Below are 56,949 nucleotides of genomic sequence, written 5' to 3'. Positions count from 1 at the left end.
CTCAGGTAAGCGACCAGATCCTCGAGCCCCGGATTGTGACCGACGACCATCACCCGTCGTGCGCTCTTCGGACAGTCGGCAAGCGCCGCCAGCAGGTCCTCGACCGGCGCGGCATAGAGCCGCTCGTCCCAGCGGACGGTCTTCAGGGGCAAACCCATCGCCTTGCAGGCGGCCACCGTCGTCGCGCGGGCGCGCTCCGCCATCGAGCTGACGACGAGATCCGGAACCAGCTTGTGATGCTTGAGCCAAGCACCCATCTTCTGGCTGCCCAATCGGCCGCGATCGACCAGCGGCCGGTGAAAGTCCTCGTGGCCGGTACTCCAGTCGGACTTTCCGTGCCGCAGTACCAGCAGTGTCTTCTCGGTCATGACGCAAATACCCTCCCCGAAAATGGTTTGACAGAAGCGACGGCACGCGGCAGCAACCGTCCGCCAGCGCGACCCGTCACAAGCCACATGATACCGGAAGCCCGTTCGCCAGCGGCAGCCCGGCGGCCGGCCGCGCGCCGCACACGGCAGCTAGCTGCTGCCGGCGCGCAGCGCATCGAGCGGAGCACTCTGCAGCAGGCGGGCGGCAGCGAACCAGCCGACAGCAGTCACCAGCAGGGCACCACAACCGATCGCCAGCGGCAGCAGCCAAAGGTCGACCGCCACCTCGAAACGGAACACCTGCTGCGCCAGGAACTGGCCGACGGCGATCGCTGCGAGGGCGGCGATCAACCCGGCAAAGGCGCCGATGGCGGCGAACTCGGCCAGCAGCGCGCGCCGCAACTGTTCGCGCCGGGCACCCAGCGCGCGCATGACCGCCAGCTCGTAGCGCCGCTCCTCGGTTGCTGAAGCGAGCGCGGCATAGAGGACGATGCCGCCTGCCGCGAGCGTGAACAGGAAGACGAACTGCACCGCCTTCGCCACCTGTTCCATGATCGACTGCAGTTGGCGCAGGATCGCGGCGACATCGATGACGGTCAGGTTCGGGAAATCTCGTACCAGCCGATTGACCACGTCCGCTCTCTCCGCTGGCAGGTGAAAACTCGTGATCCAGCTTGCCGGATGGCCTTCGAGAACCACTGGCGGCGTCAGGACGAAGAAGTTGACGCGCATGGTGTCCCAGTTGACCTTGCGCAAACCAACGATCTTCAGGCCGATCATCTCCCCGGCGACGCCGAAGTCGATGCGATCGCCGACGACCAACCCGAGGGTCCGCGCCAACCCCTCCTCGACCGATGCCGGCGCCTCCTGCGCCCGACCGGCGAGTTCTCCCGGCAGGAACCAGCGACCGCCGGCGAGGCTGTTGCCGGCGGGCAGGTCCGGCCGCATCGACAGGTTGAATTCACGCTCGACCAGTCGCTGCGCGCGATCGTCCGTGTAGTTGGCAGCACGGACCTCGGCGCCGTTGATGCGCAGCAGCCGGCCGCGCACCATCGGCGCCAGCTCGGCCGACACCCCTTGCGCCAAGAGCGCCGAGCGCACCGCCTCGACCTGTTCGGGCTGGATGTTGACGACGAAGCGGTTGGGCGCATCCGCCGGCACCGCCTGCCGCCAGGCATCGAGCAGGTCACCACGCACCGCCGTCAGCAAGAGCAAGGCCATGAAGCCGAGCGCCAGGGCGACGATCTGCACGACGCTGGCGTGCGCCCGTCGCTCGAGGCTCGCCAGCCCGTAACGCCAGCCGATCCCTGCCCCGCCGAACGCACGGCCACCGCCGCGCAGCGCTGCTGCCAGCCGGATGGCAATGCGTGCCGCGATGGCAAACAGCAGCATCGCCATGCTGAAGCCGGCGAGCACCCAGGCACCCAGTTCGACCTCGCCGGCAACCCAGAACATCAGTCCGGCCAGAGCCAGGAAACCCAGCAGGTAGCCGACGACGGTACCGCCCTGCGGACTGCCGAGTTCACGGCGCAGGACGCGCAAGGTCGGCACCCGGTTGAGCTGCAGCAAGGGCGGTACGGCGAAGCCGAAGAGCAGCAGCAGACCGACGGCGATACCCTGCAGCGCCGGCATTGGCCCCGGCGACGGCAGCGGTGTCGCCAGCAGTTGTGCCAGCCACGCATGCAGGGCGAAATGCGCGACGTAGCCGAGGACACATCCGCCGAGGGCAGCGAGCAGGCCAAGGACGGCGAACTGGCCGAGATGCAGGCGCAACAACAGCGCCTGCGTCGCGCCGAGGCAGCGCATCACGGCGCAGGGATCGAGGTGGCGCTGCACGTAACGGCGAGCGGCCAGCGCCACCGCCACCGCCGCCAATACCACGGTCAGCAGTGCCGCCAGGCCAAGGAACTTTTGCGCCCGATCGAGCGCGCTGCGAATTTCGGGACGCCCGTTCTGCGGATCCTCGACCCGCTGCCCGCGTGCCAGCTGTCCTTCGATCTCGCGCTGGAAGCGCTTGACCAGCGGCAGATCACCAGCCAGCAGCAGGCGGTACGCCACCCGACTGCCGACCTGCAGCAGCGCCGTCGCCGGCAGATCGTCGAGATTCATCAGCAGGCGTGGTGCGACGCTGAAGAAGTTGATGCCGCGGTCGGGCTCGAGCGTCAGCACTGCGCCCACCCGCAGCGTCGTCTGTCCGACAGCGATCCGGTCACCGACCTCGGCGCCGAGCGCCGACGCCAGCCGTTCGTCGATCCAGGTCGTGCCGGGCGGCGGGATTCCCACTGCCGGCGCATCGACTGCATTCAGCGCCGGCGCGACGCGCAGCGAACCGCGCAGTGGATAGCCGGCAGCGACGGCCTTGATCTCGCTGAGTTGCGCGCGCAGGGCGTCGCCCTCGCCATGCGTCACCATGCTCGGGAAGGTCACGGTCGCAACCTCCTGCAGGCCGAGCGCGCGGGCGCGCGCGACGATGTTCGCCGGCCACGGCTGATCGGCAGTCAACAGGAGATCGGCTCCGAGCAGCTGATGCGACTCGCGATCGAGCGCCTGTCGGACCCGGTCGGCGAAGAAGCCGACCGCGGTCAGCGCGGCGACGGCTACCGCCAGCGCCGTTGCCAACAGACGCAACTCACCACCGCGCGCGTCGCGGCGCAGCATGCGCCAGGAAAAGGAGATCACTTGCATGACACGATTCGTTTCGGGCAACCCTGAGGCTGCGGCGAGCGGCTGGCGAGTGGGCGACGGGTTCCTTGCGCACGCGCCGCTCTCCGCCTGCTCCCGGCAACAGCGACGGCCTTGGCAAGGCCGGGCCTCCGGGCCACCGCGCCAAACGGAAGAACCCGCTCAGACCGTTCGAGGATACTCGAGTTCAGTCGCGCGATTGCGTCACGGGCGACCCTTCTGCCTGCTACAATGATTCCGGGATTCTGGCAAATGGGGTCGCGCAGGAGGGGGTTCCTGCCGCGGGCTCCGGAGCCGGGCGGGAGTGGACGAAACGTCGCCGAGATCGCTGCCGGCAGTGCGCCGGTCGGGACAAGCGACACGGACCGTCCGCGGGATGCGTTGGTCTGGCGGACATGGGCGGGAGGATGGGTCATGGTCAGCAAGTGGTGGCACAGCACATGCAGCATATCGCTTCTCGCTTCCGCCCTGTTGTCGGCGGCGCCGGCATCGGCGGGGCTGAGCTACAGCGGGTTGTTCACGGCGCCGGGCTCGGGCGGCGACAATGGCAGTTATTACCTGGTCGGCCAGGCTGCCAGCCAGTCCTTCTCGGTTCCGTGGCTGACGGAGGTCAGTTCGCTGCAGCTCACGCTCAACCTGATGCCCCCCTCCCCCTGGTTCTCGAACAACCTCAACGAGCCGCTCGAGTTCAGCTTCGAGCTCAACGGAACGACCGTCGGCAGTACCCGCTATCTTGCCAAGAACATGCCAGGGCAGTGGCAAGCGCGCGACCTCGACTTCGACTTCGCGCCGCTGTTCGACGCTGGCGGTGACTGGACGCTGCGCATGGTCGTGAGCCAGGCGGGCAATCCCTGCTGTGCCCCCGGCAACATCATGCTGTCTGCGAACAATCCGTTCGCGATCTCGATTCCGGAACCGAACGGGCTCGCGCTGGTCGCGCTCGGCCTCGTCGGCGCCGGCCTGTTCTACCGCCGCCGCTGATCCTGCGGCAAACGCGCGTTGGCCGCAGCGGACGGCGGCACTCGTCTCCGGCGACGACTCAATCGAGTTCACGCAGTCGCCGCGCCGCTTCCTCGACCCGCCGCACGGGCATCACCTCGAGGCCGGCGATTGCCTGGCGTGGCCGGTTCGCCTCGGGGACCAGGGCACGCGTGAAGCCGAGTTTCGCCGCCTCACGCAGCCGTTCCTGACCGCGCGGCGCCGGCCGGATCTCGCCCGCCAGGCCCACCTCGCCGAAGACCACGAGTTTCTCCGGCAACGCCCTGTTCTTCAATGAGGAAATGATTGCCAGAAGAACGGCGAGATCGGCCGCCGGTTCGCTGATGCGGACGCCGCCGACGGCGTTGACGAAAACGTCCTGATCAAAGCAGACGATGCCGGCATGGCGATGGAGAACGGCCAGCAGCATCGACAGCCGCTGCGCATCGAGTCCGACCGTCAGCCGCCGCGGGTTGCCGTGCGCCTGGTCGACCAGCGCCTGCACCTCGACCAGAAGCGGCCGCGTGCCTTCCTGGGTGACCAGCACGCAGGATCCGGCGACCTCGGATCCGTGCTGCGAGAGAAAGATCGCCGACGGGTTGCTCACCGCCTTCAGGCCGCGATCGGTCATCGCGAAGACACCGATCTCGTTGACCGCGCCGTAGCGATTCTTGACCGCACGGATCAGGCGGAAGCTCGAATGGGTGTCGCCCTCGAAGTAGAGCACGCTGTCGACGATGTGCTCGAGCACGCGTGGCCCGGCAATGGCGCCTTCCTTGGTCACATGCCCGACGAGGATCACCGTGATCCCGGTCTGTTTGGCCAGCCGGGTCAGTTGCGCGGCGCATTCGCGTACCTGTGCAACCGAACCCGGTGCGGAAGTCAGCTGCTCCGACCAAAGCGTCTGGATCGAGTCGATCACCGCCACGCGCGGCGGCGCCGACTGCAGGGTCGCCAGGATCCGTTCGAGGTTGATCTCGGCCAGCAGCCGCAGCGTGCCGGTAGCCAGTGACAGCCGCCGCGCGCGCAGGGCGATCTGCTGTCCCGACTCCTCGCCACTGACGTAGAGAACGTCCTCCGTCGCCGCCAGACCGGCGAGTGCCTGCAGCAGCAGGGTGCTCTTGCCGATTCCCGGATCGCCACCGATCAGGATGACCCCACCGCGGACCAGCCCGCCACCGAGGACGCGGTCGAACTCACCGATGCCGGTGGGCAGCCGTTCCTCTTCGTGTGCCTCGATGTCGGCCAGCGTCTGCACCTCGCCGCGGCCCGCCAGCCCGACGAATCGCCGCTGTCCGGCAAGCGGGGCAGCGCTGGCGATGGTCTCGACGAGCGTGTTCCACCGCCCGCAACCCGGGCACTGGCCCTGCCACTTGGCAACGCTGCTGCCGCACTCGTTGCAGCAAAACTGGCTCTTCTGCTGCGTGCCGCCGGCGCGTGTCATGGACGGAGATCGCGCCCCGGTCCACTGCGTGACCGGTCTGCCGCCTTGCCCAGGCGCTGACTTCTCGGCCATCGATGCGACAGGTTTCGTCGTTCGCTCACTCGCGCCCTTCCGCTCGGCCCGCTCGCGATGACTCCTGCGCCACCTCACCAACGCTGCGCACCGGCACACGCCGGGCCAGTGCGCAGAACAGCTCGTAACTGATCGTGCCGGCTGCCGTCGCGACCTCGTCGGCCGGCATGCCCTCACCCCACAGCACCACCGGGCTGCCGACCCCGGCAGCCGGCAGATCGGTCAAATCGCAGGCCAGCATGTCCATCGACACCCGCCCAAGCGTCTGCGTCCGCTGTCCGCCGACGACGATCGGCGTCCCCCCCGGCGCATGCCGCGGATAACCGTCGGCATAACCGCAGGCAACGATGCCGACGCGGGTCGGTCGCGTGGCGACAAAGGTGCCGCCATAGCCGACGCGCTCGCCGGCAGCGATCTCCTGCAGCGCCAGAATCGTGCTGCGCAGCGTCATCACCGGCCGCAGACCGAGGCTTGCCGCATCCTCGGTAGCGAAGGGGCTGCCGCCATAGAGCATGATTCCGGGGCGGACCCAGTCGCGAGCGGTGGCCGGGTAGCGCAGGATGGCTGCCGAGTTGGCGAGCGAGACCGGCAAGGCGGCGGCCTGCGGCCAGTCGTCGAGCATGCGGGCAAAACGCTCGAGCTGCCAGCGGATGCACGCCTCCCCGCCGTCGGCGTCGGCCTCGGCGAAATGCGTCATCAGGGTCAGCTCACCGGCGCCGCCAGCGCACGCCAACGCGGCCAGGTGCTCCCGCGCCGCCGGCAGCTGGCGCGCCACCAGCCCGAGCCGGTTCATGCCGCTGTTCAGCTTGAGATGGATCGGCGGGCAGCGCGGCAATCGTGCCTGCCGCAGCATCTGCAACTGGTCGAGGCAGTGAATGACGACGCTCAACCCGTGCTCGCTGCAGACCGCCAGGTCGGCGGCAGTGAAGAAGCCTTCGAGCAGGAGGATCGGCTGGCGAATCCCCACCTGACGCAGGCGCACCGCCTCGTCGATGTCGAGCAGGGCAAAGCCGTCCGCAACATCGCCGAGCGCCGTCGCGGCACGCAGCAACCCATGGCCGTAGGCGTTCGCCTTGACCACCGCCCAGGCCCGCGCAGCGGTGCCACCCCGGGCAGCGCGGCGGCGGGCGAGCAGATAGTTGTGCCGCAGCGCCGCCAGATCGACGTCGGCCTGGATCGGGCGCGGCATCAGGCCGTCAGCTCGTGCAGCTTCGCCTTGGCAAAGTCGACGAAGGTCAGCACGACCCGGGAACGGAAGCGCTCTTTCGGGTAGACCAGCGACAGGGTCCGCCGTAACGGCGGCCGCAACGGTATGGCGACGAGACTGCCGAGTTGCCGTTCCTTTTCGAAGCTGGCGCGCGAGAGGATCGAGCAACCGAGGCCGGTGGCGACGACACCTTTGAGTGCTTCCGGGCTGGTCAGCTCCATCAGCGTCTTCAGCTTGCCGGGGTCGATGCCGCAGGCGCGCAGGTAGTCGTCGGTGACCTCGCGCGTTCCCGAACCCGGTTCGCGGGCGATGAAGTCATGCGCCAGCAGAGTGCGCGCATCGACCTCGGTTCGACTGGCCAGTGGGTGCGCCGGTGTGCAGACCACCTGCAGTTCATCGTCGCCACAGACCTCGCATTGCAGGGCGGGATGCGAGGTCTTCGACTCGATCAGCCCGATGTCGAGTGTATGCGCGGCCACCGCATTGTTGATCGCGTCCGAGTTGGCCACCGTCAGGCGCGCGCGGACCTGCGGATAGCGGACGTTGAACTCGCCGAGGATTGGCGGCAGCATGAACTCGGCGATCGTCGTGCTCGCACCGACCAACAGGCTGCCGCTCATCTGCCCGGTCATTTCGGCGATGCGGATGTCGAGCTCGTTCGACAGGCCGAGAATCCGTTCGGCGTAATCGAGGACGACCTCACCTGCCGCTGTCAGCGAGACGCGGGCTCCGCCCCGTTCGAAGAGGCGGGTATTGAAGCGTTCTTCCAGTTGCTTGATCTGGAAGGTGACGGCCGGCTGCGTCATGTGCAAGGCCTCGCCCGCCTTGGTAAAGGAAAGATGCTTCGCCACCGCGTGGAACACCTGCAATCGACGATCAGCCACCCTTATCCCCCTTTCTGCTGCAGCCCGAATTCAACCACAAAACCGCCCTGCCAGCCAGCGCGCAGGCCGTCCGTCCGGCAAGCGACGCCGCAAGTTGCAGCGTCGCCGCGCACAAAACGACAAAATGCCGCCGTTCGTGGTATAAGGCCCCCACACGCGGAACAGCTGCATTAATAATATCTGATGCCTCTCGGTTTTTACATCATCATGGCAGCGCAGTTCTTCTCGGCTCTCGCCGACAACGCGCTGCTGATCGTTGCCATTGCCGCGCTGCGCGAGATGCACGCGCCGGCTGCCTACGAACCCCTGCTGAAAACCTTCTTCACCGTTTCCTACGTCGCCCTGGCCGCGTTCGTCGGCGCATTTGCCGACTCGATGGCCAAATGGCGCGTGATGTTCATCAGCAACGGCATCAAGATCCTGGGCTGCGCGATGATGTACTGGGACGTGCATCCCCTCGTCGCCTACGCGGTCGTCGGCCTTGGCGCCGCCGCCTACTCGCCCGCCAAGTACGGTATCCTCACCGAGTACCTGCCGCACCGCCTGCTGGTGGTTGCCAACGGTTGGATCGAGGGGCTGACGGTCGGGGCGATCATTCTCGGTGTCGTCGTCGGCGGCATGCTGATCCAGCCCGACGTCGCGCACCGCTTGCTCGGCTGGGAACTGCCGTTGATCGATACCGGCGTCGATACCGTCAGCGAGATGGCGCTCTGCTTCGTCGCCGGCTTCTACCTGCTCGCCGCCCTGTTCAATCTGCGTGTCCCCGATACCGGTGTCGACCACCGGACACTGCACAAGAACCCATGGTACCTGCTGCGCGAGTTCAACCACTGCCTGATCCTTCTCTGGCGCGACCGCCTGGGACAGGTTTCACTGGCCGTGACGACCCTGTTCTGGGGTGCCGGCGCCACGCTCCAGTTCATCGTCATCAGCTGGGCCGAGACGGCGCTGCAACTCGACCTGTCGAAATCCAGCATGCTGCAGGGCGTCGTCGCCATCGGCGTGGCGCTCGGCGCAATCGGTGCGGCGCGGATGATCACGCTGCGCAAATCGGTGCGCGTCATCCCGCTCGGCATCGCCATGGGCGGCATCGTCCTGATCATGAACTTCGTCCAGCATACCTGGCTGGCCGTTCCCCTCCTGGTCCTGATCGGTGCGCTCTCCGGCTTTTTCGTCGTGCCGATGAATGCACTGCTGCAGCACCGCGGCCACATCCTGATGGGTGCGGGACACTCGATCGCCGTGCAGAATTTCAACGAAAACCTGTCGATCCTGGCAATGACCGGCCTCTACTTCCTGATGATCCGCGCGCAGTGGTCGATCTATCTCGTGATCACGCTTTTCGGCCTCTTCGTCAGCGCTGCGATGTGGCTCGTCAAGCGGCGGCATGAGGCGAACCAGCGCCTGCGCGACGACGTCATCCATCTCGACGACGGCAAGCACTGAGAGGTTGTGAAGAAATCGTCGCGAGCAGGCCGAGATGCCAGGCGCGAGCGAGCGAACGACGAGACATATCAGATGGATAGGCGAGGAGTGAGCGAGTGAGCAACGCCGCAGATCGGTCGCGCAGTAGATTTATTCACAACCTCTGAGCGGACGTTCCGCGAGGGACCGGCTGCCGCTGCGCAACGTTCGAGGAAGGCATCGGCAGGCGGACCCGGTGCTTGCAGTAAAGCATGTTTGCCCTATACTGCGCATGTTTCGTGCACACAAGGCCGATTTCATGTCAAAAATCACCATAGATCGTTACGACCTCGCACTGCTTGATGCATTGCAGCGAAAAGGGAACGCCACCAACGCGACCCTCGGCGAACAGATCAAGCTCTCGCCCTCGCAGATCAGCCGCCGCATCCAGCGCCTCGAGGAGGACGGGGTCATTGCCGGTTACGTCGCCCTCCTGGCCCCTGGCGCGCTCGGCCTGTCGATCACGGCCTTCGCGCAGGTGATGCTCGAGCCGACTGGCGAATCGGCCTGCGAAGCCTTTGAGGATGCGGTTGCAGCGATTCCCGAAGTGCTCGAATGCCATTCCGTCAGCGGTGACGCCGACTACATGCTGCGCATCGTCGTTCCCGATCTGGCCGCCTTCGCCGAACTGACGATGAAACGCCTGCTGGGCCTGCCGGGAGTCGGTCGCCTGCGGACGAGCATCGCGCTGCAGACCGTCAAGCAGACGCACGCCTTGCCGCTCGACCACCTGACGCACCCGAGCAAGCCGCGGCAGCGGGTGCGCTACGCCGAAGGCTAGCAGCCTGTTGGAAGCCGACTTGGTCGAGTCCGACAGGCCGCTAGGGCGTCGGCGCGGCATCCGGACCCGCTGCGCGATCGAGCCCGGCAGCCGTCCCCTTGGCGGCCCGCATCAGCGCGCGGGCGCGGCACAGATCCTCCCAGGCGCGCGCCTTGTCGTGCAGCGTTCGCAACAGATAGGCCGGATGATAGCTGACGACCACCGGAATGTTCTCACCGCCGGTCGGCGAACTGTAAGCGAATGATCGTCCGCGCATGTTGGCCAGCGAGCCAACCTCACCGAGCACGGCGTGCGCCGCCGCGCGGCCCAGCAGCACGATCAGGCGCGGCTGCAGGAGGACGATCTGTCGTCTCAGGTAGGGTGCGCAGGCGGCGATCTCCGAGGGCTCGGGCGTGCGGTTGCCGGGCGGTCGGCATTTGACCGCATTGGCGATGTACACGTCCCGGCCGCGCTGCAGGTCGATCGCTGCCAGCATCGCATCGAGCAGCTTGCCAGCCGGTCCGACGAAGGGCTCACCGCGCGCATCTTCCTCCGCCCCCGGGCCTTCGCCGATGAACAGCCAGTCGGCCTCGAGGTCACCGACACCCAGCACGGCCTGCCGGCGCCCCTGGCAGAGATTGCAGGCGCGACAGGCGGCAGCGCTCTGCCGCAACTCCTCCCACCCCATGCTGGCGATCTCCGCGCTCCGCTCGCCCGCTGCTGCCGGCACGGCCACTGGTGCCGCTGCCACAGCGGCCTCACCGGACGACCGGGGTTCCGCCTCCGACCCCGCCGCCGTACCGCCCACCCGCGGCTGCGCCACGTCCGCATTCGGCGATCGCAGTCGCCAGAGCGGCGACAGCCCCATCTCACGCAGCAGTTGCAGGCGCGTCAGGAATGGGCGGCGCGGATCGCCACCCATCACGCGCGAATCCGGTCCAGCCCGCACCGCAACACCAACGCATCCTCGCGTCCATCGGCCAGCGGGTAGTAGTCGCGTCGCAAGCCGATCTGCCGAAAGCCGAACTGCCGGTACAGCGCCAGCGCACTTTCATTCGACGGCCGCACCTCGAGCAGCAGGCCGCTCGCGCCGGCCTGCCGCGCGGCACTCATCGCGCACTGCAGCAGCCGCGTGCCAAAACCCATCCGCTGTCGCTTCGCGAGCACGCCGATGTTGAGCAGGTGCGCCTCGTCCACGGCGATCATCAACACGAAGTAGCCGACCAGCTCGCCAGCTACACGGCAGCCCCAGGCGCTGTAGCCACTGTCGATCGAATCGACGAAGTTGCCACGCGTCCAAGGATAGGGAAAGACGCCCTCCTCGATCGCGAGCATCTCGTCGACATCGTGATGACCGAGAGGGAACATCTCGACGCGCGGCACGAGCACGGCGCTCAAGCCCTGCCCCCGCTTGCCAGACGTTCAGCGACCGTCAGCGCGACCTTGTTGCGCACATAGCGAGGCGCGACCGCTGCCGCATCCACCCCCTCGCCCCGCGCCAGTCGCGGCGCCGCCAGGCGGGCGACCGCTCCGGCATCCGGAAGCAGTTCGGGCAACCAGTCGCACACGCGCGCCGACAGCCGCTGTCGCAACACCGGATGGGCGACGAGGCCGTTGCCGCAGGCGAGCCAGCCACCCGTATCGGGAAGCGGCAACTCGCCGGGGTGGCAGACAGCGGTCGTCAGGGTTTCGTCGCCGGCGACGAAACGGCCATGGTATACCTCGCCCATGCGCGCGTCGAGGAGAACGATCACGCGCTCGCCACCGCTCGCCAATGCCATCGCCTCGAGCGTTCCGACGGCAATCACCGGCAGGGCGTGCGCCACAGCCAGTCCCTGCGCGACACCACAGGCGACGCGCAGGCCAGTGAACGAACCCGGACCCGCGGCGAAGGCGATCCCGTGCAGGTCGCTGCAAGCGAGCCCGGCTTCCTGCAAGGCGCTGCCGAGCAATGGCAGCAGAGTCTGCGAATGCGCCGGACCAGCCGGGCAACTGCGTCGCAGCAGAGTGCCGTTGGACCAGAGGGCGACGGAGCCCGACTCGGTGGACGTCTCGATGGCCAGCAGATTCATCGCACGTATTCTACCCGTCCTCGCTGCCGACGTCGCCTGCGGCGGATGGATGTTCCATTCGCGCGGCCGATCCGGCGCGGCGACCGCTGTTGCGTCGCAACAGAAAGCGCGCCGATTCTGGCCGGCAGCGGGCTTTCCCGATACAATGTCAGGGCCTTCCAACGACGCGCCGGCGGCGCGCCAGACCCCCAAATCCATCATGGAAAGTACCGCGATGAAAGTACTGCTATTGACGCGAGAGTACCCTCCGTACGTTTACGGCGGAGCCGGTGTTCACGTCGAGTATCTGTCTGGCGAACTGGCCAGACTGATGCATGTCGAAGTCCGCTCCTTTGGCGACCAGGACACTGTGGTCGACGGCGTGCGCGTCAAGGGCTTTCCTTTCGGCAAGGGCAGCTTTGCCCACGTCGACAAGAAGCTCAGCGGTGCGCTCGACACTTTCGAGGCGAATCTCGAGACCCTCAGCGAGCAGGTCGATGCCGACATTGTGCACGTGCACACGTGGTACGCACACCTCGGCGGAATTCTCGCCAAGACCCTCTATGGCATCCCGCTGGTGCACACGGTGCATTCGCTTGAGCCGCTGCGGCCGTGGAAACGGGAACAGCTCGGCTGCGGTTACGACATGTCGTCATGGATCGAGAAGACCTCCCTCGAGATGGCGGACGCCGTGATCGCCGTCTCCGAGGGAACGAGGCAGGACATCCTCGAGCATTTCGACATCGATCCGGCAAAGATCTCGGTAATCTACAACGGCATCAACGTCGACCAGTACCACCCGACCGACGAGACGACGGCGCTCGAGAAGTATGGTGTCGACCCCGGCAAGCCGATCGTCCTCTTCGTCGGCCGCATCACCCGCCAGAAGGGGATCGTCCATCTGGTCAATGCGATCCACCACATCAACCGCGATGCGCAGATCGTCCTCTGTGCCGGTGCCGCCGACACCAAGGAGGTGCTGCACGAGATGGAGATGGCGATCAAGCGTGTTCGCCAGGAGGGTTTCACCAACGTCGTCTGGATTCAGGAAATGGTCAGCAAGGAAGAGGCGATCCAGCTTTACTCGCACGCCACCGTCTTCTGCTGCCCGTCGATCTACGAGCCGTTCGGGATCATCAACCTCGAGGCGATGGCCTGCCGCACGGCGGTTGTCGCAAGCGCCGTCGGCGGCATCAAGGAAGTCGTCATCGACGGGGTCACCGGTTTCCTCGTGCCACTCGAGCAGCTGCACGTGGCACCGTTCGAGCCGGTCAATCCGGACCTCTTTTCCCGCGACCTCGCGGCCGCGATCAACAAGGTCCTCGACGACCCGGAACTCGCCGAGTCGATGGCTGCGGCGGGCCAGAGGCGCGCGCGTGAGGTCTTCAGCTGGACGAGCATCGCGCAGCAGACGAAGCGGCTCTACGATTCGCTGCTGAAATGATTTTCGCTGCGGGCGGCCGCATCGCCGGGACGGACCGTGATCCGCTCGTCCGGTTGCGCCGCTCCGCATCCGGCGCCCGGTACGCCCGCGCGCCGGCATGGATGGACGAGCCTGCAGAGCCCGTCCTGTTTTGAGTCTTTTCCTGCCGGCAAGAACGGTACAGGATTCAGGAGCAGCATGATGGTTCCCGAGAACTACCCCCGCGTGATCATCGAGGCGGTCGAGCCGCAAGTCCAGGGCGGCCGCTTCCCCATCAAGCGCGTCATCGGCGAGAAGGTCGCCGTCAGCGCGGACATCTACAAGGAGGGCCACGACAAGCTGGCGGCGATGCTCAAGGTACGCCGGGTCGGTGAGAAGCGCTGGCATGAGAGCCCGATGGCCCAGGGCGACAACGACCGCTGGTATGGCGATTTCACCGTCGGCGCGATCGGCTGTTGGGAGTACACCATCGAGGCCTACGCCGAGCGCTACCTGTCCTGGGTCGACGAGATCGGCAAGAAGAACGTCCCTGGCGCCAACCTGAACAGCGAGCTCCTCGAAGGACTGCAGATCATCAGAACCTCAGCCACGCTTGCGCCGGCCGCCACACGGACCCGCATCAATGGCCTGCTGACGGCGATGGAGAGTGCGCTCGCCGTCGGCGAGCAGCAGGGCGCGATCGACCTCGGCATCGGTGCCGTCATGCGCAGCCTGATGGCGAGCTGCCCCGACCGCAGCGAGGGCTACGAGCTCGATCCGCCGCTGAAGATCATGGTCAATCGCCCGGTTACCCGCTTCGCCGCCTGGTACGAGTTCTTCCCCCGCTCGCAGGGCAGCATGCCCTACCGTCATGGCACGCTGCAGGACAGCATTCGTCGCCTGCGCGAGATCAAGGCGATGGGCTTCGATGTCGTCTATCTGCCACCGATCCACCCGATCGGACACAGCTTCCGCAAGGGCAAGAACAACAGCCTGGTCGCGGTTCCGGGAGACGTCGGCAGCCCGTGGGCGATCGGCAACGAAAACGGCGGCCACATGGCGCTCGAGCCGCAGCTCGGTACCTGGGCTGATTGGGACCAGTTCGTCGCCACCTGCCGCGAACTCGGAATCGAGATCGCCCTCGACTACGTCATGAACTGCTCACCCGACCATCCGTACGTCGCCGAGCACCCGGATTGGTTTTTCCATCGGCCCGACGGCTCGATCAAGTATGCCGAGAACCCGCCGAAGAAGTACCAGGACGTCTACCCGCTCAACTTCAGCACCACGGACCGTGCCGGACTGTGGCAGGAAATGCTGAAGATCTTCCTCTTCTGGGTCGACAAGGGCGTCACCACATTCCGCGTCGACAACCCGCACACCAAGCCCGTGCCGTTCTGGGAGTGGGTGATCGCCGAGGTGCACCGCAAACATCCGGAGGTCATCTTCCTCGCTGAAGCCTTCACCAAGCCGAAGATGATGCGCCTGCTGGCGAAAGTGGGTTTCGCCCAGTCCTACACCTACTTCACCTGGCGCAACCACAAGCATGACCTGACCGAGTACGTCAGCGAGCTGACCTGCGGTGAGATGAAGGAGTACTTCACCGGCAACTTCTTCGCCAACACGCCGGACATCCTGCCGCCGATCCTGCAATTCGGCGGTCGCCCGGCGTTCATCATGCGCGTCGTGCTGGCAGCAACGCTGTCGAGCGTCTATGGCATCTACAGCGGCTACGAGCTGTGCGAGAACGAAGCCATTCCGGGCAAGGAGGAGTACCTCGACTCGGAGAAATACGAGATCCGCGTGCGTGACTGGAAGGCGCCGGGCAACATCATCGACATCATCACGCGCCTCAACCGGATCCGCCGCGACTCACCGGCGCTGCAGAGCTACAACAACGTTCTCTTCCTGGGTGCCGACAACCCGCAGATCCTCGCTTACGCCAAGATGACCGACGATCGCTCGGACATCATCATCTGCGTCGTCAACCTCGACCCCTTCCACAAGCACGGCTCGGTGCTGCACATTCCGCTCGCCACATTCGGCATCGAGGCCGGCGAGCAGTACCAGGCGCATGACCTGCTGTCCGACGAGCGTTATCGGTGGAGCGGCCCGACCGCCTATGTCGAGCTGGCGCCGGATACCAAGATGGCGCACGTGATCAAGATCCGCCGCTGGTAGACCGGCCGCTGCCGGCAGCCATCCGGCTGCCGGCAGCCTGGTGCTGTCGTACGGTGGGCAGCAGGCGGTCGGTTGCCGCTCGCCGCGCCCGCTCGCACCGGATCGGCGTCAGTCGGCCTGTGCGATCGCGCGCCTGAACACGAGGTCCTCCCCGGTCAGATCGCGCAGTTCGATGCGTACCGGCTGCACCTTCCAGATCTGCTCGCAGTACTCCTGGATCGCGCGATCGGAGGAGAAGAAACCCGATCGGGCAACGTTGAGGATCGACATCCGCGTCCATCGCTCGGAGTCGAGGTAGCTCGCCGACACCCGCTCCTGACAGTCGATGTACGACTGGAAATCGGCCAGCAGCATGTACTCGTCGTGGTTCAGCAGGTTTTCGACCAGCGGCCTGAAGATGTCGCGGTCGCCACGCGTGAAGAAGCCTCCGGCAATCAGGTCGATCACTTCCCGCAGATGCGGATTCGCCTCATACCAAGCGCGCGGCCGATAGCCGGTCCGGCGCAGTTCCTTGACCTGGGGAACATCCATGCCGAAGAGGAAGAAGTTCTCCTCGCCGACCTGTTCCCGGATCTCGACGTTGGCTCCGTCGAGTGTGCCGATGGTCAGCGCGCCGTTCATCTGGAACTTCATGTTGCCGGTGCCGGAAGCCTCCTTGCCGGCGAGCGAGATCTGTTCCGACAGGTCGGTAGCGGGAAAGATCGCATGCGCGTTCTTGACGTTGTAGTTGGGGTAGAAGACGACCTGCAGCTTGCCGCGCATCGCCGGATCGCGCCCGATCAGATCGGCGACCGCGGTGATCAACCGGATCATCAGCTTGGCCATGGCATAACCAGGCGCCGCCTTGCCGCCGAAAATGACGGTTCGCGGCGCCACCGCGAGGTTCGGATCGTCCTTCAGCCGCTTGTACAGCGAGACGACGTGCAGCAGGTTGAGATGTTGCCGCTTGTACTCGTGGATTCGCTTCACCTGCACGTCGAACATCGTCTCGGGATCGATGTCGGCGACCGTGCTGCGCCCGATCTCGCGCATCAGACGCAGCTTGTTCGACGCCTTGATGCGCCGCCACTCGGCGCGGAACGCGGCGTCCCCGGCGTGCCGCTCCAGCTCGCGCAGGCGCGTCATGTCGGTCACCCAGCCCTTGCCGATCGCCTCGTCGATCAACCCGGACATCGCCGGATTGGCGAGCACGACAAAGCGGCGCGGTGTGACGCCGTTGGTCTTGTTGCTGAACTTCTCGGGCCACATCTCGTGGAAATCGCGCAGCACGTCGGACTTGAGCAACTCCGAATGCAGAGCGGCGACGCCATTCACGGCGAAGCTGCCGACCACCGCCAGGTGCGCCATGCGCACGTAGCGTGCACCGTCCTCGTCGATCAGCGACATCCGGCGCAGGCGGTCGTGGTCGAACGGGAAATGGATGCGCACCTCGTCGAGGAAACGCTCGTTGATCTCGCAGATGATCTCGTAGTGTCGCGGCAGAACGCGCCTGAAGAGATCGAGCCGCCACTTCTCGAGCGCCTCGGGCAACAGCGTGTGATTGGTGTAGGCAAAGGTCCGGCGGGTGATCGACCACGCCTGGTCCCACTCCATGCCGTACTCGTCCACCAGCAGCCGCATCAGTTCGGCAACGGCGATCGACGGGTGGGTATCGTTCAACTGGACGACGAACTTCTCGTCGAAGTGGTCGAGGTTCTGTTCCCGCTGCAGTTGCAGGCGGATCATGTCCTGCAGCGAACACGAGACGAAGAAGTATTGCTGCTCGAGGCGGAGTTGCTGACCGGCCTCGGTCTCGTCATTCGGATAGAGCACCTTGGTGATCGTCTCCGAGCAGATCTGTGCGTCGACCGCCTGAAAGTAGTTGCCGGCATTGAAGGCGGCGAAATCGAAGGATTCCGGCGCCTCGGCGCTCCACAGCCGGAGACGGTTGGGCGTATTCACCCCGTAGCCGAGAACCGGCATGTCCCAGGCCGTGCCGCGGACGAGCTTTCCGGGCACCCACTGCACCCGCAGGCGACGATTGCCGATCGCCTCGTACTGGTGCTCGGTGTGCCCACCGAGCTTGATCTCGAACGCGATGTTCGGGCGGTGGATCAGCCACGGGCTGCCCGCACGCAGCCACTTGTCGGTCAGCTCGACCTGCCAGCCATCGCGGATCGCCTGCGTGAAGATGCCGAACTCGTAACGGATGCCATAGCCGATTGCCGGGATCTCGAGCGTCGCCAGCGAATCGAGGTAGCACGCCGCCAGGCGTCCGAGGCCGCCATTGCCCAGACCTGGTTCCTGCTCCTGATCCAGGAGGAGTTCCAAGTCGAGCCCGAGTTCCTTCATCGCCTGCCGTGCGGTGTCGTAGATTCCCAGATTGATCAGGTTGTTGCCGAGTTGCGGGCCGATCAGGAACTCGGCGGACATGTAGCAGACGGTACGACTGCCACGATCGCGATAGGTACGCGCCGTCTGCACCCAGCGTTGCAGCAGGCGGTCGCGCACCGCCTGGGCCAGCGCGACGAAACAGTCGTGGCGCGTCGCGACCTGTGGAAAGCGCGCCTGTACGTACACCAGCTTGTCCAGCAGCGCGCGCTTCAGCGCGTCGACGCCGAGCCCGGTACGCCGGTCCTCGCGTCCTGTCAGAAACCCGGGATTCAGCTCGTCAGAACACCCGCCTCCGGCCTTGGTCTTGTCGTTCATGTGAAAACCCCCGCAACACTGTTCTTCAGCCATGTGAGAGAAATCGTGAAACACCCCTCAGGGCTTCACGCCAGGGGTGAGTCTATAGTATTGTTCGAGGCTGCGCACGTGCGCCCGTTTGTTGCGTCGCCCCGCCGGGAGCCAGAGGGTGCCCATCGGGGGATGGGTTTTCGCCAGCCAGGCTGGTAATGACCGGTTGGCCAGCAATGCGTCGGATGACCGACGGCGGGGTCCGGCCTTCGGGCCTCGCCCTTCGGCGCGATCGCGGCGCCGCTCCACCCAAGCAACTTCAGGACGAAGAGACCATGCCCCACCCGCTGCTGCTTGCCTGCTTCACTGCGCTGGCGCTGCTCGGCTGCGCCGGTACCGCATCGCCACCGGCAACGGCGCCAGCGGCAGCGACACCGACGCGACCGGCAAAGCTCGCCCTGGCCCTTGGCGGCGCAGCCCGCGGTCTCGCACATGTCGGCGTGATCAAGGTTCTCGACCCTCCGGCAGTGAGCCGCAGCGACTGCAGCACCTCCGGACAGCGGACGCCAGGCCCGTGCGCCTGCTGAAGGACTGTTCCCTGGCGGCCCTGACCGCCGGCTTCGTCGCGGTCCTGGTCGGCTTCACCAGTTCGGCGGTGATCGTCTTCCAGGCGGCACGGACGCTGCAGGCGAGCCCGGCGGAAATCGCCTCATGGATGCTGGCGCTGGGTCTGGGAATGGGGCTGACCAGCATCGGCCTCTCGCTGCGCTTCCGCGTGCCGGTGCTGACCGCCTGGTCCACTCCCGGTGCGGCGATGCTGATCACCGGCGCGGCCGGCGTTTCGCTGCCCGAGGCGACCGGCGCCTTTCTCGTCTCCGCGGCGCTGATCACCGCCTGCGGCTTCTCCGGCTGGTTCGAAAGAATGATCGCCCGCATGCCGCTCTCGATCGCTTCCGGCATGCTCGCCGGCGTCCTGCTGCGTTTCGGACTCGACGCCTTCGGCGCGATGGCGAACCAGTTCGCGCTGGTCTTCCCGATGTTCTGCACCTATCTCTTGGGCCGCCGCTTGCTGCCGCGCTACGCGATCGTCGTCACCCTGCTGCTCGGCATCGGCATTGCCGGCGTGCAGGACCAGTTGCGCCTCGACGGTCTGCAGCTCGAACTGGCGGCACCGGTGTTCATCGCGCCGCGCCTTTCGTGGACGGCACTGGTCGGCGTCGCCCTGCCGCTGTTCGTCGTCACCATGGCGTCGCAGAACGTTCCTGGCGTCGCGGTGATCCGCGCCTCGGGCTATCGCGTGCCGATCTCGCCGCTGATCGGCTGGACCGGCGCCGCCAACCTGCTGCTCGCCCCCTTCGGCGGCTTCGCGCTCAATCTCGCCGCGATCACGGCCGCCATCTGCATGGGCCGCGAGGCGCACGAGGATCCCGGGCGGCGCTACGTCGCCGCGATCGCCGCCGGCGCCTTCTACGTCCTCATCGGACTCTTCGGCGCCACCGTCGGTGCGCTCTTTCTCGCCTTGCCACGGGAACTCGTCCTCGCCATCGCCGGCTTCGCGCTGCTCGGCACGATCGGCAGCGGGCTGGCCAGCGCGCTCGTCCAGGAAAGCGAGCGCGAGCCGGCGCTGCTGACCTTTCTCGTCACCGCCTCCGGGGTCTCGCTGGCCAGCATCGGCTCCGCCTTCTGGGGACTCCTCGCCGGGCTGGCAGCGCTCTTCGTGCTGCGCGTCACGCCAGCACAACTGCGCCGCCTGCGCCCGTGGACGGGCAAGTCCACCGTCACTGGCGGCGCTGCGCGGCCGGCCGGCGCGCCGGGCAAGACGACCGACTGAGCCGCGTCCCGGCAGCGCCAAGCGAGCCGTCGCCAGCGGGACCAGAGCAGCAGCCGCTCGCGCCGTCAGCCCTCGAGAGTCTCCCAGCGCTCAAGCAGAGCCAGCAACTCCTCGTCGATCGCATGCAGCCGCGCCGCCAGGCTCTGCGCCTCCTGGGGCGGCGACTGGTACAGCGCGGGGTCGGCGAGACGCTCGCCGATCCGCTTCTGTTCCGCCTCGAGACCGGCGATGCGGTCGGGCAAGGCGGCGAGCTCCTGCGCCTCCTTCCAGGTCAGCCGGCCACTCGCCGCGCTCCTCGTCACCGCCTTCCTCGAGCCGTCGCCGGTGCGGCTCGCCGGCGCCAGGGTGTCGCGCGACCGCAGTCCGGCCGTCGCCGGTACATCATCGCGCTGCCGAGCCGCCTGATGATCGGCCCAATCCTGGTATCCGCCAGCGTACTCGCGCCAGATTCCGTCGCCTTCGGCGGCAATCGTCTGCGTCACGACATTGTCGAGGAACGCTCGATCGTGGCTGACGAGGAACAGCGTGCCGGGGTAATCCAGCAACAACTCCTCGAGCAGCTCGAGTGTCTCGATGTCGAGGTCGTTGGTCGGCTCGTCGAGGACGAGGACGTTCGCCGGTCGCGCGAAGAGGCGCGCCAACAGCAGGCGGTTGCGCTCGCCACCGGACAGCGAGCTGACCAGCGAACGCGCCCGCTGCGGCGCAAACAGAAAATCGCCGAGGTAGCTGATGACGTGCTTCTTCTGGTTGCCGATCTCGACGAAGTCCGACCCGGGCGAGATGATGTCGATCAATGTCGCCTGTTCGTCGAGTTGGCTGCGGAACTGGTCGAAGTACGCCACCTGTACCTTCGTGCCCAGGATCACCCGGCCCGCGTCGGGCGCCAGCTCGCCGAGGATCAGCCGCAGCAGGGTCGTCTTGCCGACGCCATTCGGGCCGATGATGCCGATCTTGTCGCCGCGCTGCACACGACACGAGAAGTCCCGCACGACGCACTTCTCGCCAAAGCGCTTGCCGACCCCTTCGAGCGCTGCCACCAGTTTGCCGCTGCGGTCCCCGGCATCGAGCGTCAGCTCGACCTTCCCCTGCCGCTCGCGGCGCGCCTGCCGCTCGCGTCGCAGGCGCTCGAGGCGCAGGACCCGCCCTTCGTTGCGGGTCCGCCGCGCCTTGATTCCCTGCCGGATCCACACTTCCTCCTGCGCCAGGAACTTGTCGAAACGCGCATTCGCCAGCGCCTCGTCGTGCAGCATCGCCTCCTTGCGCACCTGGTACTCGGCGAAGCTGCCGGGGCAGGAGAGCAGGCTGCCACGATCGAGTTCGACGATGCGTGTCGCGACCCGCTCGAGGAAACGGCGGTCATGGGTGATCAACACCAGCGTCATCGTCGAGTGCAGCAGCATCTCCTCCAGCCATTCGATCGCCGCCACGTCGAGGTGATTCGTCGGCTCGTCGAGCAACAGCAGGTCGGGCGACACGGCGAGTGCCTGCGCCAGCGCCAGGCGCTTCTTCTGGCCGCCGGAGAGCGTACCGACGAGGCGCTCGGCGTCGAGCGAGAAGCGCTGGATGACCCGCTCGGCCTGTGCCTCGAAGGACCATGCCTGGCGCGCCTCCAGTTCCGTCTGCAGCGTGTGCATCCGCTCCAGCAGTTCGTCCGCGTCGGCGCCTGCCTCGGCGAGCGCATGCGACACCGAGTGGTACTCACCGAGCAGGCGCGAAACCTCGCCCATGCCCGCGACCACCGCCTCGAAGACGGTCTGCCCGGCGGCAAACGGCGGTTCCTGTGGCACGTAGCCGATGCGCAGCCCCGGCTGCAGCCAAAGCTTCCCTTCGTCGAGCCCACCGCAACCGGCGAGGGCCGCGAGCAGCGACGACTTGCCGGTGCCGTTGCGGCCGATCAACGCCACCCTTTCGCCCGCGTCGAGCTGGAAGTCGGCATGGTCGAGCAGCGGCACGTGGCCAAAGGCGAGCGAAGCGTCGGTGAGAATGATGTACGGCATGGGCTGGAATCGTTGCGCCGGAGAAGGAAGCGGGAGAGCGATGCGGGGACGACGGTCGCGCCCGTCTGTCGCCGACAGCCCGGCATTCTACCGCGAGCGGGCAGCCAGAGGCCTTACGGGCACTCATTCGCGCATCCAGTGGCCCCGGAACGACGGGCCATCGCCATGCGCCCTGCCCTTGGGCCATGCCGCTCGCGGTGAGGGGTGCAATCGGAAGTGCGACTGACGCCGGGGCGAGGTGGTTGGCGGTGGCATTCGGCACTAGACAATTGGGCGGAGGTGGGGTAAATAGTGATGGGTTACTTCACCTTGGAGCGAGACCCATGACAGAAAGGTGGTCGGAAATGGAGGGGCGACTCAAGCCGAGTCGGGGTTTGGAAGAGCGGTTTAGAGATCATCCCGAGCTCCAAGCCAAGATCGAGTCTTTGCTGGCGGTGGTCGAGAATGCGGCCGGCGATGTTGAGAAGGCGGCGGAGGCGGAGCGGCGGGTGACGGAGGAATTGCGGCAGTTGGGCAACGAAGCGTTGCACGGCTGGGCGCGACGGCAAGCGCAGCGGAAGGAAGAAGAGGTGGCGCAACAACCGGGCGTGCAGCGGAAGGAAAAAAAACGTCTATTGGCAGACCCGGTACGGACAGATCGAAGTAGCGGAGCAGGTCTTCCGGCAAGGGACGCGCGGGCCGGAGATCCGGCCATTCACGCGTTCGGCGGAGGTGGTCTGCCGGGGCTGCTCGGAGCCGCTGCAGCGAGCGATCGTTGATTTCGGGGCGGACGCGCCCGCGGCGCGCATTCCGCAGAAGCTGAAAGAGCACTACGGTATCGAGGTGTCCGCCAGTACGTGCTGGCCGATCGTCTTGCGGCATGCCGCGACGATCGACGAGCGCCCGAAAGCGGCGGCAAAAATCCCGGCACGAGACGGCGTAGAGCAGTTGATCGGCGAGATCGATGGGAGCATGATTCCCGTCGTGGAGACGGCCGAATCGGACGACCAGAGCGCGAAAGTGGACCGCCGCAAGACCCGCCGGGTGGGCTGGAGGGAAGCGCGTTTGAGTCTGGTCCATGCGCCCGGCTCCGTCACCCCGGTGTTCGGCGCCACCGTGGGCCCGCCCGACCAGGTCGGAGAGACGCTGTTGCGCACGGCGGTTCAGGCCGGACTGGGGCGTAAGACCAAGGTCCATGCGGTCAGCGACGGCGCCGCATGGATTGCGGATCAGGTGAGTGAGCAATTCGGACTGCAAGGCCACTTTCTCGTCGATTTCTACCATGTCTGTGACTACCTGACGGCCGCAGGGGACACGATCGCCGGCACGGCGGCGAGGGCTTGGCTGGAAACGCAGAAGGATCGGCTGAAACAGAACCGCCTCCAGGACGTCGTCGAGGAACTGCAGCGATTCGTCGAGGACGACACCGTTCCCGATGCCAACGCCCCGGTGCGCGCGGCGCATCGCTATCTCACCAATCGCCCGGGACAGTTCAACTATCAAGACGCGCTCGTGGCCGGGCTGCCAATAGGGTCCGGCGAAATCGAAAGCGCACACCGTTACGTCATCCAGGACCGTCTCAAGCGGGCCGGCGCTTGGTGGAAACTGAAAAACGCCAAGCACATGCTGGCGCTGCGTGTCTGCCGCGCCAACCAGGAGTGGGACCGCTATTGGCAGTCCACACGTCAACAGGCCGCCTGATCCACAGTCGCACTTCCGATTGCACCCCGCGGTGAGGGGCGGCTTGGCGGAAATCCGGGCCAGCGGCTACAATACGCGCCCTCCTCCTCGTAGCACAATGGACAGTGCACACGCCTCCTAAGCGTGGGATACAGGTTCGATTCCTGTCGAGGGGACTTTCCGGGCGTCCGCCGAAGTCCGCAGAAGTCAAGAACATCAATGGATTCAGGTGACCAGCAAACATCTCTGGCCCATCTCGACCGCGGAAAGTCCACCCATGTCCGTGCCTGACAGGGGTATGACTTGGGGTACGCGAACACCTGTTGGGGTACGATGCCACCATAGGGTAGCTAGAAACCGGAAAAGCCTGCAGTTCGCCTCGCGCTGCTGACTTTCCTGCGGCCTGGGGGAGGCTCGATGCGCGCGCTGGGAGGAGGTTGAGCTTGACACGGCCACGTGGTCTGGCCGTGGCGAACGCGACCGTAGCCGTCGGCGGCTTGGCATGATGAAGGAAGACGATCCGGTCCCGCTGACTACACAGGCCGTCCGGGTCCTTCGGGAGCTACAGTCCCATTCGGGAGACAGGGCCAGCCCGTGGGAGCTGAACGATGGCTGGAAGTTCGTCGGCGTGAACAGCACCTCCGACGAGCCGGGTTCGCTGCGGGACGGTGGCTGGTATACGATTCTTTCAGGAACCCTGCGCCACCTCTACCGCCCCCTGGCCTGCCAAGGCGGGACTTTGTCGTCCTGAGGACCAAGTGGGAACGTTCCATGCGCTGCAGCGCGCATGACGCCGACGCCAGCGTTGTGTGCTGTAGCGCTGCCCGGCTAGATCGTCCGCAGAACTGGCCATTCGTCACCTCCCGGAGGGGTAGACCTGCACGGTTCCCGCGCCAATCAAGAAATCCCGTGTCAGACACGCTGCGCTGATGGAAAATGGCCCTCTTCGGGAAGCGAACAACAACGACCCAATCCGATCGGCGATGAAACTTGAACAACTGCAGTCCAATGCGGCGATCCGCGGCATCGTTCCCGATGCACTGGTGACCGTGGTCAGCGTCCAGTGGTTCGGCTCCGAAGCCCTGGAGCTGACCTACAAAACGGCCGCCGGCCGCGTCGCCAACGAGCTCCTTTACCGCCACGACGAGGCACGACTGGAAGTCGTCGAGCAGGGCAGGCCGTGGAGCTTCGACGGCGACGGCGCACTCTTCCGGCTGGTTTCCGAGGCCCAGCGCATCCGGCTCGCGCATCTGTTCGACCCGGTGCTGGCCGTGCATACCTCCGTCGTCGACCCGCTGCCGCACCAGATCACTGCCGTCTACGAAAGCATGCTGCCGCGCCAGCCGCTGCGCTTCCTGTTGGCCGACGACCCTGGCGCCGGCAAGACGATCATGGCGGGCCTGCTGATCAAGGAACTGGCCGCGCGTGGCGACCTGCAACGCTGCCTGATCGTCTGCCCTGGCAGCCTCGCCGAACAGTGGCAGGACGAACTCTACCGTCGCTTCCACCTGCCGTTCGAGATCCTCACCAACGACAAGCTCGAAGCCGCACGCACCGGCAACTGGTTTCTCGAAACCAACCTGTGCATTGCCCGCCTCGACAAGCTCTCGCGCAATGAGGATGTGCAGCAGAAGCTGCAGGTGCCCGATTGCCGCTGGGACCTGGTGGTCTGCGACGAAGCGCACAAGATGTCGGCAACGGTGTTCGGGAGCGAGACCAAGTACACCAAGCGCTATCGCCTCGGCCAACTGCTGTCGACGCTCACGCGGCACTTCCTGCTGATGTCGGCAACCCCGCACAACGGCAAGGAAGCCGACTTCCAACTGTTCATGGCGCTGCTCGACGGCGACCGTTTCGAAGGTCGCTACCGGGATGGCGTGCACAGTGCCGACGTGTCGGACCTGATGCGCCGAATGGTCAAGGAGAGCCTGCGCAAGTTCGACGGCACGCCGCTCTTCCCCGAGCGAATCGCCTACACCGTGCCCTACAGACTCTCGGACGGCGAAGCCGCGCTCTACCGGGCGGTCACCGACTACGTGCGCGAGGAATTCAACCGTGCCGACGCGCTGGAAAACGACAAGCGCGCCGGCACCGTCGGCTTTGCCCTGACCATCCTGCAGCGACGCCTGGCTTCATCTCCCGAGGCCATCTACCAATCCCTGCGCCGCCGGCGCGAGCGGCTGGAAAGCCGACTGCGGGAACTGGAGATCCTGCAGCGTGGCGGCCAGGCCGCGACCATCCTCCCTGCGTCACTGCCTGCCCTCGACGGCGAAGACATCGATGACTTGGACGAAGCACCCGACAACGAAGTTGCTGCCGCCGAAGAAGAAATTCTCGACCAGGCCACCGCCGCGCGCTCGATCGCCGAACTGCGGATCGAGATCGAAACCCTGAAAGGGCTTGAACGTCAGGCTCTGGCAGTCTGCCGCAGCGGTACCGATACCAAGTGGTGCCAACTGGCCAGTCTGCTCACCGAAATCTTCACGCCGGCCGGCATCGGCCACCGCGTCGCCGAACCGCCCGCTCCCTATGGTGCCGGCGCGATCCCGCCACCCACCCCTTCGCCGCACCAGAAGCTGGTGATCTTCACCGAGCACCGCGACACACTCAACTATCTCGAACAGCGCATCAGCACGCTGCTCGGCCGCCAGGAGGCGGTCGTCATCATCCACGGTGGCATCGGTCGCGAAGAACGCCTCAAGGTGCAGGAGTCGTTCAAGCACGACCCCGAAGTGCAGGTATTGCTGGCGACCGACGCCGCCGGTGAGGGCATCAACCTGCAGCGCGCGCATCTGATGGTCAATTACGACCTGCCCTGGAACCCCAACCGGATCGAACAACGCTTCGGCCGTATCCACCGGATTGGCCAGACCGAGGTTTGCCACCTGTGGAAGCTGGTGGCGGACGATACGCGCGAAGGCGACGTCTACCGCCGGCTGCTGGAAAAGCTCGAACTGGCGCGCCAGGCCCTTGGCGGGCAGGTCTTCGACGTGCTCGGCAAACTAGCCTTCGAGTCCGACGGCAAGCTCATGTCGCTGCGCGAGTTGCTGATCAAGGCCATCCGCTACGGCGAGAAGCCCGAGGTCAAGGCCTTCCTCACGACGGTGCTCGATGTCGCGACGGATCGGGAGCACCTGCAGAGCCTGCTTGAAGAACGCGCGCTCGCCCACGACGCCATGGACGCGAGCCGGGTGCAGCGCATCCGCGAAGACATGGAGCGTGCCGACGCCCGCAGGCTGCAACCGCATTACATCGAGTCGTTCTTCCACGAAGCCTTCAAGCGGCTCGGCGGCACCGCCAAACAGCGCGAGCCCCGTCGTTACGAAATCACCCACGTACCCGCCGCGGTGCGCAACCGCGACCGCCTGATCGGCATCGGCAAACCCGTGCTGCCGCGCTATGAGCGGATCGCCTTCGAGAAATCGCTCGTTGCACCTTCGGGGCAACCGCTGGCCGCATTTGTCTGCCCCGGCCATCCATTGCTCGATGCCGTGATCGACCTGACGCTGGAGCGTCATCGCGATCTGCTGAAACGCGGCAGCGTGCTGGTTGATGAGCTCGATCCCGGAATGCAGCCGCGTGTGCTGTTCTACTTGGAGCACGCCATCCAGGACGCCGGCCTCACCCGCGCCGGTGAGCGTCGGGTCGTGTCGAAACGCATGCTCTATGTCGAAATGGACGCCAGCACGAGCACACGCCATGTGCACTACGCCCCCTATCTCGACTATCGGCCAATCGTTGCGGGCGAACCCGGCATCGAATCGATCCTCGACCGGCCAGAAGGCCAGTGGATCACGCGCGAACTGGAGAAACAGGTCCAGGCCCATGCCATCACCCAGGTCGTGCCGGAACACCTTGCCGAGGTCCGTGGGCGCAAACTCGAACTGATCACCCGAACTGAGGCCGCGGTCAAGGATCGCCTCACCAAGGAAATCACCTGGTGGGATCACCGTGCCGAAGAACTCAAACTGCAGGAGCAGGCCGGGAAACCCAATGCCAAACTCAACTCCGGCGAGGCACGCAAGCGCGCCGACCTCCTGCAGGGGCGGCTCGAAAAACGTCTGGACGACCTGAAACTGGAAGCGCAAATCTCGCCGCTGCCGCCAGTGGTACTGGGCGGCATGCTGGTGGTGCCGATCGGCCTGATCAGGGCCATGACCGGCCAAACATCAAGCACACCCACTTTGCCCGCAGACACACAGATCAGCGCCGCCCGCGCCCGGGCCATCATCATGGACATCGAGCGCCAGCTCGGCTTCGATCCCACCGATCGCGAATTCGAGAAGCTGGGTTACGATGTTGAAAGCCGCGTTCCCGGCACCGGCAAGCTGCGCTTCATCGAAGTGAAGGGCCGCGTTGCCGGCGCGCCGACGATCACCGTCACGCGCAACGAGATTCTCTTCTCGCTCAACAAGCCCGAGGACTTCATTCTTGCCATCGTCGAGTTCATCGACGAGACCAATCACAAGGTGCATTACCTGCGCCAGCCGTTCAATCGTGAACCGGATTTCGCGGTGACGAGCATAAACTACAACTTGGCCGAGTTACTGCAGCGCTCTGAGAAACCAAGGTAGGCACATCATGACTGAACAGGAATTGCGCGAGCTGATCGCGCACCATGAGGCCGATCGTGTCGAGTTTACGATTTCTACCAAGGACACGGACAAATTCTCGGAGGCGGTATGCGCTTTCGCCAACGATCTGCCCAATCACGGTCGCCCCGGTCATTTGATCGTCGGTGTGGACAACGCGGGCCAGTTCGCCGGAATTTCGGTTTCCGACGAGTTGTTGCGCAACCTTGGTGGCTTGCGCGACGACGGTGCCATACAACCGCTGCCCGCGATTTTCGTGGAGAAACTTTCCACGGCACAAGGCGAGGTTGCTGTCGTGACTGTACAGCCCGCCATGCTGCCGCCCGTGCGTTACAGGGGCCGCATCTGCATACGCAACGGTCCGAGACGGGGGTATGCAACCCAGGGCCTCCGCACTCGGACAGCATATTCTCCATAGTCATATCAGATATGGCAAACCCGTTTACATTCATGAGCTTATGCAAATAGCTTGTAAACCCTTCCCGAATCAGGTCTACTCTCGTCTTTTGGGCGACCGAAATGATTGTGACGAAGGGGGCAAGCCTGATGTGCTGCTTGAGGGAAGTGGACGATCCGCACAAACCGAGCAACGGGACGCTGCATGACTTCGTGGAGATGCTCGTGATTGCGATGGCAGCGGCGCTGTCCGATTGTGACACCATTGAAGACATCGTGGACTGGGGACGGACGAAAGAGCCTTGGTTGCGCAAGTTCTTGGTGCTGAAGAACGGTATCCCGTCCGAGGAGACGTTTCTGCGGGTGTTTCGAGCGCTGGACCCGAAGCAATTCGAGGCCGCATTCCGCCGCTGGGTGGTCGGGGTCGTCGGCGCGCTGAGAGGGGGTGTTGCGGTCGATGGCAAGACGGTGCGCGGTTCGGGCAGTGGCGGCGAGACAGCGATTCACATGGTCAGCGCCTTGGCGACCGAGTTGGGCATCGTGCTGGGACAGGAAAAGGTTGCCAGCAAGAGCAATGAGATCACGGCGATCCCGGAACTGCTCAAAGCGCTGTATATCAAGGGGTTGCTGGTCTCCATCGATGCCATGGGGTGCCAGAAGAGCATTGCCCGCCAGATCACGGACCAAGGGGGTGACTACCTGCTGGCGGTCAAAGGCAACCAGCCGACGCTGCTTGAAGCCCTCGAGACCGAGTTCATTGACCAATCTGGTTGCGACACGGTGAAACGTCACGGGCTCGCCCACAAGTCCCGTGGTCGAATCGTCGGACAAATTGCCTCGGTCCTGCCTGCGCACGGCATCGTTGATCTGGCTGATTGGCCCAAGTGCCGGACGATCGGTCTGGTCGACTCCCTGCGCCAGGTCGGCAACAACGAATCCAGCTTCGAGCGGCGCTACTACATCAGCTCTCGCGACCTGACCGCCGAGCAACTTGCTGTGTCCGTGCGAAGCCACTGGGGCGTGGAGAATCGACTTCACTGGGTGCTCGACGTCAGCTTTGGCGAAGATGCCAGCACCGTGCGCAAGGACAACGCTCCGCAGAATCTCTCACTCCTGAAGAAGATCGTCCTCAACCTGATTCGCCTGGATGCGGCCGACAACACCAAGACCAGCCTGCGCCGGACACGCAAACGTGCCGCTTGGGACGACGACGTTCGGCTCCGGATTCTCGGTCTCACGCCGCTATGACAACCGAGTGCGGAGGCCCTGGTATGCAACCGAGCACGAGGAACGAATCCTTATCGAGCGGCGGGTATCGCAAGCCAGGACCTTCGACGCGCAACCGTGCCTTGACAGTACAGTGGAAGATCTGGCGACTTCTCTTTTCGTCATCGATTATCTTCAACAGGCGGTGGCCGCGGACGTCATCGCAGAAAACAGGCGGTCGGTCGAGCAACAATTGGCCTCGCTGCGGTTCTTCGATCTTGGCAGGAAGTGCCCGACGCACGCCGGGATCATCCTGTTCGGCTTCGACGTTCGCAACTGGCTGCCCGGGGCCTATGTTCAGTTCCTTCGGGTGGGCGGCAATTCGCTCGCCGCTCCGGTACTCAATGAGCGGGAACTGAGCGGCGACCTGCTGACGGTGCTTCGTGAACTCGACGCCCTCGTCGACGCGCAATTGATCCAGTTTCCCGCCGCCGATGGCGCCCTGCGGGAGCGTAACGTCGAGTCCTACCCACGCATTGCCGTCCGCGAGCTACTGATGAACGCCATCATGCATCGGGACTATGCGTCGACAGCCCCCCTGAGGATCACATGGCTCGAGGATCGACTCGAGATACAGAGTCCCGGCGGGCTGTATGGCGAAGCGTCGCTGGCGAATTTTCCGCGGCAAACCAGCTACCGGAACCCGGTGGTCGCCGAAGCGCTGAAGGCCCTGGGCTATGTCAATCGTTACGGGCGAGGCGTGCTGCGCGCGCAGGATGCCCTGGAGAGGAACGGCAGCCCCCGGGCAGAATTTCAGTTCGATGCCGGCTACGTGCTCGCAACCCTTCGCAGGCGGCCATGAAGACCATCGCATTCTTCAACAACAAGGGTGGTGTGGGCAAGACCACGCTGGTCTATCACCTGGCGTGCATGATCGCCGAGCGGGGCGAGACTGTGCTGGCGGTGGACCTTGATCCGCAAGCCAACCTCACCAGCATGTTCCTGAGCGAAGACCAGCTTGAGCTTCTCTGGCCGAATGGCGAACATCCCGGAACGATATTCGGCGCGTTGCGCCCCATCATCCGCGGACTCGGTGATGTGCAGGCACCGCACATGGAGCAGATCAATCCACATCTTGGACTGGTGGTCGGGGACCTGGCGCTATCGACGTTTGAGGACAAGCTCTCCGACGCATGGCCGCGTTGCCACAATCGGGACGAATCGGCGTTTCGCACCATGACTGCCTTCTACCGGGGTGCGCGCCAGGCAGCGACACAATCCGGCGCGCAGTGGGTCTTGATCGATGTCGGACCGAATCTGGGCGCAATCAACCGTGCAGCGCTCATCGCCAGTCAGCACGTCGTGATTCCGCTTGGCCCGGACCTGTTCTCCCTGCAGGGTCTGCGCAATCTCGGGCCGTCGCTTCGCGCCTGGCGCGCAAGTTGGCAGGAACTGTCGGCCAAGAACCCCGATCCGTTGATCGAGTTGCCCTCGGGGCAGATCGAGCCATTGGGTTACGTGGTGATGCAACATGGCATGCGCGAGAACCGACCGCCCAAAGCATATCAGCGCTGGATCAACCGATTTCCCGACGAATACCGTGAATCGGTGCTGAACGAGCGACCGGGTGGCACGATAAGCGCCAGCGCAGACCCGTATTGCCTCGCGATGCTCAAGCATTACCGCAGTCTGATGCCGATGGCCATGGAAGCACGTAAGCCGGTGTTCTCCCTGAAACCGGCAGATGGCGCCATCGGCGCGCATGGAGAAGCCGTGCGCAATGCCTACGCCGACTTTCTCGCTCTCGCTCGACGAATTGCCGATCGTTCTGGCGTTGCGCTCCCCTGATCCCGACGTTTCACCTCGCCAGAGCCCGCCGACCTGCCTCCTTGATTCAGGCGACTGCCCGCTGTAGAGTAAGGATGTAATGCAATCCTTACTGGAGAACGAGATGCTCGCCGTTGCCAAAATCACTGCCAAGGGCCAGACCACGATCCCGCAGGACGTGCGCGCCGCACTGCATGTCGCCCCCGGCGACCTGATCGCCTGGGAAGTCGGCGCTGACGGCACGGCGACCGTCCGCCGCGTGCAACCGCTGGACCTCGAATACCTGCGCGCTGTCGAAGGCACGCTCTCCGAGTGGTCGGGCAGCGCCGACGAGGAAGCCTATCGTGAGCTTTGAACGCTTCGCGGTCGTCCGCGTGCCGTTTCCCTTCACCGACCGCAACGCGACGAAGAACCGCCCGGCGCTGGTGCTCTCGGACGCCGCGGCTTTCAACATTCCGGCCGGCCATTCGGTGATGGCGATGATCACCTCGCAGGCCAATGCCCCCTGGCCGCTCGACTGCCCGCTCGCCGATCTCGCCGCCGCTGGCTTGCCAGCGCCGTCGATGGTGCGTTTCAAGCTCTTCACGCTCGACCATCGCCTGGTGCGGGGCGAACTCGGGAAACTCGCGGCCAGCGATGCCATGGCCGTTCGCGTCGGACTGGCCCGTTTGCTGGAAGGGGAAGTATGAATCGATACGTGCCAGAAATAATCTCAACAGTGTTGAGACTTTTGCAAGGAGATCCCGTGCCCACCGCCCGCGGCCGTGCTTTCCGGGCCGATTTCCTATGACCGGCAATCCAGCCAAGGTGGCTCTGGGCGAGATCCGCAGCAACGAACTGGGATTCTCACGATTGGCAGTGCTTGCGGCTGCCCTGGATAGCTATCTGCTAGATATCGTCGACGTGGATTTCTCGGCCTGCACCTGGTTCGACGCCAACATGAGCGCGCCACTCGGCGTCGTCTTTGCTCATGCCCTGGATAACCTGAACACGCTCAAGCCTTGTGGGCTTCGACAGGGTGTCGAAACCATTCTTGCCAAGAACCACTTCCTTACCGGATTCGGGTTTCCAGAAAAAGCCGATACGCATGGCACAACGATTCCGTACCACCGCTTTTCGGCCACCGACGACCGCTACTTTGCTGCCTACCTGAACAGACATTTGCGCGGCAAGGATCTGCCGATCATGTCGGAAGCCTTGTCGCAGCGCTTCAAGAACAGCATCCTGGAGATTTTTGTCAATGCGGCGATGCACTCTGACAGCAAACTGGGCATCTTTGCCTGCGGCCAGTATTTCCCACAACAGAATCGCCTCGATTTCTGCGTTGCCGACGCAGGTCTCGGAGTTCGCCGCAAGATTTACAAGGAGCTTGGGCTAAAAATGAACTCCGACAAGGCCATCAATTGGGCGTTGCAGGAGGGCAATACAACTCGAAAGGGAAGCGTCCCCGGAGGACTCGGCCTTAAGCTGATCCGGGAATTCATTGCCATGAACAAGGGCCGCATCCAGATCGTATCAGACAGAGGCTACTGGGAATTCAGTCCACGGGGCGAAACCTTGACACGCATGGACACTTCATTCCCGGGAACCGTAATCAACATAGAAATCAACACGGCGGACACCAGCAGCTATCGTTTGCGCGCCGAACCGAAAAACTGAACAGGGGGGATTGCAACCATGGCTGATCGCGTCACACTGAAAATATTTGACATTGTCGGCGGCCCGGTATGGGTATCCACCGACGATGGTCAAAAGGTCTTCGACAAAATCGTGGCCGCGTTCAAGGCCAATCGTGCTGTCGAGCTTTCGTTCGCCAACCGGGAGAACCTGATCACGGCGTTTCTCAATGCCGCGATCGGCCAACTCTACGGTGGCCAATATGACGAAGCCTTCCTGCAGCAACATCTCGCCTTTGCCGACATCTCTGACGACGACCGCGCAATGCTCGGACGCGCCATCGAAAACGCCAAGCGCTACTTCGCCAACCAGCAAGCCTATGACCAAACCTGGCAAGAGGTCATCGATGAAGACGAAGAATAGTGCGCACGACGCGGCGGCCTACCCTTACCAGGTGGGCGAGCAAATACTCATTGATGCCAATGTTTGGCTCTACCTACTGCCGCCCGCGTCGCAACCCACACCATCATGGGCGGCCGCCTATTCCGGTACGTTTGCTCGTCTCTTGCAGGCAAAGGCGCAGCCGGTAGTCGATGCTCTGGTCTTGAGTGAATACCTCAACCGCTACGTGCGCATTGAATACGACGCGACATGGAAAAAAGCTTATCCGAGGTTCAAGGACTTTCGGCAATCCAATGACGGCGCCAATGTCCTTCAGTCAGCCGTGGCCGAGGTCAAGCAAATCCTGAAGAACAGTTCATCGCGTGACACCCATCTGGAAAATATCGACATGCCTGCGGTACTCGGCGCTGTGCAGAGCGGCACCGTTGATTTCAACGTAAGCGTCCATCCCGACCACCTGTAAAACCCGCGAGAAGTGGAGCAACCTCCAGGTTTTTTTTCAGGAGGAAGAGATGGACAAGGCAGGGGAACGGGAAGCGCGGTGGCGGGGGCATGTGGACGCCTGGCGGGCGAGCGGCGGCAGCCAGAAGGCGTACTGTGAGCAGCACGGACTGAGAAGCCATTCGCTCAGTTACTGGCACCTGCGCTTGGCGAAGGGTCCAGGATCGAGCGGAGCGAGAAGCCCACTGACCCTGGTTCCTGCAGTGAGGGTTGCCAATGCCGTGGCCTCAACGCCGAGCCTGTCGCTCCACAGCCCCCAGAGCTGGCGACTCGACTTTGCCGCGTTGCCACCGGCTGGGTGGTTGACGGCCCTGTGGGGAGAGCGCGCATGAACGCGCCGCTCGGGGCGGTGCCCGAGCGCATCTGGCTGGCCGTCGAAGCGGTGGACATGCGCCTGGGCATTGATGGCCTGTCAGCCCGCATCCAGGCTAGTCTTGGGCGCAGCCCCTGTGACGGCACCGCCTACGCCTTTACCAACCGGCGCCGCAGCCGGCTCAAACTGCTGGTCTGGGACGGCACCGGCGTCTGGCTGTCGCAACGCCGGTTGCACCGTGGCTCCTTCACTTGGCCGAGCGCCAGCGACCCGGTCTTCGCCCTCACTGCGGCGCAATGGCGTTGGCTGATCGCCGGCGTAGACTGGCAACGCCGGGACGCGCCCGCACCCGCCAGCTGGCACGTGTAAGGGCGCACTGTATTTTGCACAAAGCACGCAAAATCCGTGTCTTAGACGTCCTTCTGAGCATCTTGATGGTATAATTCACCATGGATTTAGCGAGCGAACTTGCCTCCTTCTCACCCTCGCCAGAACTGGTTTTCTGGGCCGAGAATCGGCTCGGTGGACTGCTCGAACAGGTCAAGACCAACGCCACGGAGATTCGCTGGCGCGATGCCAAGATCGAGAAGCTGACCCTCGAACTGGCCTATTTGCGGCGGATGAAGTTCGGCGTCAAGAGCGAGTCCCTGGCCGCCGGCGAACGGGACCTCTTCGACGAAACGCTCGCTGCCGACCTGGCCGCCTGCGAAGCCCGCCTGGCCGAACGGCGCCAGGCGGCCGAAATGGGGCCGCATCAGCTGCCCGCCGAGAAACCGAAACGCGACCGCGCCGGCCGTCAGCCCCTGCCCGAGGAACTGCCGCGTGTCGAGCACCTGCACGAGCCGGAAACCTGCACCTGTGGGCAATGTGGTCAGGCCCTGGTGCGGATCGGCGAGGACGTGACCGAGAAGCTCAGCATCGTCCCTGCCGAGTTCTTCGTCGAGCGCCACATCTATCCCAAGTACGCCTGCCGGCCCTGCGAAACCCTCACCGCCGCACCGGCTGTGGCTTCGGTCATCGACGGCGGTCTGGCGACACCGGCCTTGCTGGCCTGGGTGATGGTCAGCAAGTACGCCGATCATCTGCCCCTCTACCGTCTTGAACGGCAGGCCGCCCGCTCGGGGGTGACCCTGTCGCGTTCGACGCTGGCCGACTGGGTCGGCCGCATCGGCGTCGCCCTGGAACCGCTCTGGCTGCGTCTCGCCGAACTGCTGCGCCAGGGGACGGTGCTGCATGCCGATGAAACCCCGGTGCAGCAACTCGATCCGGGCAATGGCAAGACCAAGCGGGCCTATCTCTGGGCTTATCGCAGCAATGCCTTGGCCAGCGATCCGCCGATCGTCGTCTTCGACTACCAGCCCGGCCGGGGTGGGAAGTATGTGGCGGAGTTCCTCGCGGACTGGCAAGGTGCGCTGATGGTCGATGAGTTCGCCGGCTACCAGGCGCTGTTTCGTGGCGAGGTGATCGAACTCGCCTGTCTGGCCCATGCCCGGCGGAAGTTCTTCGACCTCCATCAGGCGAATCGCAGTCCCCTTGCCGCGGAGGCCCTGCGCCGCATCGGCGAGCTGTATGCCATCGAGGACGCGGCGAAAGGGAAGGCGGTCGAGGAACGCGCCCGACGACGAAAGGAAACCAGTCAGCCGCTGCTCGAAGCCCTGCACCTGTGGCTCCAGAACACTCGCCGATCGGTGGCCGACGGCGGTGCCCTGGCCAAGGCGATCGACTACAGTCTGCGGCGCTGGCCGGCATTGGCCCGGTACGCCACGAACGGTTTCTACCCGATCGACAACAACCCGGTCGAGAATGCCATTCGCCCGATCGCCATCGGGAAGAAGAATTGGCTGTTCGCCGGTTCCGAGGCGGCAGGCCAACGCGCCGCGGCGATTCAATCGCTGCTCGAAACCGCCCGCCTGAACGGCATCGAGCCGATGGCCTGGCTGACCGACACCCTGGACAAACTCCCCTCCTGGCCGAACAGCCGCATCGACGAGTTGCTGCCGCTCAAAAAGCCAGTGTGATCCTGCGCGCCCAGGGGTGGGTGCGCTGAACGCTTACATTTCAACGACGGTTTGCTGATCCAGAACTGTCGGTTGAATGGTTGGAAGCTTCTCACCCACGACGGTGATATGACGCTGGGCGGGATTGATCTTCTGACCACGAACAAGAAACTCTTGAACGCTTGTCCATGACGCCAAAGAAAAAACTCATCGAAGTCGCGCTGCCGCTGGAGGCGATCAACATCGCCAGTGCGCGCGAAAAGTCCATCCGTCACGGCCACCCGAGCACCCTGCATCTGTGGTGGGCGCGGCGGCCGCTGGCGGCGGCGCGGGCGGTGATCTTTGCGCAGATGGTCGACGACCCGTCGGCGCATCCCGACATCTTCCCGACGGAGAAAAAGCAGGAGAAGGAGCGGCAACGGCTGTTCCGCATCATCGAGGATCTGGTCAAGTGGGAGAACACGACCAACGAGACCGTGCTGCAGCAGGCGCGCGACGAAATCTGGCAGAGCTGGCGCTATACCTGTGCCGAGAATGCCGACCATCCGCGCGCCAAGGAGCTCTTCGACCGCTACAGGCTGCCGGCTTTTCATGACCCGTTCGCCGGCGGCGGTGCGCTGCCGCTCGAAGCGCAGCGGCTGGGGCTGGAGAGCTACGCCAGCGATCTGAATCCGGTGGCGGTGCTGATCAACAAGGCGATGATCGAGATCCCGCCGAAGTTCGCCGGCAAACCGCCGGTGAACCCCGTTGCGCAGCGCCAGAAAGCGCAGATGGACAAGAGCTGGCGAGGCGCGCAGGGACTGGCCGAGGACGTGCGGTACTACGGCCAGTGGATGCGTGACGAGGCCGAGAAGCGCATCGGTCATCTCTACCCCAAGATCGAGGTCACGGCAGCGATGGTGCAGGAACGGCCGGACCTGAAACAATACGCGGGCCGGAAGCTGACGGTCATCGCCTGGCTGTGGGCGCGCACGGTCAAGAGCCCGAACCCGGCCTTCGCCCACATCGATGTGCCACTTGCCTCGACCTTCATGCTCTCGACCAAGGCCGGCAAGGAAGCCTATGTCGAACCGGTGATCGAAGGCAGTGGCTATCGCTTCACGGTGAAGGTGGGCAAGCCGAGGGATGTGGAACGAGCGAAGAACGGCACCAAGCTCGCACGGGCGAATTTCGGATGCCTGATGTCTGGCGCACCGATTTCCGGCGACTACATCAAGGCCGAAGGTAAGGCTCGACGCATGGGCGCGCGGTTGATGGCCATCGTTGCTGAGGGTGATCGCGGACGGACCTATCTGGCTCCGACGCCGGAAATGGAAGCCATTGCTCTGAGCGCGCAGCCGACGTGAAAACCCGAGGGCGACATTCCGACGCGAATGACCGGCGGCAACTGCACGCCGTACGGACTGACTACCTGGGGCGACCTCTTCACCCCCCGGCAACTCGTCGCGCTGACGACCTTTTCCGACCTGGTGCAGGAAGCACGCGAGCGGGTGAAGAGTGATGCCATCGCCGCCGGCCTGCCCAACGACGGGAAAGCCTTGGCGGAAGTGGGCGCTGGCGCAACGGCGTATGCGGATGCGGTGGGGGTGTATTTGGCATTGGGGGTCGATAAAGCGACGGACTACAACTCCACGCTTGTTGCGTGGAGCCCAACACGCGATCAAGCGAAAAGTACGTTTGCAAGACAAGCTCTTCCGATGATCTGGGATTATGCCGAGGTGAATCCACTGGCAGGAGCGGCTGGCGACTTCCGAGTCTCACTGGAAGGTGGCGTGCGCTTGGGTGCAATCGGAAGTGCGACTGACGCCGGGGCGAGGTGGTTGGCGGTTGCATTCGGCACTAGACAATTGGGCGGAGGTGGGGTAAATAGTGATGGGTTACTTCAGCTTGGAGCGAGACCCATGACAGAAAGGTGGTCGGAAATGGAGGGGCGACTCAAGCCGAGTCGGGGTTTGGAAGAGCGGTTTAGAGATCATCCCGAGCTCCAAGCCAAGATCGAGTCGTTGCTGGCGGTGGTCGAGAATGCGGCCGGCGATGTTGAGAAGGCGGCGGAGGCGGAGCGGCGGGTGACGGAGGAATTGCGGCAGTTGGGCAACGAAGCGTTGCACGGCTGGGCGCGACGGCAAGCGCAGCGGAAGGAAGAAGAGGTGGCGCAACAACCGGGCGTGCAGCGGAAGGAAAAAAAACGTCTATTGGCAGACCCGGTACGGACAGATCGAAGTAGCGGAGCAGGTCTTCCGGCAAGGGACGCGCGGGCCGGAGATCCGGCCATTCACGCGTTCGGCGGAGGTGGTCTGCCGGGGCTGCTCGGAGCCGCTGCAGCGAGCGATCGTTGATTTCGGGGCGGACGCGCCCGCGGCGCGCATTCCGCAGAAGCTGAAAGAGCACTACGGTATCGAGGTGTCCGCCAGTACGTGCTGGCCGATCGTCTTGCGGCATGCCGCGACGATCGACGAGCGCCCGAAAGCGGCGGCAAAAATCCCGGCACGAGACGGCGTAGAGCAGTTGATCGGCGAGATCGATGGGAGCATGATTCCCGTCGTGGAGACGGCCGAATCGGACGACCAGAGCGCGAAAGTGGACCGCCGCAAGACCCGCCGGGTGGGCTGGAGGGAAGCGCGTTTGAGTCTGGTCCATGCGCCGGGCTCCGTCACCCCGGTGTTCGGCGCCACCGTGGGCCCGCCCGACCAGGTCGGAGAGACGCTGTTGCGCACGGCGGTTCAGGCCGGACTGGGGCGTAAGACCAAGGTCCATGCGGTCAGCGACGGCGCCGCATGGATTGCGGATCAGGTGAGTGAGCAATTCGGACTGCAAGGCCACTTTCTCGTCGATTTCTACCATGTCTGTGACTACCTGACGGCCGCAGGGGACACGATCGCCGGCACGGCGGCGAGGGCTTGGCTGGAAACGCAGAAGGATCGGCTGAAACAGAACCGCCTCCAGGACGTCGTCGAGGAACTGCAGCGATTCGTCGAGGACGACACCGTTCCCGATGCCAACGCCCCGGTGCGCGCGGCGCATCGCTATCTCACCAATCGCCCGGGGCAGTTCAACTATCAAGACGCGCTCGTGGCCGGGCTGCCAATAGGGTCCGGCGAAATCGAAAGCGCACACCGTTACGTCATCCAGGACCGTCTCAAGCGGGCCGGCGCTTGGTGGAAACTGAAAAACGCCAAGCACATGCTGGCGCTGCGTGTCTGCCGCGCCAACCAGGAGTGGGACCGCTATTGGCAGTCCACACGTCAACAGGCCGCCTGATCCACAGTCGCACTTCCGATTGCACCCCGTGCGCTTCCTTAGCTCGTCAGCTACGCCAGCTTGTGTTAGTGGCTGCGAAGAACCGCGGATATCTGGCGCGCAAAGATGGCGAAGAATGGTTGACTGTTGAGGTCGACATAAAAAGGGGCCGCTGAGGCCCCTTGAAGTCTGAGCGACCGGCGATGTTCAGAATGGGGGTTCGTCAGGCCAGTCGTCGGCTGTGCTGTGGTTACCGGGAAGTGTTTCGCCCGGACCGGTGCGTTCATCTCGCAGCAGATCGAGGAGCGCGAGGTCGTAGTGGGCCCAGATGCGGTCACGCAGATCTTCGAGCAGTTCGACGACGGCCAGCGCCTGCTCCGGGGTCCAGTCGGCACAGATCAGGAAATCGAGCCCAGCGCCCAGTCCGGAAGGCAGGTGATAAGGCTTCATGCGGCAGCCCCGACGGTGGATCGACGTTTCTGGGTGCGCTGCTCCGTCCGTTCCTGCGCCTCCTTGCGCCGATAGGATTCCCCCTTGATGGCGACGATCTCGGCGTGATGAACGAGACGATCGATCAGGGCGACGGTACAGGCCGCATTGGGGAAGACCTCCGACCACTCGGAGAACGAACGGTTGGTCGTGATCAGCGTGCTGCGGCACTCGTGGCGCCGGTTGACCAGCTCGAAGAGCAGATCGGCGTGGCGGTTCGAATACGACAGATAGCCGACCTCGTCGATCACCAGCAGCGCCGGCGCCGCATAATGACGCAGTCGCCGGCGCAGAGCCGAATCGCTGTCGATCGCTGCCAGGTCGCCGAGGAGCTGACCGGCGGTGGTGAACAGCACCGTATGCCCGGACAGGACGGCCCGGTGTGCGATGTTACGGGCGATCGTCGACTTGCCCAGCCCACTCGCCCCGACCAGAATGGCATTGCTCGCGCTCTTCAGGAACTCCAGGCTCATCAACTCGCTGATCGCTGTCCGATCGCACTGCTCCGGCCAGTCCCAATCGAAATCCGCGAGCGGCTTGAAGCGACCGATGTGCGCCTCGGCGAGACGGCGCTCCAGACTGCGCCGGGCCCGTTCGGTCTCCTCCCAAGTCAGCAAGGGCTCGACCCAAGCGCACTCGGCCAGCTCCGACCAATGCGCCAGCAAGCCGTGCAGATGCAAGGCTTCCGCCCGTTTGCGCAAGGCCTCACTCGGGATCATCGGTCGCCCCCGTCAGCCGGTCGTAGGGTTCCAGCCGATGCGGCCGGACCGGCGTATCGCGGCGCTGCAGGTGCTCGGGCAAGGGGATCTCGACCGGTGGCGGCCGGTCGGTCGCTTCGCGCCGGCGCTCCAGCGCCAGGCGCACCGCATTCAGGTGCGGCACCTGACGGGCCAAGGCCTCCTCGATGCCCGCCCGCAACTCGCTTGCACCGTAGCGATCGAGCAGACGCAACAGCGCCGCCGTGATCGTTCCCAGATTCGCCCCCCGGCCGGCCGCCTGGACGAGCAACTCCCGGCTTTCCGGTACCGCCCGCGTCAGCCGGTCGGTCCCCCGGTGCAGACTCGCTTGGTGCTTCTGTTCGACCAGCGTCGCGATATGGGCGGGATCCTCGATGCACTGCCCCCGGTCATAACTGCGCCGGTGCGTCGCCAGTAGCGTCGGCCCATCGACGATGCGCACTCGCAGCGGGTCGGCGACCACCGTCAGCGTCTGCTGCACCTGCTCCGGCGGCACCGAATAGTCATTCAGGTCGAAGCGCACATAGGGCGTCTTGCCGACCTTCACCGCCACCTGCTCATCGGTCGGATACGCATGCTCCGGCAGCGCCAGCAGATGGGCGGCTTCCAGCGCGAAGGCTTCGCGCACGCTCAGCGAAGGGTCCTCGGGGCAACGCCGGTCCGCCGCCTCTCCCGAACACCAAGCTTCCGCCCGTGCATTGAGGTCCGCCAGATCCAGGAAGCTGCGACCGGCGAAGAAGGCTTCGCGAACATAGCGAATGGCCCTTTCCACGCGCCCCTTCTCATTGCCCCGCGCGATCGCCACCGGGCGAGGCTCGTAGCGATAATGACCGGCGAACTGCAGTAGGGTGGGATTGAAACGGATCGCCTGCCCTTGTCGCTCGAGGACGGCGCTCTTGAGGTTGTCGTACAGCAGCACTCTCGGCAGACCCCTCCAGGCGTCAAACGCTCCGACATGGCCGCGCAGGAAGTTCTCCATGCGCGCATCGAGAAAGAAGCGCAGATAGATCATGCGCGACCACGCCAGCACCATCACGAAAGCCAGCAGTGCCCGGCGAGCGCGGCCGATTTCCAGGTGGCCGAAGTGCCCCCAATCGACCTGTGCCTGTTCGCCGGGCAGCGTCGAGAGCCGCAGGTAGGCTTCCGCCTTCGGTCGCGGACGATGCAAGGCGACCAGATGACGAAAGTGATCGGGACCGCCGGAGTAGCCGCGTTCCTTGACCATGACGTACAGCCGCCTGGCCGTCAGGGTCGGAAACTGCGCCAGGGTCGCGTGGATCAAGGGCAGGTAGGGGTCGATGCGGGAAGGCCGCGGCGCGATGCCGGTGCGTGGCAGACCCGCCTGCGTCAGGACACGCCGGACGGTGCCATGATGGACGCCCAGCTGGCTGGCGATGGTGCCGATGCGCCAGCGCTCGGCATGGTAGTAGCGCAGAATCTGCGCTTGCGTATCAGTGGAAATGCTCAACTCGGGTTCCTCTTCGATCAGGTGAGATAGCGGATGGAACCCGGCAGCTGCCCAGGAAGCCCTGCCTGAGCCAGCCCGAACAGCGCATCCCGCAGAAATGGCAGCGCACCGTCCGGGAAGGGGCGGTCGAACCGACTGCCGCCGGTTCCGGGCCCACTGCCGAGTTCGCCGGCAGTAAATCATCTGGTGCCGGTGGCATAGAACCCTGATGCGTCACATTCTGCTGACGCAGCCGGTAACGGCGGTTTCTTTCGGCATGCTTGAGGCGGCCATTCCGGCTCTTCTGGTAACGGCGGCCGGCTGCCTGGAGGGAAGCGCGGCGGGCCGCCTCGGCGCAGCCAGCAGCACAGTAGATCTGGCCCCGGTCGCAGCGGCTGCAGACGACGACCTGGGTGCGGCAGCAATGGCACAGGAAGAGTCGGCCGGTGGCTTCCATTGGCGGTTCCCGTCACGCCAATGAGCTATCGACAGGAAGACGCCGCTCGTGAAATACTCTCCCTGCACCCGTGCCCAGCACGGTGTGGGGCACGACATCGGCGTGGACTTTGCGGGTTTGGCCGGTGTCGTGCCCGTTCTCCTTGGCGGGTCCTTTTTACCGCATCGCGAGCGGGCTTATCATCCCCGCCTGCAACCCTTGGCCGCATCCGCGGCAGGTTTCCCCGATGGCCGCCGCGCGGCAGGAGGGCGCGTCTCCAGTCGCCCTTCGGGCTCCTTCCGACGCGCCCTCCTGCCGCACCATCGGTCGCCCAGCCGCCCCGAAACCCCAATCCGTCTCGACCATGGACCATCCCTCCCCGGTCACATCCTCGACCGCTCGCAGCCAGTTATCGGCGCTTCTTGACCACCATTGACAGCTCGCAACTCAAGGGAACGGCCCGCCCGGACAGCGACGTGGACCTGCTGGTGGAGTTCGATCCGGATCATGTTCCCGGTCTCCTGGGCATCGCCGCGATGGAGCTGACGCTGTCGGAGATGTTGGGGGGCCGCAGGGTCGACTTGCGTACCGCGCAGGATCTCTCCCGTTACTTTCGGGACGAAGTGGTGCGCACGGCAGAGGTGCAGTATGTCGCCGCATGACCGCTGGCGCCTCCAGCACATGATCGAGGCCGCCGAAAGCACGCAGAAATTCATAGCCGGTCGCGAGCGTGCCGATCTTGACAGGGATCAGATGCTTGTTTTCGCCATCGTGCGGTTGAAATCATCGGCGAGGCGGCGAGCAAGATCTCCGAGGAAAAACGAATTTCGCATCCGGCGATTCCCTGGAAGGCCATCATCGGCATGCGCAACCGTTTGGTCCATGCCTACTTCGATATCGATGCCAGCATCGTCTGGGTGGCGGTCACCGAGGAGATACCCGCCTTGCTTCGTCAACTGAAAACGCTTGCGGCAAGCGAACACGGCGGATAGGGATCGCAATGGCCATCACCAACCACGAGCGCGTCGGCAAGGCGCTGGAGCTTCTGAAAACCGGCCTGCTGCCGTTCATCGAGCGGGAACTGAAAGCGAAGTACGGCAACGGCTGGGCTTTCGAGGTGAAGGACGTCCTGTCCGACACCCGCCTCGGCGCCGGCAAGGGCGAATCGCTGCAGGACGTTGCCGCCTCGCTGGTCGTCATGGACCGCAAATGGGGCGAGGTCTTTCGCCAGATCCTCGGCAAGAGCGAGCGCAGCCTGGTCAATGAGCTGGTGACCGTGCGCAACGCCTGGGCGCATCAGGAACCCTTCTCCAGCGACGACGCCTACCGCGCGCTTGATTCGGCCGGGCGTTTGCTCTCCGCCGTTTCGGCCGCGCAGGCGGACGACGTGGAGAAGATGAAGATGGAACTGCTGCGCGTTCGCTTCGACGAGCAGGCGCGCAGCGAAAAGCGGAAATCGGCCAGCACGGCGATCGAAAGCGGTGTCGCCGGCAACCTCAAGCCCTGGCGCGAAGTGGTGATGCCGCATGCCGACGTGGCGAGCGGTCGCTACCAGCAGGCCGAGTTCGCCGCCGATCTGTGGCAGGTGCATCTCGGCGAGGGGAGCGACGAGTACCGGGACCCGGTGGAGTTCTTCCGCCGCACCTACCTGACCGAAAGCCTGAAGGGGATGCTCGTCGGCGCGGTGCAGCGCCTGACCACGGGCGGTGGCGACCGGGTGGTGCAGTTGCAGACCAACTTCGGCGGCGGCAAGACGCACTCGATGCTGGCGCTCTACCACCTGTTTTCGGGAATCGCGCCGACCGAGCTGGCCGGCATCGACGAAGTGATGGCTGCCGCCGGGGCGAGCAGGATTCCGACGGCCCGCCGCGTGGTGCTGGTAGGCAACAAGATTTCTCCGGGGAACCCGGCGACCAAGCCCGACGGTACGGTCGTGCGCACGCTGTGGGGCGAGCTGGCCTGGCAGCTTGGCGGAGGGACAGCGTTCGCGCGACTGGCGGCCGACGATGAACAGGCGACCAGCCCCGGCGACGTTCTGCGCGCGCTGTTCAACGACTACGGCCCGTGCGTGATCCTGGTCGACGAGTGGGTGGCCTATGCACGCCAGCTCCACGACCAGAGCGACCTGCCGGCCGGCGGCTTCGAGACGCAGTTCAGCTTCGCGCAGGTACTGACCGAATCGGCCAAGCTGGCGAGGAACTGCCTGCTGGTGATCAGCCTGCCGGCGTCGGATACCTCCGGCTCGCCACAGAATCTGCCACACTCGCAGGCGAACGACGTGGAAGTCGGCGGCACGCGCGGCCGCGAGGCGCTCGACCGGCTGCGCAACGTCGTCGGGCGGGTCGAATCGTCGTGGCGCCCGGCGAGTGCCGAAGAGGGCTTCGAGATCGTTCGCCGGCGCCTTTTCCAGCCGCTGGCCGACCCGGCGCAGTTCAGGGACCGGGACGTCGTGGCGCGCGCCTTCGCCGAGTTCTACCGCTCGCAGCAGGCGGAGTTTCCGCCCGAGTGCCGCGAATCCGACTACGAGAAACGCATCCGGGCGGCGTACCCGATCCACCCGGAAGTCTTCGACCGGCTGTACACCGACTGGTCGACGCTGGTCAAATTCCAGCGCACGCGCGGCGTGCTGCGGCTGATGGCGGCGGTGATCCACAGCCTGTGGGAGAAGGGCGACCGCAATCCACTGATCCTGCCGGGTAACGTGGCGATCGACAACGCGCGCGTGCAGTCGGAACTGACGCGCTACCTCTCCGACAACTGGGTGCCGGTGATCGAGAAGGATGTCGACGGGCCGAACTCGCTGCCGCTGAAGCTCGACCGGGACTTGCCCAACCTGGGCCGGGTCTCGGCGTGCCGGCGGGTGGCGCGTGCGATCTACATGGGCTCGGCGCCGACCACCGCCGCCGCGCACAAGGGGATCGAGGATCGGCGCGTCAAGCTGGGCTGCGCGATGCCGGGCGAATCGCCGGCGGTGTTTGGTGACGCCCTGCGCCGGATGGCCGGCGCGGCGACCTATCTCTACCAGGACGGGCCGCACTACTGGTATTCGACACAGCCGACGGTGACCAAACTGGCCGAAGACCGCGCCGAGCAGTTCAAGCGCAATCCGGACAGGGTGGCGCAGGAGATCGAAAAACGCCTGCGCAAGGATCTGGAGCGCAAGGGCGACTTCGCGCGCATCCACCCGATGCCGGCGACCGGTGCCGACGTGCCGGACGACCTGGACGCGCGGCTGGTCGTGCTCGGCGTCAATCATCCGTACAGCAAGGAAAGCAACAGCGCCGGCGAGCTGGCTGCCAGGGCCATCCTTGAATCGCGCGGCAATGCGCCCCGCCTCTACCGGAACACGCTGGTCTTCCTGGCGGCCGACAGGACCCGCCTGCAGGACCTCGACGAAGCGGCACGCAAGTACCTGGCGTGGGAGTCGATCCTCAGCGAGAAGGTGCAGCTCAACCTGACTCCCTATCAGGTCACCCAGGCCGAGACCCAGAAGACAGCCGCCGACGGCACGGTCACCGCCAGGCTGCCGGAGACCTACCAATGGCTGCTGGTGCCGGGGCAGGAAACCCCGCAAGCGCCGATCACCTGGGAGGCGCTGCGGCTATCCGGGACCGATGCGCTGGCCGTGCGCGTCAGCAGGAAGCTGCGCAGCGACGAGCTGTATCTGACCACCTTCGCCTCCACACGCCTGCGCATGGAACTCGAGCGCATCCCGCTCTGGCGCGGTGATCACGTGGCGGTGAAGCAACTGATCGAGGATTTCGCGCGCTACATCTACCTGCCCCGGCTCAGGGATTCGAGCGTCCTGCTGCACGCGATCAGTGACGGCGTCAGTCTGCTGACCTGGGTCCAGGACGGCTTTGCCTTCGCGGATCGCTTCGACGACGCGGCCGGTCGCTACCAGGGCCTGCGCGTGGGGCAGATGCTCAAGCTGACCGATGCCCATGCGCCGGGTCTGGTGGTCAGGCCGGAGGTGGCTCTCCGGCAAGTCGATGGCGAGCGCGCAGCGCCAAGCTCGGGAACGACATCAGACCCGCCGACTCCGGGTGGCCCGGGAACGATCGCCGCCAAGCCGACCGCTGAGCGAGGAACAGGAGCGGCCGTTCAGCCCGTTGCCGCCAAGCCGAAGCGTTTCCACGGCACGGCGGTGCTCGATGCCACCCGTGTCGGCCGTGACGCCAGCCGCATCGCGGATGAGGTGATTTCGCATCTGGTCGGACTCGTGGGCGCGCGGGTGACGGTGACCATCGAGGTGGAGGCGGAGATACCGGGTGGCGCGCCGGACAACGTCGTGCGCACCGTTACCGAGAATGGGCGGACGCTGAAGTTCGCTAGCCAGGGGTTCGAGAAGGAGTAGCACTTGTCCGCGACGACGGTTCTCCGACCTCCTCTCGCTTGTGCGACGTTATGGCGATCGAATCGGCGCAGCGCCTGCGAAACCCTGAACGCGCGACTGCAGCCAGTGAAGTCACGCGCCCCAACGAGCATGCTCGTCTGACGTGAGCTGCCGATGACGCACCAAGCCGTTGGCTGTCATATCGACGACGAGATCACCGAGGGCCTTTCGGCGCCGGCGCATCGACGCGTAGCGATTCGTTGTCTCAGGACATGCCATGCAAGCGCAACCAAATTGATGGGGCACATGGTTGGTGCGAGATTTGCGCAAAAAACTCAGCGATGATTTAACAGCTCTTTCAGACTTTTTCTGGCGGAGAGAGCGGGATTCGAACCCGCGTTAGGAGATTATCCTAAACACGCTTTCCAGGCGTGCGACTTAAACCACTCATCCATCTCTCCGGAAGGCTGGGGATTCTAGCAGAAGGCCGGGGGAACACCAAACCGGACGTGTGCGCAGGGTGCAATCGGAAGTGCGACTGACGCCGGGGCGAGGTGGTTGGCGGTGGCATTCGGCACTAGACAATTGGGCGGAGGTGGGGTAAATAGTGGTGGGTTACTTCACCTTGGAGCGAGACCCATGACAGAAAGGTGGTCGGAAATGGAGGGGCGACTCAAGCCGAGTCGGGGTTTGGAAGAGCGGTTTAGAGATCATCCCGAGCTCCAAGCCAAGATCGAGTCTTTGCTGGCGGTGGTCGAGAATGCGGCCGGCGATGTTGAGAAGGCGGCGGAGGCGGAGCGGCGGGTGACGGAGGAATTGCGGCAGTTGGGCAACGAAGCGTTGCACGGCTGGGCGCGACGGCAAGCGCAGCGGAAGGAAGAAGAGGTGGCGCAACAACCGGGCGTGCAGCGGAAGGAAAAAAAACGTCTATTGGCAGACCCGGTACGGACAGATCGAAGTAGCGGAGCAGGTCTTCCGGCAAGGGACGCGCGGGCCGGAGATCCGGCCATTCACGCGTTCGGCGGAGGTGGTCTGCCGGGGCTGCTCGGAGCCGCTGCAGCGAGCGATCGTTGATTTCGGGGCGGACGCGCCCGCGGCGCGCATTCCGCAGAAGCTGAAAGAGCACTACGGTATCGAGGTGTCCGCCAGTACGTGCTGGCCGATCGTCTTGCGGCATGCCGCGACGATCGACGAGCGCCCGAAAGCGGCGGCAAAAATCCCGGCACGAGACGGCGTAGAGCAGTTGATCGGCGAGATCGATGGGAGCATGATTCCCGTCGTGGAGACGGCCGAATCGGACGACCAGAGCGCGAAAGTGGACCGCCGCAAGACCCGCCGGGTGGGCTGGAGGGAAGCGCGTTTGAGTCTGGTCCATGCGCCGGGCTCCGTCACCCCGGTGTTCGGCGCCACCGTGGGCCCGCCCGACCAGGTCGGAGAGACGCTGTTGCGCACGGCGGTTCAGGCCGGACTGGGGCGTAAGACCAAGGTCCATGCGGTCAGCGACGGCGCCGCATGGATTGCGGATCAGGTGAGTGAGCAATTCGGACTGCAAGGCCACTTTCTCGTCGATTTCTACCATGTCTGTGACTACCTGACGGCCGCAGGGGACACGATCGCCGGCACGGCGGCGAGGGCTTGGCTGGAAACGCAGAAGGATCGGCTGAAACAGAACCGCCTCCAGGACGTCGTCGAGGAACTGCAGCGATTCGTCGAGGACGACACCGTTCCCGATGCCAACGCCCCGGTGCGCGCGGCGCATCGCTATCTCACCAATCGCCCGGGGCAGTTCAACTATCAAGACGCGCTCGTGGCCGGGCTGCCAATAGGGTCCGGCGAAATCGAAAGCGCACACCGTTACGTCATCCAGGACCGTCTCAAGCGGGCCGGCGCTTGGTGGAAACTGAAAAACGCCAAGCACATGCTGGCGCTGCGTGTCTGCCGTGCCAACCAGGAGTGGGACCGCTATTGGCAGTCCAGACGTCAACAGGCCGCCTGATCCACAGTCGCACTTCCGATTGCACCCGTGTGCGCAGGCAGCGCCCAGGTCGCTGCGGTGAGTCCCCTGGTTCGGCGGCAGATCTCGGCCGACCGGGAACCTGCGTAAAGGACCGCACATGCCCAAGAATGCCAGCGCCCATGAGTCAGAGGCTGCCGCCCGCCTTGCCGAACTCACCGCCGAAGCGATGTACAGCCGCGACGCCGCCAGCCGGCTGATCGGCCTGCAGATCATCAGCGTTCGCCCGGGCCACTCGCGAATGTCGATGGTCGTTCGACCGGACATGGTCAATGGCCACCACATCTGCCATGGCGGCTACCTGTTCACTCTTGCCGACTCGGCTTTCGCCTATGCCTGCAACGCCTACAACCGCAACACCGTCGCCTCGGCGTGCCATATCGATTTTCTGGCGCCGGCAGCCGAAGGCGAGGTTCTCGAGGCCGAGTGCGAGGAGCGTTCGCGGGCGGGCCGTACCGGCGTCTACGACACGACGATCCGCAACCACAACGGCAAGATCATCGCCCTCTTCCGCGGCAAGTCCTATCGCATCGCCGGCGAAGTGATCGCCGGCCTCGAGGCAGAGGACGCGCGTCCGGCATCCGCCGTGGCATCGGTGAGCCGGGTCGAGGGCAATCCGCAGTGAGGCGCAGGGGTGTGGCAGACGATCAACCCAGGAAGCGGGTCAGCCATTCCGCAGCGTGACCGGTGGCCGTCGCCCAGTCCGCGGCCGGCATCAGGTGTGGCGCGCCCGCCAGTTCGACGTACTGCAGCCGCTCAGGCTGCTCGCTGTAGCGGTCGGCGAGCAGCGCGTGCAACTGCCGCGCCGCGGCGGGCGGTACGACGCTGTCGCAAGCAGCGGTGATCGACAGCAGCGCCGTCGGATGGAAGGCGTCGAGCCAGGCTGCATCGTCATCGCTCCGCACCCATTCCGGCGAGCCGAGCAGCGCCACGGCGGCGGCGTAGCGCTTGTCGGTGGCGATCGCGCCGTACACGATGCAACCGCCCATCGAGACCCCGGCGATCGCGAGCCGGCCGGGCACGCAGCGGCCGAGTTCGAACAGTTGATCGACGAGCCGCGGCAGGCCGGCAACGGTCTCGCCGACGATCTGGCGGAAGATCGCTGCATTCTCGCGCGGCGATCCACCGACCCGGCATGGCAGACTGTCGGGGCGACGCGCGCCGTGGGCGACCGCATCGATGGCGATGGCCTGCAGCCCGCGGTCGGCAAGACGATGGAGCTCGGCCAGGTGCGTCTCCTTGCTGGCGCCGTAACCGTGCACCCACAGCACGGTCGGCAATGCGCGTGCGCCGTCGGCGTGCCGCACGATCAGCAGCGGCACCCCTGCCAGCAGCGATTCCTCGACCTCAGCCATCGGCGGTCACCACTCCTGCCGGCAGCCATTCCGGCGGCAGCGCCGCTGCCCACTGGAAGCGCTCGACGAGGCGCAGGAACTCGCCGGCCAGCGGCGCGATCACCCGCAGCGGAACGCCGCTGACTGGATGAGCGAAGCGCAGCTCGGTACACGTGAGCAACATTCGCTGGCAGCCCAGCAGCGCGCGAAACAGGTGGTTGTGCGCCGCCTTGCCATAGGTCGTGTCGCCGATGATCGGATGCGCGATGTGCTTCAGATGGCGACGCAACTGGTGACGGCGGCCACTCAATGGCGTCAGTTCGAGCAGCGCATAGCGGCTCTGCGGGTAGGGGTCGACGGCGTGCGGAAGCTCGATCGATGCGAGCCGGCGGTAGTGGGTGACCGCCTGCTGGATGGTCGGCACGGCGGTTTCGCCGCTGTTCTCGTCGTCGCCGAAGCAGCGGCGCAGCGGATGGTCGATCTCGCCCTGCGGCGGCGGATGGCCGCGGACGACCGCGAGGTAGCGCTTGACGATGCGGCGCTCGGCGAACATGGTGCCGAGCGACTGCGCCACCTCGCTGCTGCGGGCGAACAGGAGAACGCCCGAGGTCCCGCGGTCGAGGCGGTGGCTGGCGTAGACGTGGCAGCCAATCTGGTCGCGCAGCATCTGCAGGGCAAAGCGGCGTTCGTGCCGGTCGAGAGCGGTGCGATGCACCAGCAGTCCGGCCGGCTTGTCGATCGCCACCAGGTGTTCGTCACGGAACAGGATCGGCAGCAGCGCCCGCTCACTTGGCACGGCTGAGCATCCTAAGCGCCGACGGCGGCAAACCCGCCGTCCAGGCGAGAGCAGCGACCGTCCTCGCGGCCGCCATCGGCCGCGGTCGTACCGACCACCATCTTCCTCTCCATCCTGAGCGACCACTGCCCCCGCGAAGCGGCGAAGGATGCCACAACCGACCCGCCGGCGCCAGGGAAACCGGGCGCCACCAGGGCGGCAGGACAGCGGCCACCGGCCACCAATGCCCGTTGCGACGGGTCGCCTGCTGCCGCAAAAAACACTCTCTGCTACAATCCCATGCTTGTTTCCCGGCGGCCGGCGGAGCGTCGCGGAAGCATCAACCCGGCTTTCCCTTTTCCGAGACAGAGGCTACCATGCAACCCACAGTCAAACCCCGCAATCCCAATTTCTCCTCGGGACCGTGCAGCAAACGCCCCGGCTATGATGTCCGCGCGCTGCAGCTCGACACGCTGGGCCGCTCGCATCGCTCGGCCCTGGGCAAAAAGGCGCTGGCGCTCGCCTGCAGCGAGACGGCCCGTATCCTGGGGCTGCCGGAGGGCTACCGAGTGGGCGTCGTGCCGGGTTCGGATACGGGTGCGGTCGAAATGGCATTGTGGTCGCTGCTCGGTGCGCGTGGCGTCGACGTCCTCGCCTGGGAGTCCTTCGGATCGGGCTGGGCGACCGATGTCGTCAAGCAGCTCAAGCTTCCCGGCGCGCGCGTCCTCAAGGCCGAGTACGGTGACATCGTCGACCTGTCGCAGGTCGACTTCGACAACGACGTCGTCTTCACCTGGAACGGCACCACTTCGGGCGTCAAGGTACCGAACGGCGACTGGATCGCCGCCGACCGGGGCGGGCTGACGATCTGCGACGCGACCTCGGCCGTCTTCGCGATGGATCTGCCGTGGGAGAAACTCGACGTCGTCACTTTCTCCTGGCAGAAGGTACTCGGTGGCGAAGGGGCGCATGGCATGCTCATCCTGGGGCCGCGCGCAGTCGCCCGGCTCGAGAGCCATACGCCACCATGGCCACTGCCCAAGGTCTTCCGGCTGACCTCCGGCGGCAAGCTGAGCGAGGGCATCTTCCGCGGCGAGACGATCAACACGCCCTCGATGCTCTGCGTTGCGGACTATCTCGACGCGCTGCAGTGGATCGAGAGCATCGGCGGGGTCGCGGCCGCGATCGCACGCAGCGAGGCCAACCTCGGCGTCATCGCCGGCTTCGTCGCCGACAACGACTGGATCTCCTTCCTCGCCCGCGACCCGGCGACACGTTCCAACACCAGCGTCTGCCTGAGCGTCACGCTGGCCGCAGAGCAGGTGAAGAAGATGGTCAAGCTGCTCGAGAGCGAAGGTGTTGCCTACGACATCGGTTCCTACAAGGACGCACCGGCAGGAATCCGCATCTGGTGTGGCGCGACGATCGACACCGCCGACCTGCAGGCGCTGATGCCCTGGCTGGCTTGGGCCCATGCGCAAGCCGCTGCGTGATGCCGCCTGCCGCCACCAGCAATCGCCCCGAAAACCACTTATGGATCGTCTAGCCATGTTCAAGGTCAGAACCTACAACCAGATTTCAATCAAAGGGTTGGAGCGCTTTCCGCGGAAGACATATGAAGTCGGAAGCGACATCGCGCATCCCGACGCCTTTCTCCTGCGCAGCCAGAAGCTGCAGGGCATCGAGGTTCCCGCAACCCTGCTGGCAGTCGCCCGCGCCGGCGCCGGCGTGAACAACGTACCCGTCGCCGAGTATGGCAAACAGGGCATCGTCGTCTTCAACACCCCCGGCGCCAACGCCAACGCCGTCAAGGAGCTGGTGATGGCCGGCATGCTGCTCAGCGCGCGCGGCATCATCGACGGCATGAACTACGTCCAGTCGCTGTCGGCGATCAAGGATGCAGCCGAGATGTCGCCGCTGGTGGAAAAGGCGAAGTCGCGTTTTGCCGGCACCGAGTTGCGCGGCAAGACACTCGGCATCGTCGGCCTCGGCGCCATCGGCTCGATGGTGGCCGACATGGCTCTGGCGATGGGCATGACGGTCGTCGGCTTCGACCCCGTGCTGTCGATCGACGCCGCCTGGCGGCTGTCGAACGAGGTCAGCCGGATGGAGAACCTGCAATCGCTCCTCGCCCGTTCCGACTACGTCTCGCTGCATGTCCCGGCGGTGGACACGACGCGACACATGATCAACGACGATACCCTGGCGGTGATCAAGTCGGGGGCCGTGCTGCTCAACTTCGCCCGTGACGCGATCGTCGATGCCGCAGCCGTGCTGCGCAGCCTCGAAGCCGGCCGGCTCGGCCGTTATGTCTGCGACTTCCCGGAGCCGGCCCTGCTCGGCCACCCGAAAATCATCGCCATGCCGCACATCGGCGCCAGCACCGAGGAATCCGAGGAAAACTGCGCGGTGATGGCCGCCAACCAGCTGGTCGACTATCTCGAGAACGGCAACATCACGAACTCGGTGAATTACCCGCGCATCGCCATGGAGCGCAGCCCGGGAACCGCGCGCATCACCTTCGCCAACGTGAACGTCTCCGGTGTCCTCGGACATGTCCTGTCGATCCTGGCGGAGCACAAGGTCAACGTCGTCGACATGGTGAACAAGAGCCGCGGCGAGCTCGCGTTCAACCTGATGGACGTCGAAAGCGAGCCCGATGCAGCGGTGATCGACGCCATCCGCGGGGTGGAGCAGGTCATCCGCGTGCGCGTGATCTGAGGCGCTGCCTTGCCGCGGCGGTACCGCCTCAGTCGTCGCGGCTGATGAGCACCACCGCTTCGGCGGCGATCCCCTCACCGCGGCCGACGAAGCCGAGTCGCTCGGCCGTCTTCGCCTTGACATTGACGCAGTCGGTCGGCAATTGCAGATCGGCAGCGATGTGCTCGACCATCTGCGGCAGGTAGGGCGCCAGGCGCGGCTGCTGCGCGCTGATCGTCGCGTCCACGTTGCCGACGCGCCAGCCGGCCTGCGCCAGCAGCGCCGCCGTGGCGCGCAGCAGCTGCCGGCTGTCGGCGCCGCGATGACGCTCGTCGCTGTCCGGGAAGTGGCGGCCGATGTCGCCAAGCGCCGCGGCGCCGAGCAGCGCATCGGTGATCGCGTGCAGCAGCACGTCGGCGTCGGAGTGGCCGAGCAGCCCGCAATGATGCGCGATCTCGACACCGCCGAGCAGCAAGCGGCGGCCGGGAACCAGCGCGTGAATGTCGCAGCCCTGGCCGACACGGATCATTCGCCCCCCCTCCCCTGCGCCTGCAGGATCATCTCCGCCAGCCGCAGGTCACCCGGAAAGGTCACTTTCAGGTTGCTGACGTCGCCGCGCACCAGGCGCGGCCGCAGGCCGGCGGCCTCGACCGCCGACGCTTCGTCGGTGCCGCCCGGATGCTCGGCGAGGACCCGCGTCAGCAGACCGTAGCGGAACATCTGCGGCGTCTGCGCCTGCCAGAGGCCGTCGCGCGACTCGCTGCGGGCGACGCGCTGGCCGCTGTCAGCGCGCTTCAGCGTGTCCGCCACCGGCACCGCCAGCAGGCCGCCGACGGCGTCGTCTGCCAGTTCGTCGCACAGCGTGGCGAGCATCGCCGGCGACAGGCACGGGCGCGCCGCGTCATGCACCAGCACCCAGTCGTCGTCGAGAGCGGCGGTGGCGGCGGCGCGCAGGCCATTGGCGACGCTCTCGGCACGCGTCGCACCGCCGCAGAACACGGTCTCCAGCTTGTGGCCGAGACTCCTCCAGTCAAACTGGCGCCACCATCCGTCATCGGGCGCGAGGACGACCCAGACGCGTTCGATCGCGCGACAGCGGCAGAGCGTCGCGAGACTGTGGTGCAGCAGCGGCCGCCCGGCCAGCAGCTGATACTGCTTCGGCGCCTCGCCGCCGAGGCGGGAACCGCTGCCGGCAGCGGGAACGATTGCGTAGTGGGCTGACATGGACTAATTTTAAGCTATCGCGCCGAGCAGGCGCAGCCAGACACCTGCGCAGGAGGATCAAAGTGATGGACCCGACACCGCATACCCGCCCGGCAGCCGTTGCCGGCATGTTCTATCCGGAATCGGCGAACGCACTCGCCCGCGACCTGCGGCGGATGCTCGCTGACGGCGCGGCGCCGGCGGCGACGCCCGGCCGGCGCGTCAAGGCGATCATCGCCCCGCACGCCGGCTACGTCTATTCCGGGCCGATCGCCGCCAGCGTCTACGCGCCGCTGGCGGAACGGGCCGCAGACATCCGGCGGGTCGTCCTCCTCGGGCCGACCCACCGCGTGGCGGTGAACGGCCTCGCGCTGCCGGCGGCCACGGCCTTTGCCACCCCGCTCGGCGTCGTCGCGGTGGACCAGCAGGCGGTGGCGGCGATCGCGCACCTGCCGCAGGTCGTCGTCAGCGACGCCGCACACGCCGTCGAACACTCGCTGGAAGTGCACTTGCCATTTCTGCAGACCGTTCTCGGCGACTTCGGCCTGCTGCCGCTCGCCGTCGGCCGCGCTTCGCCGGCAGAGGTGGCGGAGGTGCTCGATTGCCTCTGGGGCGGCGACGAGACGCTTGTCGTGATCAGCTCGGACCTGTCGCACTACCTGCCCTACCAGACAGCGCGCGCGACCGACAGCGAGACCGCCCGCCACATCGTCGCCCTCGACGCCCATCTCGACCATCAGCAGGCCTGCGGTGCGACGCCGGTCAATGGCCTGCTGCTGGCGGCGCGGCGGCACGGGCTCCAGGCGCAACTGATCGACCTGCGCAACTCGGGCGACACCGCCGGCGATCGCTTGCGCGTCGTCGGCTACGGCGCCTTCACGTTCAGCGAGGAGGCCAGCAGTGCCCAGTGATCCCGTCGACCGCCTCGGCGCAGCCCTGCTGACCATCGCCCGCAACGCGATCGCGCACCACTTCCGCCTGCCGACGCGGCCACCCGGCGAACTGCCCGAACTGGCCGAGCCGGCCGCCACCTTCGTCACCCTGACCCGCAACGGCCAGTTGCGCGGCTGCATCGGCAGCCTCGAGGCGCACCGGCCACTGCTGCTCGATGTCGGCGAGAACGCCCTCGCCGCCGCCTTCCGCGACCACCGCTTTGCGCCGCTGACCGCCGACGAGTTCGCCACGACGCGCGTCGAGGTCTCGCTGCTGACGCCACCCGAACCCTTCCCGGTCGCCGATGAGGCCGACGCCATCGCCCGCCTGCGGCCGGGCGTCGATGGCCTGGTCCTCGGCTATCGGCAGCGACGCGCCACCTTCCTGCCGCAGGTCTGGGAGTCACTCCCCGATGCACGCCAGTTCCTCGCGCAACTGAAGCTCAAGGCCGGGCTGCCGGCCGACTTCTGGCATCCAGAAGTCACTCTCGCCCGTTACGGAGTACGCAAATGGAAAGAGAAGTGACGCACGCGCCGAAAGTACCCGAATCGGCGCACCCCGGCCGCTGGTGGCACGCGATCGACAACGAGCGCATCCAGTGCGACCTCTGCCCGCGCGACTGCAAGCTGCACGCCGGGCAGCGCGGCGCCTGCTTCGTCCGCCAGAACCTCGACGGCCAGATGGTCCTCACCACCTACGGCCGTTCATCGGGCTTCTGCATCGACCCGATCGAGAAGAAGCCGCTCAACCACTTCCATCCCGGGTCGGCGATCCTCTCCTTCGGCACCGCCGGTTGCAACCTGGCGTGCAAGTTCTGCC

53 protein-coding genes, 2 tRNA genes and 1 pseudogene (2 of these 56 running past the window's edge) are annotated in these 56,949 nt (G+C 65.4%); 38 read left to right on the top strand and 18 right to left on the bottom strand.

Annotated elements, in window-relative coordinates:
• Together V5B60_RS15135 and V5B60_RS15130 are read right to left on the bottom strand one after the other, a co-directional pair.
• A protein-coding gene (locus V5B60_RS15135; RefSeq protein ID WP_332347819.1) for a histidine phosphatase family protein crosses the window boundary here: on the bottom strand, window positions 1–368 show its 5' end (the start). It extends 604 nt beyond the left edge of the window; 368 of the gene's 972 nt are visible here — the first part of the coding sequence; the start codon lies at window positions 366–368; its stop codon lies off the left edge, out of view.
• Between the two features lie 150 nt (window positions 369–518).
• The gene (locus V5B60_RS15130; protein WP_332347818.1) at window positions 519–3,053 is read right to left on the bottom strand and encodes an ABC transporter permease; all 2,535 of its coding nucleotides are present in this window, start codon (window positions 3,051–3,053) and stop codon (window positions 519–521) included.
• A gap of 411 nt (window positions 3,054–3,464) precedes the next feature.
• Between V5B60_RS15130 and V5B60_RS15125 the strand changes: the two genes are divergently transcribed.
• A complete protein-coding gene (locus V5B60_RS15125) occupies window positions 3,465–4,031 on the top strand; it encodes a PEP-CTERM sorting domain-containing protein (protein ID WP_332347817.1) in 567 nt (188 codons plus the stop codon).
• Window positions 4,032–4,089: 58 nt separating this feature from the next.
• Here V5B60_RS15125 and radA read toward each other — a convergent pair whose 3' ends face one another.
• From radA to V5B60_RS15110, 3 genes are all read right to left on the bottom strand, one after another.
• Window positions 4,090–5,472, bottom strand: coding sequence for a DNA repair protein RadA (gene radA / locus V5B60_RS15120; protein ID WP_332347816.1), 1,383 nt, complete (start codon window positions 5,470–5,472; stop codon window positions 4,090–4,092).
• 97 nt (window positions 5,473–5,569) lie between these two features.
• On the bottom strand, window positions 5,570–6,733 hold the full coding sequence (alr, locus tag V5B60_RS15115; RefSeq protein ID WP_332347815.1) for an alanine racemase: 1,164 nt from the start codon (window positions 6,731–6,733) through the stop codon (window positions 5,570–5,572).
• Window positions 6,733–7,635, bottom strand: a complete 903-nt coding sequence (locus V5B60_RS15110) for a LysR family transcriptional regulator (protein WP_332347814.1) — start codon at window positions 7,633–7,635, stop codon at window positions 6,733–6,735. The genes alr and V5B60_RS15110 overlap by 1 nt, the downstream gene beginning before the upstream one ends.
• Window positions 7,636–7,818: 183 nt before the next feature.
• On the opposite strand from V5B60_RS15110, the gene lplT reads away from it, so the two are divergent.
• Window positions 7,819–9,081: a lysophospholipid transporter LplT gene (gene lplT, locus V5B60_RS15105; protein ID WP_332347813.1), complete on the top strand. Its 1,263-nt coding sequence runs from the start codon at window positions 7,819–7,821 to the stop codon at window positions 9,079–9,081.
• 277 nt (window positions 9,082–9,358) lie between these two features.
• On the top strand, window positions 9,359–9,880 hold the full coding sequence (locus V5B60_RS15100; protein WP_332347812.1) for an Lrp/AsnC family transcriptional regulator: 522 nt from the start codon (window positions 9,359–9,361) through the stop codon (window positions 9,878–9,880).
• A 40-nt stretch (window positions 9,881–9,920) separates the two neighbouring features.
• Here the strand turns inward: V5B60_RS15100 and V5B60_RS15095 are convergent, their stop codons facing one another.
• From V5B60_RS15095 to tsaB, 3 genes are read right to left on the bottom strand one after another with little or no spacing between them, the layout of a single operon-like run.
• Window positions 9,921–10,781, bottom strand: coding sequence for a uracil-DNA glycosylase (locus V5B60_RS15095; RefSeq protein WP_332347811.1), 861 nt, complete (start codon window positions 10,779–10,781; stop codon window positions 9,921–9,923).
• Entirely contained in the window at window positions 10,781–11,248 is a 468-nt protein-coding gene (gene rimI, locus V5B60_RS15090; protein ID WP_332350583.1) for a ribosomal protein S18-alanine N-acetyltransferase, read from the bottom strand. Before rimI ends, V5B60_RS15095 begins: the two co-directional genes overlap by 1 nt.
• 5 nt (window positions 11,249–11,253) lie before the next feature.
• Entirely contained in the window at window positions 11,254–11,931 is a 678-nt protein-coding gene (gene tsaB, locus V5B60_RS15085; RefSeq protein ID WP_332347810.1) for a tRNA (adenosine(37)-N6)-threonylcarbamoyltransferase complex dimerization subunit type 1 TsaB, read from the bottom strand.
• 214 nt (window positions 11,932–12,145) lie between these two features.
• Between tsaB and glgA the strand changes: the two genes are divergently transcribed.
• Together glgA and V5B60_RS15075 are read left to right on the top strand one after the other, a co-directional pair.
• Entirely contained in the window at window positions 12,146–13,354 is a 1,209-nt protein-coding gene (gene glgA, locus V5B60_RS15080; protein ID WP_332347809.1) for a glycogen synthase, read from the top strand.
• A gap of 177 nt (window positions 13,355–13,531) precedes the next feature.
• A complete protein-coding gene (locus tag V5B60_RS15075) occupies window positions 13,532–15,493 on the top strand; it encodes an alpha-1,4-glucan--maltose-1-phosphate maltosyltransferase (RefSeq protein WP_332347808.1) in 1,962 nt (653 codons plus the stop codon).
• Between the two features lie 108 nt (window positions 15,494–15,601).
• On the opposite strand, the gene V5B60_RS15070 is transcribed toward V5B60_RS15075, so the two are convergent.
• On the bottom strand, window positions 15,602–18,181 hold the full coding sequence (locus V5B60_RS15070) for a glycogen/starch/alpha-glucan phosphorylase (protein ID WP_332347807.1): 2,580 nt from the start codon (window positions 18,179–18,181) through the stop codon (window positions 15,602–15,604).
• Between the two features lie 305 nt (window positions 18,182–18,486).
• Between V5B60_RS15070 and V5B60_RS15065 the strand changes: the two genes are divergently transcribed.
• The gene (locus tag V5B60_RS15065; protein WP_332347806.1) at window positions 18,487–18,738 is read left to right on the top strand and encodes a hypothetical protein; all 252 of its coding nucleotides are present in this window, start codon (window positions 18,487–18,489) and stop codon (window positions 18,736–18,738) included.
• A complete protein-coding gene (locus tag V5B60_RS15060; RefSeq protein ID WP_332347805.1) occupies window positions 18,726–19,982 on the top strand; it encodes a benzoate/H(+) symporter BenE family transporter in 1,257 nt (418 codons plus the stop codon). The genes V5B60_RS15065 and V5B60_RS15060 overlap by 13 nt, the downstream gene beginning before the upstream one ends.
• A gap of 65 nt (window positions 19,983–20,047) precedes the next feature.
• On the opposite strand, the gene V5B60_RS15055 is transcribed toward V5B60_RS15060, so the two are convergent.
• Entirely contained in the window at window positions 20,048–21,979 is a 1,932-nt protein-coding gene (locus V5B60_RS15055) for an ATP-binding cassette domain-containing protein (RefSeq protein ID WP_332347804.1), read from the bottom strand.
• Between the two features lie 323 nt (window positions 21,980–22,302).
• On the opposite strand from V5B60_RS15055, the gene V5B60_RS15050 reads away from it, so the two are divergent.
• The 19 genes and pseudogenes from V5B60_RS15050 (at window position 22,303) to V5B60_RS14965 (ending at window position 39,747) form a co-directional block, all read left to right on the top strand.
• A complete protein-coding gene (locus V5B60_RS15050) occupies window positions 22,303–22,737 on the top strand; it encodes a hypothetical protein (protein ID WP_332345299.1) in 435 nt (144 codons plus the stop codon).
• Window positions 22,691–23,659: an ISKra4 family transposase gene (locus V5B60_RS15045; protein WP_332345952.1), complete on the top strand. Its 969-nt coding sequence runs from the start codon at window positions 22,691–22,693 to the stop codon at window positions 23,657–23,659. Before V5B60_RS15050 ends, V5B60_RS15045 begins: the two co-directional genes overlap by 47 nt.
• An 83-nt stretch (window positions 23,660–23,742) precedes the next feature.
• Window positions 23,743–23,814, top strand: a tRNA-Arg gene (locus tag V5B60_RS15040).
• Between the two features lie 326 nt (window positions 23,815–24,140).
• A complete protein-coding gene (locus tag V5B60_RS15035) occupies window positions 24,141–24,389 on the top strand; it encodes a hypothetical protein (RefSeq protein WP_332347803.1) in 249 nt (82 codons plus the stop codon).
• Between the two features lie 232 nt (window positions 24,390–24,621).
• Window positions 24,622–28,212 carry a helicase-related protein gene (locus tag V5B60_RS15030; protein ID WP_332347802.1) on the top strand — a complete coding sequence of 1,197 codons (3,591 nt, stop codon included), beginning with the start codon at window positions 24,622–24,624 and terminating at the stop codon, window positions 28,210–28,212.
• Window positions 28,213–28,219: 7 nt separating this feature from the next.
• Complete coding sequence (locus V5B60_RS15025) at window positions 28,220–28,648, top strand: AlbA family DNA-binding domain-containing protein (RefSeq protein ID WP_332347801.1); 429 nt, start codon at window positions 28,220–28,222, stop codon at window positions 28,646–28,648.
• A gap of 128 nt (window positions 28,649–28,776) precedes the next feature.
• Entirely contained in the window at window positions 28,777–29,874 is a 1,098-nt protein-coding gene (locus tag V5B60_RS15020; RefSeq protein WP_332350581.1) for an ISAs1 family transposase, read from the top strand.
• A 112-nt stretch (window positions 29,875–29,986) separates the two neighbouring features.
• Window positions 29,987–30,694 carry an ATP-binding protein gene (locus tag V5B60_RS15015; protein WP_332347800.1) on the top strand — a complete coding sequence of 236 codons (708 nt, stop codon included), beginning with the start codon at window positions 29,987–29,989 and terminating at the stop codon, window positions 30,692–30,694.
• Window positions 30,691–31,680: a ParA family protein gene (locus tag V5B60_RS15010; RefSeq protein ID WP_332347799.1), complete on the top strand. Its 990-nt coding sequence runs from the start codon at window positions 30,691–30,693 to the stop codon at window positions 31,678–31,680. The genes V5B60_RS15015 and V5B60_RS15010 overlap by 4 nt, the downstream gene beginning before the upstream one ends.
• A 103-nt stretch (window positions 31,681–31,783) precedes the next feature.
• The gene (locus V5B60_RS15005; protein WP_169069339.1) at window positions 31,784–32,014 is read left to right on the top strand and encodes an AbrB/MazE/SpoVT family DNA-binding domain-containing protein; all 231 of its coding nucleotides are present in this window, start codon (window positions 31,784–31,786) and stop codon (window positions 32,012–32,014) included.
• Complete coding sequence (locus tag V5B60_RS15000; RefSeq protein WP_332347798.1) at window positions 32,004–32,348, top strand: type II toxin-antitoxin system PemK/MazF family toxin; 345 nt, start codon at window positions 32,004–32,006, stop codon at window positions 32,346–32,348. Before V5B60_RS15005 ends, V5B60_RS15000 begins: the two co-directional genes overlap by 11 nt.
• A gap of 97 nt (window positions 32,349–32,445) precedes the next feature.
• Window positions 32,446–33,318, top strand: coding sequence for an ATP-binding protein (locus tag V5B60_RS14995; RefSeq protein ID WP_332347797.1), 873 nt, complete (start codon window positions 32,446–32,448; stop codon window positions 33,316–33,318).
• Window positions 33,319–33,336: 18 nt separating this feature from the next.
• Entirely contained in the window at window positions 33,337–33,699 is a 363-nt protein-coding gene (locus V5B60_RS14990) for an STAS-like domain-containing protein (protein WP_034898464.1), read from the top strand.
• The gene (locus V5B60_RS14985; RefSeq protein ID WP_332347796.1) at window positions 33,683–34,141 is read left to right on the top strand and encodes a hypothetical protein; all 459 of its coding nucleotides are present in this window, start codon (window positions 33,683–33,685) and stop codon (window positions 34,139–34,141) included. The genes V5B60_RS14990 and V5B60_RS14985 overlap by 17 nt, the downstream gene beginning before the upstream one ends.
• A gap of 49 nt (window positions 34,142–34,190) precedes the next feature.
• A complete protein-coding gene (gene tnpA / locus V5B60_RS22275; RefSeq protein ID WP_434735336.1) occupies window positions 34,191–34,511 on the top strand; it encodes an IS66 family insertion sequence element accessory protein TnpA in 321 nt (106 codons plus the stop codon).
• Entirely contained in the window at window positions 34,508–34,861 is a 354-nt protein-coding gene (gene tnpB, locus V5B60_RS14980) for an IS66 family insertion sequence element accessory protein TnpB (RefSeq protein ID WP_332347795.1), read from the top strand. Before tnpA ends, tnpB begins: the two co-directional genes overlap by 4 nt.
• 80 nt (window positions 34,862–34,941) lie before the next feature.
• A complete protein-coding gene (tnpC, locus tag V5B60_RS14975; protein WP_332346285.1) occupies window positions 34,942–36,510 on the top strand; it encodes an IS66 family transposase in 1,569 nt (522 codons plus the stop codon).
• Between the two features lie 167 nt (window positions 36,511–36,677).
• Window positions 36,678–38,267 (top strand): annotated as a pseudogene (locus V5B60_RS14970) (DUF1156 domain-containing protein); the annotation flags it as partial.
• Between the two features lie 511 nt (window positions 38,268–38,778).
• Window positions 38,779–39,747 carry an ISKra4 family transposase gene (locus V5B60_RS14965; RefSeq protein WP_332345952.1) on the top strand — a complete coding sequence of 323 codons (969 nt, stop codon included), beginning with the start codon at window positions 38,779–38,781 and terminating at the stop codon, window positions 39,745–39,747.
• A 186-nt stretch (window positions 39,748–39,933) separates the two neighbouring features.
• Here V5B60_RS14965 and V5B60_RS14960 read toward each other — a convergent pair whose 3' ends face one another.
• The 3 genes from V5B60_RS14960 to istA are packed head-to-tail and all read right to left on the bottom strand — an operon-like array spanning window position 39,934 to window position 42,420.
• Window positions 39,934–40,176 carry a hypothetical protein gene (locus V5B60_RS14960; protein WP_332346452.1) on the bottom strand — a complete coding sequence of 81 codons (243 nt, stop codon included), beginning with the start codon at window positions 40,174–40,176 and terminating at the stop codon, window positions 39,934–39,936.
• Window positions 40,173–40,934 carry an IS21-like element helper ATPase IstB gene (gene istB / locus V5B60_RS14955; protein ID WP_332347472.1) on the bottom strand — a complete coding sequence of 254 codons (762 nt, stop codon included), beginning with the start codon at window positions 40,932–40,934 and terminating at the stop codon, window positions 40,173–40,175. The genes V5B60_RS14960 and istB overlap by 4 nt, the downstream gene beginning before the upstream one ends.
• Window positions 40,921–42,420 carry an IS21 family transposase gene (istA, locus tag V5B60_RS14950; protein WP_332346455.1) on the bottom strand — a complete coding sequence of 500 codons (1,500 nt, stop codon included), beginning with the start codon at window positions 42,418–42,420 and terminating at the stop codon, window positions 40,921–40,923. Before istA ends, istB begins: the two co-directional genes overlap by 14 nt.
• 208 nt (window positions 42,421–42,628) lie before the next feature.
• On the opposite strand from istA, the gene V5B60_RS14945 reads away from it, so the two are divergent.
• The 4 genes from V5B60_RS14945 (at window position 42,629) to V5B60_RS14930 (ending at window position 47,192) form a co-directional block, all read left to right on the top strand.
• The gene (locus V5B60_RS14945) at window positions 42,629–42,880 is read left to right on the top strand and encodes a hypothetical protein (protein WP_332347471.1); all 252 of its coding nucleotides are present in this window, start codon (window positions 42,629–42,631) and stop codon (window positions 42,878–42,880) included.
• 377 nt (window positions 42,881–43,257) lie between these two features.
• Complete coding sequence (locus V5B60_RS14940) at window positions 43,258–43,497, top strand: nucleotidyltransferase family protein (protein WP_332347794.1); 240 nt, start codon at window positions 43,258–43,260, stop codon at window positions 43,495–43,497.
• Between the two features lie 120 nt (window positions 43,498–43,617).
• Complete coding sequence (locus V5B60_RS14935; protein ID WP_332350579.1) at window positions 43,618–43,827, top strand: HepT-like ribonuclease domain-containing protein; 210 nt, start codon at window positions 43,618–43,620, stop codon at window positions 43,825–43,827.
• A gap of 8 nt (window positions 43,828–43,835) precedes the next feature.
• Window positions 43,836–47,192: a Swt1 family HEPN domain-containing protein gene (locus tag V5B60_RS14930; protein ID WP_332347793.1), complete on the top strand. Its 3,357-nt coding sequence runs from the start codon at window positions 43,836–43,838 to the stop codon at window positions 47,190–47,192.
• 349 nt (window positions 47,193–47,541) lie between these two features.
• On the opposite strand, the gene V5B60_RS14925 is transcribed toward V5B60_RS14930, so the two are convergent.
• Window positions 47,542–47,632, bottom strand: a tRNA-Ser gene (locus V5B60_RS14925).
• A 178-nt stretch (window positions 47,633–47,810) separates the two neighbouring features.
• On the opposite strand from V5B60_RS14925, the gene V5B60_RS14920 reads away from it, so the two are divergent.
• The 3 genes from V5B60_RS14920 (at window position 47,811) to paaI (ending at window position 49,810) form a co-directional block, all read left to right on the top strand.
• A complete protein-coding gene (locus V5B60_RS14920; protein WP_332345299.1) occupies window positions 47,811–48,245 on the top strand; it encodes a hypothetical protein in 435 nt (144 codons plus the stop codon).
• The gene (locus V5B60_RS14915; protein ID WP_332347076.1) at window positions 48,199–49,167 is read left to right on the top strand and encodes an ISKra4 family transposase; all 969 of its coding nucleotides are present in this window, start codon (window positions 48,199–48,201) and stop codon (window positions 49,165–49,167) included. Before V5B60_RS14920 ends, V5B60_RS14915 begins: the two co-directional genes overlap by 47 nt.
• A 118-nt stretch (window positions 49,168–49,285) precedes the next feature.
• Window positions 49,286–49,810: a hydroxyphenylacetyl-CoA thioesterase PaaI gene (gene paaI, locus V5B60_RS14910; protein ID WP_332347792.1), complete on the top strand. Its 525-nt coding sequence runs from the start codon at window positions 49,286–49,288 to the stop codon at window positions 49,808–49,810.
• 22 nt (window positions 49,811–49,832) lie between these two features.
• On the opposite strand, the gene V5B60_RS14905 is transcribed toward paaI, so the two are convergent.
• Window positions 49,833–50,540, bottom strand: a complete 708-nt coding sequence (locus V5B60_RS14905) for an alpha/beta hydrolase family protein (protein WP_332347791.1) — start codon at window positions 50,538–50,540, stop codon at window positions 49,833–49,835.
• Entirely contained in the window at window positions 50,533–51,315 is a 783-nt protein-coding gene (locus V5B60_RS14900) for a pseudouridine synthase (RefSeq protein WP_332347790.1), read from the bottom strand. Before V5B60_RS14900 ends, V5B60_RS14905 begins: the two co-directional genes overlap by 8 nt.
• A 356-nt stretch (window positions 51,316–51,671) precedes the next feature.
• On the opposite strand from V5B60_RS14900, the gene V5B60_RS14895 reads away from it, so the two are divergent.
• Both V5B60_RS14895 and V5B60_RS14890 read left to right on the top strand, forming a co-directional pair.
• Complete coding sequence (locus tag V5B60_RS14895) at window positions 51,672–52,787, top strand: phosphoserine transaminase (protein ID WP_332347789.1); 1,116 nt, start codon at window positions 51,672–51,674, stop codon at window positions 52,785–52,787.
• 55 nt (window positions 52,788–52,842) lie between these two features.
• Entirely contained in the window at window positions 52,843–54,015 is a 1,173-nt protein-coding gene (locus V5B60_RS14890) for a phosphoglycerate dehydrogenase (protein ID WP_332347788.1), read from the top strand.
• A 28-nt stretch (window positions 54,016–54,043) separates the two neighbouring features.
• On the opposite strand, the gene ispF is transcribed toward V5B60_RS14890, so the two are convergent.
• Window positions 54,044–54,523 (bottom strand): 2-C-methyl-D-erythritol 2,4-cyclodiphosphate synthase, encoded by a 480-nt coding sequence (gene ispF, locus V5B60_RS14885; protein WP_034933994.1) that lies wholly within the window; start codon window positions 54,521–54,523, stop codon window positions 54,044–54,046.
• The gene (gene ispD / locus V5B60_RS14880; RefSeq protein WP_332347787.1) at window positions 54,520–55,218 is read right to left on the bottom strand and encodes a 2-C-methyl-D-erythritol 4-phosphate cytidylyltransferase; all 699 of its coding nucleotides are present in this window, start codon (window positions 55,216–55,218) and stop codon (window positions 54,520–54,522) included. The genes ispF and ispD overlap by 4 nt, the downstream gene beginning before the upstream one ends.
• A gap of 65 nt (window positions 55,219–55,283) precedes the next feature.
• Here ispD and amrB point away from each other — a divergent pair, with 65 nt between their 5' ends.
• The 3 genes in view from amrB to amrS are tightly spaced (each overlapping or abutting the next) and all read left to right on the top strand, a layout consistent with a single transcriptional unit that may run on beyond the window.
• A complete protein-coding gene (gene amrB, locus V5B60_RS14875) occupies window positions 55,284–56,108 on the top strand; it encodes an AmmeMemoRadiSam system protein B (protein ID WP_332347786.1) in 825 nt (274 codons plus the stop codon).
• Window positions 56,098–56,655, top strand: a complete 558-nt coding sequence (gene amrA / locus V5B60_RS14870) for an AmmeMemoRadiSam system protein A (protein WP_332347785.1) — start codon at window positions 56,098–56,100, stop codon at window positions 56,653–56,655. Before amrB ends, amrA begins: the two co-directional genes overlap by 11 nt.
• Window positions 56,640–56,949: the 5' end (the start) of an AmmeMemoRadiSam system radical SAM enzyme gene (gene amrS / locus V5B60_RS14865; protein WP_332347784.1), read on the top strand. The gene runs 800 nt beyond the window's last position; 310 of the gene's 1,110 nt are visible here — the first part of the coding sequence; the start codon lies at window positions 56,640–56,642; its stop codon lies beyond the right edge, outside the window. The genes amrA and amrS overlap by 16 nt, the downstream gene beginning before the upstream one ends.

The organism is Accumulibacter sp. (genome assembly GCF_036625195.1).
Lineage (GTDB): Bacteria > Pseudomonadota > Gammaproteobacteria > Burkholderiales > Rhodocyclaceae > Accumulibacter.
The sequence above is the reverse complement of the archived record's forward strand: the minus strand, read 5'-3'. Positions and strand labels throughout refer to the sequence as shown.

Coding starts and splice junctions, on each gene's coding strand:
- V5B60_RS15130 (WP_332347818.1), bottom strand. CDS start 3,053: ATGCAAGTGATCTCCTTTTCCTGGCGCATGCTGCGCCGCGACGCGCGC.
- V5B60_RS15125 (WP_332347817.1), top strand. CDS start 3,465: ATGGTCAGCAAGTGGTGGCACAGCACATGCAGCATATCGCTTCTCGCT.
- radA (WP_332347816.1), bottom strand. CDS start 5,472: ATGACACGCGCCGGCGGCACGCAGCAGAAGAGCCAGTTTTGCTGCAAC.
- alr (WP_332347815.1), bottom strand. CDS start 6,733: ATGCCGCGCCCGATCCAGGCCGACGTCGATCTGGCGGCGCTGCGGCAC.
- lplT (WP_332347813.1), top strand. CDS start 7,819: ATGCCTCTCGGTTTTTACATCATCATGGCAGCGCAGTTCTTCTCGGCT.
- V5B60_RS15100 (WP_332347812.1), top strand. CDS start 9,359: ATGTCAAAAATCACCATAGATCGTTACGACCTCGCACTGCTTGATGCA.
- V5B60_RS15095 (WP_332347811.1), bottom strand. CDS start 10,781: ATGGGTGGCGATCCGCGCCGCCCATTCCTGACGCGCCTGCAACTGCTG.
- tsaB (WP_332347810.1), bottom strand. CDS start 11,931: ATGAATCTGCTGGCCATCGAGACGTCCACCGAGTCGGGCTCCGTCGCC.
- glgA (WP_332347809.1), top strand. CDS start 12,146: ATGAAAGTACTGCTATTGACGCGAGAGTACCCTCCGTACGTTTACGGC.
- V5B60_RS15075 (WP_332347808.1), top strand. CDS start 13,532: ATGATGGTTCCCGAGAACTACCCCCGCGTGATCATCGAGGCGGTCGAG.
- V5B60_RS15070 (WP_332347807.1), bottom strand. CDS start 18,181: ATGAACGACAAGACCAAGGCCGGAGGCGGGTGTTCTGACGAGCTGAAT.
- V5B60_RS15065 (WP_332347806.1), top strand. CDS start 18,487: ATGCCCCACCCGCTGCTGCTTGCCTGCTTCACTGCGCTGGCGCTGCTC.
- V5B60_RS15055 (WP_332347804.1), bottom strand. CDS start 21,979: ATGCCGTACATCATTCTCACCGACGCTTCGCTCGCCTTTGGCCACGTG.
- V5B60_RS15050 (WP_332345299.1), top strand. CDS start 22,303: ATGACAGAAAGGTGGTCGGAAATGGAGGGGCGACTCAAGCCGAGTCGG.
- V5B60_RS15035 (WP_332347803.1), top strand. CDS start 24,141: ATGATGAAGGAAGACGATCCGGTCCCGCTGACTACACAGGCCGTCCGG.
- V5B60_RS15030 (WP_332347802.1), top strand. CDS start 24,622: ATGAAACTTGAACAACTGCAGTCCAATGCGGCGATCCGCGGCATCGTT.
- V5B60_RS15025 (WP_332347801.1), top strand. CDS start 28,220: ATGACTGAACAGGAATTGCGCGAGCTGATCGCGCACCATGAGGCCGAT.
- V5B60_RS15020 (WP_332350581.1), top strand. CDS start 28,777: ATGTGCTGCTTGAGGGAAGTGGACGATCCGCACAAACCGAGCAACGGG.
- V5B60_RS15010 (WP_332347799.1), top strand. CDS start 30,691: ATGAAGACCATCGCATTCTTCAACAACAAGGGTGGTGTGGGCAAGACC.
- V5B60_RS15005 (WP_169069339.1), top strand. CDS start 31,784: ATGCTCGCCGTTGCCAAAATCACTGCCAAGGGCCAGACCACGATCCCG.
- V5B60_RS14995 (WP_332347797.1), top strand. CDS start 32,446: ATGACCGGCAATCCAGCCAAGGTGGCTCTGGGCGAGATCCGCAGCAAC.
- V5B60_RS14990 (WP_034898464.1), top strand. CDS start 33,337: ATGGCTGATCGCGTCACACTGAAAATATTTGACATTGTCGGCGGCCCG.
- V5B60_RS14985 (WP_332347796.1), top strand. CDS start 33,683: ATGAAGACGAAGAATAGTGCGCACGACGCGGCGGCCTACCCTTACCAG.
- tnpA (WP_434735336.1), top strand. CDS start 34,191: ATGGACAAGGCAGGGGAACGGGAAGCGCGGTGGCGGGGGCATGTGGAC.
- tnpB (WP_332347795.1), top strand. CDS start 34,508: ATGAACGCGCCGCTCGGGGCGGTGCCCGAGCGCATCTGGCTGGCCGTC.
- tnpC (WP_332346285.1), top strand. CDS start 34,942: ATGGATTTAGCGAGCGAACTTGCCTCCTTCTCACCCTCGCCAGAACTG.
- V5B60_RS14960 (WP_332346452.1), bottom strand. CDS start 40,176: ATGAAGCCTTATCACCTGCCTTCCGGACTGGGCGCTGGGCTCGATTTC.
- istB (WP_332347472.1), bottom strand. CDS start 40,934: ATGATCCCGAGTGAGGCCTTGCGCAAACGGGCGGAAGCCTTGCATCTG.
- V5B60_RS14945 (WP_332347471.1), top strand. CDS start 42,629: ATGCGTCACATTCTGCTGACGCAGCCGGTAACGGCGGTTTCTTTCGGC.
- V5B60_RS14930 (WP_332347793.1), top strand. CDS start 43,836: ATGGCCATCACCAACCACGAGCGCGTCGGCAAGGCGCTGGAGCTTCTG.
- V5B60_RS14920 (WP_332345299.1), top strand. CDS start 47,811: ATGACAGAAAGGTGGTCGGAAATGGAGGGGCGACTCAAGCCGAGTCGG.
- paaI (WP_332347792.1), top strand. CDS start 49,286: ATGCCCAAGAATGCCAGCGCCCATGAGTCAGAGGCTGCCGCCCGCCTT.
- V5B60_RS14905 (WP_332347791.1), bottom strand. CDS start 50,540: ATGGCTGAGGTCGAGGAATCGCTGCTGGCAGGGGTGCCGCTGCTGATC.
- V5B60_RS14895 (WP_332347789.1), top strand. CDS start 51,672: ATGCAACCCACAGTCAAACCCCGCAATCCCAATTTCTCCTCGGGACCG.
- V5B60_RS14890 (WP_332347788.1), top strand. CDS start 52,843: ATGTTCAAGGTCAGAACCTACAACCAGATTTCAATCAAAGGGTTGGAG.
- ispF (WP_034933994.1), bottom strand. CDS start 54,523: ATGATCCGTGTCGGCCAGGGCTGCGACATTCACGCGCTGGTTCCCGGC.
- ispD (WP_332347787.1), bottom strand. CDS start 55,218: ATGTCAGCCCACTACGCAATCGTTCCCGCTGCCGGCAGCGGTTCCCGC.
- amrB (WP_332347786.1), top strand. CDS start 55,284: ATGGACCCGACACCGCATACCCGCCCGGCAGCCGTTGCCGGCATGTTC.